This is a genomic window from Leptolyngbya sp. PCC 6406 (assembly GCF_000332095.2).
Classification (GTDB): Bacteria; Cyanobacteriota; Cyanobacteriia; order Phormidesmidales; family Phormidesmidaceae; genus PCC-6406.
The window spans coordinates 3797279-3854004 of record NZ_KI913949.1 but is presented as its reverse complement, the minus strand read 5'-3'; the positions used below and the strand labels follow the sequence as shown (position 1 = coordinate 3854004).

Below are 56726 nucleotides of genomic sequence, written 5' to 3'. Positions count from 1 at the left end.
CCCCACCCCACCCCCCACCCCACCCTCAATACCCTCCTAGAGGAATTAGAAACGGGGGATTTTCAACGGCGCTGGGAGGTCGCAAAGGATTTGTCTCAACTGGGGGAGGTGGCGCTACCGTCATTGCTGGAGCGCTTGCAAGATGACACCTCAGATTGGGAACTACAGTGGTTTGTGGCTCAGATTTTGGGTCAAATCAGTGGTCCGGGTGTGGTGCAGGGACTTCTGGAGGTGCTGTTACATAGCCACGAACCGGAACTGACGGCGGCGGCGGCAGCGGCGCTGGGGAACTGTGGGGCGGCGGGAGTCGCGGCGCTGGAACCTCTCCTCGCGATGGCCCCTTTGGGCCGGTCCCGGACCATCGCAGATCAGCGATCTCTGGCGGTGCAGATTCTGGCGCGGATGGGTCACCCGGCTACGGTGGAGCCGTTGTTGTGGGTAGCCCAGGATCCGGATGCAGAAGTGCGAACTATGGTTATAGAAGCCTTGGCCCAGTTTCGGGATGAGCGGATTTTGCCCGTACTGCTAGCGGCCCTAGGGGATAGGGTGGATTCTGTCCGGCGGGAGGCGGTGACGGCCCTGGGACTTCGCACAGACTTGCTGGGACAGGTGGATCTCGTTGCCCATGTCCAACCCGCGCTCTGGGATCGGGCTCTTTCTGTTCGCCAAGCCGCCGTTGTGGCCCTGGGGCGCTTCGGGACCGAAACCGCGATGGCCCCTTTGGGCCAGTCCCTGATCATCGAAACTCTCGCCCGAGCCCTTTCCTCTCCCCAGACCCCGGAGCCACTGCAAATTAGCATTGTGCGATCCCTGGGCTGGCTGACTTCAGAATCCGCCTTAACGGCCTTGACAGCGGCTTGGGAAAAAGTCGCCTCCCCTGTGCAGCTCGAAATCATTTCTGCTCTGGGCCATCTTGGCGACGGTCCTCTGGGCCAACAAACCCAGACGGTGCTGCAAACCTGGCTCACGGCGCTCATTGACCAGCCCACCGCCGCTGCCCAAAAACAAGCCATTGCCCTAGCCCTCGGTCGGCTCCAGGCCCAATCCGCCATTCCCCTACTTCAAACCCTGCTCGCGGATCCCCAAGAGGCGGTGCAGATTCACAGTGCTGCGGCCCTACGGATGCTGGGATAACTCCGAATCCGGCTCCCTTCCTAGGGCTACGTGTACACGCATCTCGGCCCTCACCCCCAAGCCCTATCGGGCAGGCTAAGCCTTGAAAAAATTGGGTTTTGCTGTCAGTTGATAGACCTGGGGATAGGTTCCGGCCACGAAAGCTCCCGCACAGAGCAATAGATAAAATTCCCAGTGGCGCTTCCATTCATCCAGGGTTTGAAACGGGGTCAAGTCAAGGATGGGTTGAATATAGGGCTGAATCTCTTCCCAGTTTTGTTGAAAAAAGTGATTCCAGGCCCGCAACGTTGCTGGATAGTGATGGGCAATATTATGTTCCTTGCATTTGACGAATTGGCGATCGCTCTCAATGGCTCGCCCCAGTTCTGAGGGAGAACCTAGAGAAGCATGGGGGAAAATATAGCGATTGATATAGGGATCGCAGACCAAGTTGGGATGATCAGCGCCAATTGTTTGGATTCCCAAGAGACCGTCGGGACTGATCACCTCCCGGACATTTTTGAGAATATTCGGCCAATTTCTGGTGCCGCCATGCTCAATCGTTTCCAAGAAAAGGCATTTTGTGATGTGATCTACACCGGATGCGGCCAGAATGTCCTGATATCGATTGTGGTAGCTATGGTTGTAGAAATAGGCGTTCTCAAAGTCTTCAAAAGTGCTGCGACAATAGTTGAGCTGTTCTTCGGAAATGGTGATGCCAATGTAGGTAACATCGACACGAGGGCTTAAATAGTCGAGTAGGGTTCCCCAGCCACAACCACAGTCCAGAAGAATATCGCCATTGCTAATGCTTAGCTCGTTACACCAGTAATCCAGATTCTGGTGCTGGGCAGCGGTGAGGTTTTCCGGCACCTGATCCAGTCCAGTCCAATCTCCCGTGGTGTATTTCATCGACTCTCCGAGAAAGCCTTGATACAGTTCCGTAGGTAGAGCGTAATGGACCTTTGCTACATCATTCTGTCGGATTAGAGACAGGTTAAATGTTTTGTACAAAACCTGTTCTAGAACTAAGGATGGGGAGTTGGGCAACTCAAAGATAAGGGAGTTGGTTTTAGTGCCTGGATTCAGGGCGAAAAGGCGTTCGGAGAGCAGATCAATCCGTTCACAATGCCATAGACCTTGAATGTAGGTGTTGCCCAGTCCTAGGGTTTTGAAGATTTTGAACTGCTTGAGGACGGTTTCTCGCTGATCATCTTGGCAAATAATATCCCAAGGTCTTGACCCCCGTAGGGCTTCCTGTTCGGTGAGGACTTGAATGCCTTGGCTGAGGAGTTGTTGCCTCAGTTTGTCATCTCTAGCGGGTGCGAAGGCGAGGGGTTTGAGGTCAAGGTGTAAGGAAGAGGACATAGTCTTTCTCCTAAACAAAAATCCCTGTAGAGGTCCACGGTTGTGCACCTAACGGATCGAAGTTCTATGGATCAGGATTGGGTATCCGTTGGCAGCAGATACCCATCATATTGACAAGGAAACAGTAGGATGTCTTGCGACCATGGGGCTGAGTTGGGAATTTACAGCATTGACAACGGTGATATCCCCTAAATATGAAGGGTTGCCGGGGAATATTACGTTTTGCTACGGATGATTTTGGGGATCAACTCGTCTACTAACAAATCCGGATGGACTATCTCGCTTTCGCGGGGGGCTTGTTGGGCTAGTACGGATTGCCGTTTACGACCTCGGGTCACGCTGAGTGCAAGGCACTCGCAAAGCGAACTTGGAATACGGGAATGAGGGGACTAATGGCGGCTTCATTTCTGCTAAGCAGTGCTAGCTAAGGTATAGCGATTGAACACGTACTTGAGCACCTGAAACAGTCTGTGTGCAAGGATCTAAGAGGATTTACTGTTCGTAACACACCTCGAACTTTATACGCCGACCTACTTACTCTGCGGCGTAAACACCCTCCTAACCGTTTCATCGGGGTACACCTCGGCCCCTCACCGTTGGGCTGAGCTCACGCCGAAGCCCTAGCCCTCTCCCAAGGGGCTGCTGTGTACACATATTTCTGGAAGGGTGCTGATGCCCCTTGCAACCCCCCTTAATCCCCCCTTTACAAGGGGGGAAACTCTAGTCCTTCCCCCTTGTAAATGTAAAGGGGGAGTTAGAGGGGGTCAGGCCGGGATGCACATCAAACAGTGACTTATGTGTACACCGTAGCCCACGGGGAGAGGGGACCGGAAAATATTGGGCTGGTGCGATAGAATGGCAAGCCTATTTCCGCCAACTAGGGGTATCAACGTAAGCTGAGACAATCTTGCTTCCGAGGAATTGAGGAGTCAGGAGCTAGGAGTCAGGAATCTCCTGGGTTCTCAACGTCTGATGCCTGACTCCTCCCCAGGAGATTTGTCCCGCTTTGAGTTGTTGATACACCCAACTAGTACTAATTTTCTGCGCTCACTGCCGAAGATAGGGTGACGGTGGGGGCGCTGAGGTTGGATTGCAGCATGGGCGTGCGAGTGATGGAGTCGTTCGCCAGGGTAAAGAGGGGATTCGACAATACTCCGGCGATGGAGGTGGCAATCACCGCCACAATCAGACTTACCTGGAGAGGACGCATCCCCGGCAGATTCCACTGCATGGCGGGATAGTTTTTCACGGACTCCGACATATCCTGGGGTTCCTTTACCACCATCATCTTGACCACACGGATGTAGTAGTAGATGGAGATGACGCTGGTGACGAGACCCACCAGTACGAGTCCGTAGGCTCCCGCCTGCCAACCCGCCCAGAAGATATAGAGCTTGCCAAAGAAGCCTGCCAGTGGTGGAATCCCCCCTAGGGAAAGGAGGCAAATGGTCAGCCCCAGGGTGAGCAGAGGATCCTTTTGGTAGAGGCCGCTATATTCGCTGATCTGGTCCGTCCCGGTGCGGAGGGTGAAGAGAATTACACAGGTAAAGCCCCCCAGGTTCATGAACAGGTAGATCAGTAGGTAGAACACCATGCTGGCATAGCCCGCATCGGTGCCAATGATCAGGCCAATCATCACAAAACCCGCCTGGGCAATGGAGGAATAGGCCAGCATCCGCTTCATACTGGTTTGGGCTAGAGCCACCACGTTCCCCAGCACCATGCTGAGGATGGCTAAGGCGGTGAAGACAAAGTGCCACTGCTCTGACACCAGGGGAAAGACCGATACCAGTAGGCGAATGGCCAGGGCAAAACCCGCCGCTTTCGAGCCCACGGACAGGAAGGCTACCACTGGAGTAGGGGAGCCTTCGTACACGTCGGGAGTCCACTGGTGGAAGGGGACGGCGGCAATTTTGAAGGCAATCCCGGCAATTACAAAGACCAGCGCTACCACGAGGCCAATGGGGGCATTGGTGCCATCTGCGGCCAGACTAGATGCGATCGCATCCAACCGCGTTTCGCCCCCTGATAAGCCATAGAGCAGCGAAACACCGTAGAGGAAAATGGCGGAACTGGCCGCCCCAATCAGCAAATACTTCAGCGCTGCCTCATTAGAACGGGGATCGCGCTTCATGTACCCCGTCAGCAGATAGGAGGAAATACTCAGGGTTTCCAGGGAGACGAAGATCATTACCAACTCGTTGGCCCCGGACAAAAACATGCCCCCCAACGTAGCGGTCATCAAAATCACCATGAACTCCGCTAAGGAGGTGCCCGACTGTTCCACGTAGCGCACAGACATGGGAATGGTGATGATGGCCGACAGCACCACAATCGCCCGAAACACAATACTCAGGGCATCGCCGTTGAAGGAGCCGAGAAACGAGATCGGATCAATGTCGCTCCACTGCCAGACGAGGGCCGCGATCGCGCTCACCAAACCTGCGATCGCGGCATAGGGTGTCCACCGAGACGAGGTGCGACCACCAATCAGATCCCCCACCAACACCACCAACAGCGTGATGATCACCAGTCCTTCCGGCAAAATCACCCCCGCATTGAGCTGGGCCGCCAGATTTGAAAAATCCATGGATTCTGCGTTCCTCAACAACCGTTAACCCTGACCTGTCGCTTACCACCATTCCCCACAGGGAACAGCCCGCCTGAACCGACTACAGCACAGGACTCCCTCAGGCATATTACCGTTTCTTTCCCAGGATTGGCGGTCCTAGCCCACATCTTGCCCCCGCCTGTGGCCATTCCTATGTTCATCGGCACAAATTTCCTATAGAGACCCGCATGTATAGGATGACGGTAGGATTGCTTGCCACATCACCCCCTCCCGCTATATTTCCCGGAAAGGGATGAGATGTGATATTCCAGAAAGCAGGCCCTCATCGGTTAAATGTTGATTAGATTTAGAGTGTTGACACCAGATTTCCACCTCGGATCTCCTTGGATCCCATGGGGATCTCAGTGGAAACCCCAGCAGAAATCCCCCAGGGCACTCCCCTTGCCCCACCCCAAAGATGATTCTTGAGATGGAATACGCTGGAGAAGAATCCCTCGCAGGGCCACCGCCCTTACCCCTCAAACCGAAAACTTTCATTAACGATTGGCTTCCCCTAGCCCTTCTCTGATTTAAGGTCACCCAAGCCAGGAACCCTGCACGAGTCCTATGTCCACCCTTGTCATCGTTGAGTCGCCGACCAAAGCCAAAACCATTCGCAACTACCTCCCTAGGGGCTATCGGGTAGAGGCATCCATGGGCCATGTGCGGGATTTGCCCCGCTCGGCCAGCGAAATTCCCGCTGCCGTCAAAGGAGAAAAGTGGGCTCAGCTAGGAGTCAATCCAGAAACGGATTTCTCGCCTCTGTACGTGGTGCCCAGCGACAAAAAAAAGGTGGTCAAGGCCCTCAAGGATGCCCTCAAAGATGCCGATGAGTTAGTCCTAGCCACTGACGAAGATAGGGAAGGGGAAAGCATTAGCTGGCACTTGCTCCAGGTGCTCAAGCCCAAAGTGCCGATCAAACGCATGGTCTTCCATGAAATCACCGAAGAAGCCATCCAGCAGGCCCTCCACAACTGCCGAGATATTGATGAGCAACTAGTTCACGCCCAGGAAACCCGCCGCATTCTGGATCGCTTGGTGGGCTACACCCTGTCGCCCCTCCTGTGGAAAAAAATTGCCTGGGGCCTCTCCGCTGGACGGGTTCAGTCCGTAGCGGTGAAACTTCTCGTGAGCCGCGAGAAGGAACGGCGGGCCTTCCACCAAGGTTCCTACTGGGACTTGAAGGCGACTCTCCTGAAAGCAGCAGAGGCATTTGAGGCCAAGTTGATCTCCCTGGGGGGAACTCGCCTTGCCACCGGTAGCGACTTTGACGAAAATACCGGGCAAATTACAGCGGGGCGCAATGTACTCCTCCTGGATGAGGACGCCGCCCGCGCCCTCCAAACCCGCCTCCAGGACAGCGTCTGGACCGTGGCCAACCTAGAGGAACGCCCCTCTACCCGCAAACCCTCCGCCCCCTTCACGACCTCTACCCTGCAACAGGAGGCTAACCGCAAGCTGCGGCTCTCGGCCCGCGACACGATGCGGGTGGCCCAAAGTTTGTATGAACAGGGCTACATCACCTACATGCGGACGGATTCCGTCCATTTATCCCAACAAGCGATCGCGGCAGCTCGCGCCTGCGTGGAGACTAAATACGGCAAGGAATACCTCAGCCCTAAACCCCGCCAGTACGCCACCAAAACCAAGGGAGCCCAGGAGGCCCACGAGGCCATTCGTCCTTCTGGACAAACCTTCCGTACCCCCCGCGAAACCGGACTCAGTGGACGGGAACTGTCCCTCTATGACCTGATCTGGAAGCGCACCGTAGCCACCCAAATGGCCGAAGTGCGCCAGACCCACATCACGGTGCAAATCGAGGTAGAGGATGCCCTGTTCCGGGCCTCCGGCAAGCGCATTGACTTTCCCGGCTTTTTCCGCGCCTATGTGGAAGGGTCGGATGATCCCGAAGCGGCGATCGAGGATCAAGAAGTGCTGCTACCCCGTCTTACCGTTGGTGATGGAGTCAACTGCCGAGAACTGGAGGCCATCGGCCACGAAACCCAGCCCCCCGCCCGCTACACCGAAGCCACCTTAGTCAAAACCCTAGAAAGTGAAGGCATTGGTCGCCCCAGTACCTACGCCAGTGTCATCGGCACCATCATCGATCGCGGCTATGTTCAGGCCAACGGCAACAGCCTTGTTCCTACCTTCACCGCCTTTGCCGTCACCTCTTTACTGGAAAACCATTTCCCTGACTTGGTGGATGTAGGTTTCACCGCCCGCATGGAACGCACCCTAGACGACATCTCCACCGGGGAGGCCGAGTGGCTACCCTACCTGCGGACCTTCTACAGCGGAGAGCAGGGACTAGAGCATCAGGTGCAGGAGCGAGAAATCCACATTGATCCGACGGAAGCCCGCACTGTCAGCCTGGAAGGCTTGGTGGCCAAGGTCCGCATTGGTCGCTATGGTCCCTATGTGGAAATGGAAAACGGCAGTGGTCCGGTGAAGGCATCCATTCCCCAAGACATTAACCCAGCGGATCTGAATGCAGATCAGGTGGAACTGCTACTAAAACAAAAGACCGAAGGCCCCGACAAGTTGGGGTTCCATCCTGAGACTGGGGAGCCCATTTACGTCCTAGTGGGTACCTATGGCCCCTATGTGCAATTGGGGGATGCCACGGAGGAAATCCCCAAACCCAAGCGAGCCTCCCTTCCCAAGGGGGTGACGCCGGACACGGTGACTCTGGAGCAGGCGGTAGGGCTGTTAGCACTGCCCCGGTTGCTGGGGAGTCACCCGGAGACGGGCAAGCCTGTGAAGGCTAGCCTGGGACGGTTTGGACCCTACGTGGTCCATGACCAGGGCAAAGATGGCAAGGATTACCGTTCCATAAAAGGGGATGACGATGTGTTGTCGATCACTCTGGAACGAGCCTTGGCCCTGCTGGCGGAACCCAAAGCTCAGCGAGGACGAAGCAAGGCCGCTCCCCTGAAGGAACTAGGTCCCCATCCAGAAGATGGGGAATTGGTGGCCATCTATAACGGTCCCTACGGCCACTATGTGAAACACGGCAAGGTGAATGCGTCGCTGCCGGAGGGCAAGACCCTGGAGGATATGACGATGGAGCTGGCCCTAGAGGTGATCGCGGCTAAGGCGGGGGCGAAGAAAACCACCCGCCGTAAGTCTACGGGAACCGCCAAGTCTACGGGGACCACAACTAAGCGAGCAGCGGCCAATAAGGCTAGCGGCACGAAGAAAACTACGACGAAGAGTTCAACGACGAAAAAAACGACCACGGCAAAGAAAAGTCCAACGGCGAAGAAAACCTCCAGCCGTACTAAGAAAACCGAAGAATAGCCCGGTGGCTTCGACTCCGCTCAGCCACCGAGTCACAAAAACGAGCTGAAAAACCTGCCATCTCGTTGTTTCTATACAGACATTTAGTTCCCTGAGCGGAGTCGTTGGCTTTGCCGCCCCGGAGGGGCTAGGGAACGGCAAGAACCTGGTGGTGTGGCTGGCTTTCTCCCTTCGGGAGACGCTTTGCGAACGACTCCGCTCAGCCAGCAGTCAACGGGCTTGATTCTCTGTAACCTTCCAAATCGTGTCACAAATTGGACTTTGCTCAGCCACCGAGTTACCAATGGAGGAAATGTTGAGGATTTCCTATGATTTCTGCAACTTTGGCGCTGGTGCTGGCGGAGGGACTACTCATTGGGATGGTCCCAGATCTGCCCTTGAGGGCTACCACGGTTTCCACATCGCCCTGGATTATGACCCAAGCTCAACCCCTGACGGCTGAACAAGCTTTGGAGCGAATTTTTCAGGCCGAAGCCGTGGAGGCGGACTGGTTCGCCCAGTCCTTCCTAGAACAGGTGCCCTTTCAGCAGATTCAACCATTGCTGACGGATCTGAAGCAATCCCTGGGGGCATTCCAAGGGATTCAAGCACGGGATGGGGGCTACGCAGTGATGTTTGAGCGGGGGACCGTTCCGGCTCAGATTGCTCTAGATGACCAGGGTCGCATTGCCCAACTGCTGATTGGCAGACCCGAAGCGCCTCTGTCGCTGGCGGAGGCCACTGCCTTGATCCAAGCCTTTCCCAGAGAGGCCAGCCTACTGGTACTGGAGGGGGATCGAGTGCTGGCGGCGGTGAATGCCGATCAACCGCTGGCGGTAGGATCGGCCTTTAAGCTGGCGGTGCTGGCGGCTCTTCAGGATGCAATCACCACTGGTAGCCACCAGTGGACCGATGTGGTGGTACTAGAGGCGGCATGGCGGAGCCTTCCCAGTGGCCTCCTACAGGATTGGCCCCCCGGCACGGCCCTAACCTTGGAAACCCTCGCCACCCTGATGATTTCCCTCAGCGATAATACGGCGACGGATGCCCTGATTCACCTCCTGGGTCGAGAAGCGGTGGAGACCTGGAGCCCCCGCAATCAGCCGTTCCTTACGACCCGCGACTTTTTTGTGCTGAAAAATCCGGCCAACGCCGACTATCTAGCCCAGTTTCGTGAGGGCAATGAGGCTGAACGGAGATCGCTACTCTCCACCCTGACCGCCGTCCCCCTGCCCCCCGTCACTATCTTTGGCGATACGCCCCTGGCCCTGGATGTGGAATGGTTCTTCTCCGCCCGTGAGCTGTGCGAGTTGATGGCCACAGTGCAGGATTTACCCCTAATGCAGGTAAATCCCGGCCTAGCCCGCCCCCAGGACTGGCAATCCGTGGCCTTCAAGGGCGGATCGGAACCGGGCGTTCTGAACCTGACTACCGGCCTAGAGACGGCGGATGGCCGCCGCTACTGCGTTGTTGCCACCTGGAATGACGCCACCCAAGCCCTAGATGAAAACCAGCTCACTCGCTTCTATGGTGACCTGCTGTTGGGCCTGACAGAGGATGCGGGGTGATGGGGTGGGGGTATTGGGGTATTGGGGTATTGGGGTATTGGGGTAAATCCCGTAGGGGCGGGTTTAGCTCGTGTCTACTGGGGAATCCGGGATGGGAGGCTCAAAACCCGCCCTGCTGTCGCCGGGTGACCCGGATTGGGGATTGGGGGTATGGGGGTGTGGGAGCGCGGTAGGGGCGAGTGCTCGCCCTGCCAGGGTGGGTGGGTCTGATTGGGTGATCACCGTAGGGGCGGGTTTAGCTCGTGTCTACTGGGGAATTCGGGATGGGAGGCCAAAACCCGCCCTGCTGTCGCCGGGTGACCCGGATTGGGGTGTGAGGGTGGGGGGTGAAAGATGGAAAGATGAAAGCGTTAAGGAAAAGCGGTAAGCTCATACCCACATTCTTGTCGGGTAGGGGTTATGGTTGCGATCGCAGAGCAGCGGCTTCAGGTGGGCGATCTGGAGTGGTTTTACCGGGAAGGGAATCCTTTGCAAAATCTGGGAGATCGTCGTCCCGTGGTGCTGCTCCATGGCCTGGTTTCCCAGGGTTATAGCTGGCGAGGCGTGATGCCCGCCCTGACGGCCCAGGGATTTCGTGCGATCGCACCTGATTGGATTGGCCATGGCTTTTCTAGTCGGCCCGAACCCCGTGACTTTGGCTACAGCCAAGCTGCCTTTGCCACTGCCCTGGGGGACTTTCTAGATGCCCTTGACGTTGGCCCCATTCACCTCGTCGTTCAGGGTTACTTGGGGATGGCGGGTTTACTGTATGGATTGCAAAATCCCGAGCGGATTGAGCGGCTGGTGATTGTCAACACCCCCCTAGGGCCGACCGCCAAGCTGCCCTGGAAGATTCGCCAGATGGGGCTGCCCCTAGCGGGGGACATGATCACCCAGGATCCTCTCCTGGTGGACCGCACCCTAGAGGGGGGTGGTCCCTACCGTGTCGATGATGGGGATCTGGATGTGTATCGCAAGCCCTTTTTGACCACCTCTGCCGCTGGGCGGGCGTTACTGGCCACGGTGCGGCGACTGCAACTGGCGACAGTGACCGCCCAACTTGAAACGGGGCTGGCGAGCTGGCAGCATCCCACCCTGATGGTGTGGGGTGTCGAAGATCCCTGGTTGCCGGTGGACCTAGCGGAAACCTGGGCGACGGCCCTGCCCCAGGGGGAACTGGCTAAGCTAGAGCAGGTGGGCCACTACGCTCAAGAAGACTGGGCCGAAAAGGTCAGCGAGGTCTTGGTCCCCTTCCTTCGGCGCACCGTTGATCCCCGTTCCTGATACAAGTGCTATGGCAGTTCCGACGATCGCCACCCTGATTGACCAGTTTGAAGCTTGGGCTCCCCCCACCTGGCAGGAAGCCTGGGATAACTGTGGTTGGCAGGTGGAGCCGGGAATTTTGATGGAGCCAGCGCGGGTATTGGTCTGTCTCACCCCGACCCTGGCGGTGATGGAGGAAGCGATCGCTCTGCGCCAGACGGGGGATGCTGTAAACCTGATCTTTGCCCACCATCCCCTCATCTTCAGTCCTCTCAAGTCGGTGGCCCAGGGACATCCGGTGGGGGACATGGTGCGTCTGAGCATTAGCCACGGTATTGGTATCTATAGCGCCCACACCAATTTCGATCAGGTGAATGACGGCACTGCTGATGTCTTGGCCCAATTGCTCGATTTGCAGGATCCGGCCCCAATTACCGCCACCCAGGCAGGGGTAGGCTATGGCCGGGTGGGGAATCTGGCCGTAGCCTGCACCCTAGAGGTTCTGCTGGACCGCATTCAAACCCTCCTATCCTCCCCCCGGCTCATCTACTCGCCAGCGGTGAATCTCCAGCAGCGGGTGCAGCGGGTAGCGGTATTGGGGGGATCAGGGGCAAGCTTTCTCGGTGATGTGGAGAAGACGGCAGCTCAGGTTTACCTGACTTCAGACTGCAAGTTTCACCAGTTTCAGGAAGCCCGCGATCGCGGTGTGATCCTAGTGGATGCTGGCCACTATGCCACTGAGCGCCCCGCCTGCGATCGCCTCGTCACCCGCTTTCAGTCTCAAGGCGTGTCTTCGGTAAAACTGAGTTATCAAGACGAAGATTTTCGTCAATTCTTCCAGTGAGGGAGCCGGGTATCAACTCAAAGCGGGACAAATCTCTTGGGGAGGAGTTAGGAGTTAGGAGCCAGAATCTAGGAGAGTACTGACTCCTGACTCCTAAATTCCTCAGAGCCCATATTGTCTCGGCTTACGTTGATGCCCGTCTTGGCTGAAGAGTTCAACTCCAGAAGGAGTTGCTCCGCCTGGGCCACCACCAACTCATTGGGATCCTGGCGCATGGTGGGCAGGAGCTGGGCCAGCACAGCGGGAGAGGCCACCTCTAGGTAGGACAGCACCGCCTCCCGCACAAAACCGGTGGGATGGCGCAGACAGCCGAGGGTATGGTCGGCGGTAAAGCTCCACCGCTCCTGACGGGCCAGGTGAAAACAGCAGGCCAAGGCCCAGTCCGACAGAAAATACCGTAGATCCAGCAGGTATCGGAGTCGTTGGCTGGGGGCCATGGGTTCGTAAACGATACGATTTTCGAGACTCTTGAGCTTTTCGTGATCGCTGCGGGCATCTAACACCGTTAGAATTGCCCGCTTGCTGGGGATATCTAAGCTATTGTCTAGAATTTCCAGCCCCCGAGCGCGGCTAGAGGACGATCCCTGGAGGCTGACTTGGGCCGCCTGAATGGCGCTGGGGGGTGAGATAAACCGCAGCAGCATAAACAGGCGCTCTACCGCATCCAGTTCCAAATCCTGGAGAGATCGTCGCAGCAGATCCGCTGCCCGTCCCTGCACCTGATCTGGATCCAAATCCAACCGAGCTGCATAGAGCTGCCCCATAAAGGTCAACTCCTGATTCAGGAGTTGCTCCACCCCATCGCGGCCCAAACGGTCCAGCGCCGCATCAATATCCTGGGATCGTTTTAGTCCTGTCTCCTGCAACAACTTCAGCAGGATCCGCAAAATTGTGCGGCGGGTTTGGCCCCAAGTGGTGATTAAGTTATCGATGAGGCAGTCTAGGGCCTCCGTGGTGCCAATGTTGCCCATGGCCTGCCAAGCCTGGGTGCGTAAAATCTCTGGCTTGTAAATGTCCGTGGCCAGATCACTCAGCATAGGTAGGGCATCATTCCCAAGGCGCACGAGGGCCTGCATTGCCGACTCCCGCGTGGATTTGTATTGCAGTGCCTTGAGCAGAGAGGGAAAGTACTCTGTGATGTGGGTGGCTCCGATGGCCTCCAGCAGGGCACGCCGGACCCGCAGAGATTCGTCCTGAAGGAGGTTGGGAATATACAGTCGCAGGGCTTGGAAGTAGTCCGCCTCCCCTAGGGCACGGCAACCCATGACCCGCTCTCGCTCCCGCTCATGGGTCAACATCTGTCTTAGGGCACTGGTGGCTTCTGCCTTTTCGCGGGGTTTGCCTTTCCGCAGCATCAGGGATGCTGCCGTTCCCCGCACCACCGGGTCTACCTCCGGTTTCAGGTAGGCCCGCAGATCCTCAATGTTGGGAGCCTCCTCCGTCAGCCACACGTAGCGTAGGGCTAGGGCCAAAATTTCCGGGGGTTGTTCCCGTTGAATCAGTGTCCGCACCGTTTCTAAATAGACGGGACTCGGGTACTCCAGCATGGCCTCTAGGCTTTGCCGCCGCAGTCGAGGGGAGAGGGCGGTCAGCATGGGAGCCAGAATGTCTCCGACGCCCTGGGGATCGATGTGGCATAGTAGCTCAATACAGGAGCGCTTGTCGTCCTCTGAGCCCTGTTGCTCTAGCTGATCCACAAAGGCCCGTTTCAAGGCCCGCAGGTCCGCATTGGATACGCTCAGCAATCCCCGTTCGGCACTGAGTACCAACAAATTCAGGTAGCGCGATCGCAGTAGCAGAATCACCCCCAGCCAGATGACGGAGCCCGCCACCGTCAACCCGAGAAAAAACCGCCCCTGCACGTTGACCTGATCCAGACCTAGCCGGTTGCATAGGGCAATGATCACCAGAATGGAGGCTCCGGTAAACCCCATAGACAGGGGTTCTGCCATGCCTCCCACCAAGGACTGAACGGCGGTACGATGGCTGTCGGGAATGGGCTGAAACAGGACCGGACGGGTACTGGCCAGTAGGGTAAATCGCAGCCATTCGTCAAAAAACTTGAGGATTACTAGCCCCATAAATAGAGCTGCTGACCCGAGGATAACCCCATGGCTACCGACCAGAATCAAGAGACCAATTCCCCCAATAAACAGGGGTAAAATAGCCGTCACTGCAAACACCCCCTGGCGTTCTATCAGGCGACTGGAGGTAAACCACTGGGTCAGCAGTTCAATCAGACCCAAAAGCCCATTGAAAATACCCAGGAAGCCAGCAATCTGCTCCACTTCCATGTTGATTTCAAGCTGACTCAGGTAGACGAACTCAATCAAGTACATCAGGATCTGGGCCAGAATGAAGAAGCTCATCAACAGCACCACGTACTGTCCCATGGATCCCCGCATGCGCTGGGCTGAGTGGGGGGCGACATCTGCTTCTGACTGACGCTTGAGGGAATCGGGGAAGGCGTGTTCGTAGGTGCGGCTGACGTAGAGTAAGATGCCCGACCCCACCACCATGATTAAGAAGGACAGCAGCAGGACATTCTTCAGCTCCACTAAGTTGAGCAGGATGTACACCGAGAAGCCGCTCAGCACATCGGCCACGAGGTTGCCACTGCTGATGAGGGGATAGGTGCGCTTAATTTCCCGAATGTTGAAAAGCTGGTTGGCGGTGACCGAGACATTCAGATCGTTCAGGCCGTAGATTGCCTCCATCCACAGCCGCATGATGAAGACGGTGGTGGCGGCCAAGGCCGGGACCGCCATCCCCCAGCGAAACATCAGCACCGGGATCGCCATCATTAGGGAGATGATCACAATCACCCAGCGCAGGGGCAGCCAGCGCTGCATCCAGGAGTAGACGAAGCTGAGACTCAGGCCAACGCCTGCACTAAAGATGTAAATCAAGGGCAGCGATCGCGCCCCATATTCTCCCAAAAATAGGGCCGCAGAACTGACCTCCAGCCACAGAATGCCCATGGAGGTGGCGGTATAGCAGGCAAACATCAGCAGTGTCCGCTTAGCCTCGCTAGAGCGGAGGTTAATGAGCTGCAAGGCCCACTGCTGCCAATTGTTAGGGGAGGGAAGGCGACCGGAGGTCATAGGGGTAAGGAAAGGACAGGACAGCACCACCACAATCAGCGACCTTAAAGCCGCTTGGGGGCGCTGTTGGAGCGGCGCTAAGGGTTCACCGCTACTTTTTCGGTGAGAGCATCATCATCATATTGCGCCCTTCCCGTTTTGGAGCCTGCTGCATCTCCGCTACGGCATCCAAGTCCTTGGCCATACGGCGTAGCAGTTGCTCCGCCAGGTCCGAGTGTTGAATTTCCCGTCCTCGAAACATGATGGTGGCCTTGACCTTATCCCCGGACTGGAGAAAGCGCTGGGCGTTCTTGACGCGCACATTGTAGTCGTGGTCGTCAATTTTGTAGCGCATCTTGACTTCTTTGACCTCAGCATTGTGCTGACGCTTACGGGCCTCCCGCGCCCGTTTCTCCTGCTCAAACTTATATTTGCCATAGTCCATGATGCGGCAAACCGGGGGATCGGCTTTGTCGCTGACCAGCACTAAATCCAAATTCCGTTCATCCGCCAGTTGCATGGCCTCTCGATGGGACAAGATCCCAAGTTGAGTCCCGTCGATATCGATCAGCCGCACATCCGGAAAGCGAATGTTGTCGTTAATGGGAGGAACGTTACGAGGGTTTCGATTTCTCATGCGCTAAGGGTGAAAACGCAGTAGTGGGGAATAACCCCGATGAGGAAAGGACAAACCCAGCCAAGCTGTGAACGTAGCCGTTCTAGTTCGACAGGTTTCTGTTCTACGTATAGCAGTCGCTAGTCCGATTAGGACGAGACTGCGAGCTAATTGGTTTGGGCACTCAGAATCCGAGAGGTGCTCGGTGGCTTAAGCAAATTGGCCAAAGCGATATATTCCGAGAGCGTTCCTCAGGGTAAAGGATCAGCCCTAATTTCGTCCATATTAGCCGCACTTCACTGTCCCATTCCCTGGTTGGCGGGGAATGGGGCAGATACTTCTCTAAAGATATATTGCAGGATCGTCTGTCCCCCGCCTGTCCCCAGAGAGCCTGCTCCCGATCCGGCGCGGCGGTGGCATTTCCCGCCCCAACTTGTGAGAATCGCTTTAATAAGGGCCGATCGGCAGGCTACTATGAACCATTGTGCGATCGCGTTAGATGCGATCGCGTTAGATGCGATCGCGCTCAACGGAGTCTCCCCTTGGAAAGATAGGGCGTCTTTCTAGCCGGGACTATTCCCATCGACTCATCAACGGGGCAAGGTTCCCTGGTAATTCGGCAATGAAGCATACCTTATCTGTACTGGTAGAAGATGAAGCGGGGGTTTTGACCCGCATTGCGGGCCTGTTTGCCCGACGAGGATTCAATATCGAAAGCTTGGCCGTTGGTCCGGCGGAGCAGAGCGGTGTTTCCCGCATCACCATGGTGGTCCCCGGTGACGATCAGGCCATTGAGCAGCTCACCAAACAACTCTACAAGCTGATCAATGTGCTGAAGGTCCAGGATGTGACCGAGGTACCCTGTGTCGAGCGGGAACTGATGCTGCTTAAGGTCAACGCCAACAGCACGACCCGAGCCGAAATCGTCGGCCTCGCCCAGATTTTCCGCGCCCGCGTCGTAGACGTAGCAGAGGATTCTCTCACCCTAGAGGTCGTCGGCGATCCGGGCAAAATGGTCGCGATCGTTCAGGTGTTAAACCGCTTTGGTCTGCGCGAGATCGCCCGCACCGGCAAGGTTGCCCTCACCCGCGAATCTGGCGTCAACACGGAGTACCTCAAGTCCCTGCATAGCAAAACTCCCAGCAACCCGTAGATGCTGTGTTACCCCCTCAGCAGGCTTGACCCTGAGGCGCTAACACAGTATCTACACAATTAGGTTTGACAGACCACTAGGCCATCCAGCGTAACTCCTGGGTTTTGACCGGGGAAATAAAGTCACGATTTTCCGCCTGCGATCGCACGTACTCGGTTTTGAGTTGGTAATACCAGCGGGCAAGGGTATCCGAGTCCTTAATCAGCCTCAGTACAGATTCATGCTGAAGTCCGATTTGTTGCTTAATCACCACATCTCGATCCTGGCCTAAAAAGGTGCGAATCAGTAGGGGCAGAATGGGCTTAAGCAGTCCCATCCAGGGAATATCCCAATAGAGCTGAAAGGTCACCTCACTGGTGGTGGAGGTGAGGGGGGTAACCGTAGTCAAGTTCACCGCCCGATGACGGCTGGTGGTGGTTTCCTCGGTCCGGATGCCCGGTAGATAGAAGCAAATTTCGTTATCAGGAACGCCCCCGAGCAACCAGTAGCCCCGGCCCATATTTTCCATGCGATGCTTACGCATGGTGAAGCCATAGGGAGAGGGATCAAACCACTTGATCTCGGGGTTGAGGTTTCCCCCCCGCCACCACCAAGCCCGATGAACAAAAGGAGAATGAGCCGGATCCATCAGCCCCACCACCGCATGATCCACAAAGCAGGAAAAGGGCATGGTGTAGCTGATCTGAGGTTGAGCATCTTCAGGGAAGCCAGGGATGCGGGGAACCTCGAAGCGTGGCGGATGAACCTGTTGGGGATTGGGATCGGCCATGTAGATCCATACATTTCCCTGTACCTCTTGTACGTCGTAGCGCCGCACATCAAACTTGCTCAGGTCTAGGGTTTGGTCCGCCATCAGGGAGGGAATCTGGAGACAGCTACCATTGGGGCCAAAGCGCCAGCCATGGTAACAGCACTCTACCGATTCGCCATCGAAGCGGCCACAGCTTAGGGGCACAGCGCGATGGGGGCAAATGTCTCGTAGAGCAAAGGCTTGGCCCCTTTGGGTGCGCCCCAGCAGAATGGGTTCATTGAGCAGGGTTTTGGAACGCATCTGCCCCGGCTTCAGATCACGGCTGGGAAGAGCGTGGTACCAAATGTTGCGGAGCAACAGGTCAGAGTTAGCGGCAAACACAGGTTTACATTGGTCCTTTTTGGTAGAGTATGGAGTGCTTTGAGAAGCATCCCATACTCTACCAAATCCCTCTGAGTTCAGGAGTTTTGGCGGTTTCTAATTTCGCTCTCGGAAGGCATTTCCGACGGAATTGCTGGCAATCATGCCCTTTCAATCATTGCAGTGGAGGTCCGCCCCCTTGATCCCACCCACCTCGTCCACCACTGGCTCTGTCCTTCCAGCGGCGGGTTCTATCCTTTTAGTCACGGGACCGAGTCGTTCGGGCAAGAGTGAATGGGCAGAATCCCTGGCCAGGGCCAGTGAGCAAGCGGTGACCTACGTGGCCACGGCCCAGTGTGATGCTGATGATGTTGAATGGCATACCCGTATTCTGGCCCACCGCCAGCGTCGTCCTGAACACTGGCGCACATTGGAAATTCCCTTCCGTATTTCATCAGTGCTGGCCCAGGGCGGTTCTGGGGAATGCTGGCTGCTGGATTCCCTCGGGACTTGGCTGGCCAACTGTCTGGAGCAGTCCGATGCGGATTGGGCCGCGACTCAGGCTGAGTTTCTCTCGGCCCTGCGATCGCACCCCGGCACTCTCATTCTGGTGGCGGAGGAAACGGGTTGGGGGTTGGTACCCGCCTATCCCTTAGGGCGGACTTTTCGCGATCGCCTGGGCAACCTGACTCGACAGGTCGGTGCGATCGCAGATGCAGTCTATTTAGTCGTCGCAGGTTATGCGATTGATTTGAAACGCTATGGGCAATTAGTTCAGGAATATAGGGTAGAAGAGAAGACCCTGCCATAGGTGGCAGCACAGGCAGCACAGGGGCGTGATTAAGAAGTGATTGAGAAAAGTAACACTCGTCTGTAACTGTTCTTTAGGACCGTGAACTTCCCCATGCTGGGCGTTAGGATTGGGGCACTGTTTACATATATCCGGCATTGCCTAAATAGGCTAAGTAGTTGTCGTCAGCCCGATTCAGACAAGACTACGAGTCAGTTTGTTGTAGCACTAAGCCTTAATAAGGTATCTGGTGTTTGAAGCACATTGGCCAAAGCCATATAGGCTGAGCTGGGAAACACCTATGGCCACCACCACCCACGTCCGCGCCTATTTGGCTTACTGGTTCCAACTGGGCCAGCCCCTTGTCTTTGAGCGTAGTAATAGGCACTGTTTACCAATTCCGATCTTTGATGGCGGGCAGTATAGTGCTGACTTTGAAACTTGCTGGCAGCAGGTTGAAGCCTGTGGCGGTGAAGATTGTCACCTGTTGGGAACAGATCAGAGTATTGCCGAACTGCTATCTGGCGAGTGGGATATTGAACCCTGTGCCCGCTGTACCCTACCAGTACCGCTGCCGGTTCGGACCGCAACCCTGCCTCTTTGTCCGTGCAGTGACTTACCCCAGTGGCCGAATGACGAAATGCCTATCCCTCGGGCAGCAGTAGACAGCCAGCAACGCCTCACCAGCATTCGCGATCGCCTCTATGCTCCCAGTGCTCAGTCAATGCATGATTGACGGGTGACCGAAATTCTGGAGTTTAGTTGGGGTTGAATTTTGAGGGTCTTCGACCCGTCACAATTTTCCTGACGGAATACTAGTCCGCCTAGGCTGAAATGAGGCATGAGGATATTAGGACGTTGATGATGCTGAACGCAGATACGATCCCCGTAGCATAATGCCTGGATTGGTGAGCGATGCCTTGGTTGCTCCGCAGGAGCAACCGACCCAACCCAAAATGTTGGGTAATGCCCGGAAGAAACAGAAGAAAGCCTGTCATTCCGAACCCAGGGAGAGATCCTGGTCTGGCTCACGGAGAGCTGAGTTCGACTTATGCTTCGCTGCCCATCCGCCAGGGAATAAATTGCCCTGGCTCATCGCAGAAGTCCGTTAAAACGGGCTCGCCCCCCTATCCCCAGCCCAGCTCCCAGTCCATTAAAAAGGGACTTAAGCCTGTTAGCCGGGAATTTTGCATTCCCGGCGGGGTGACAGCGCTGATACCGAATTGACGTTTTTTAGCCCTCTACTCCTTGCCGAACTCAGGTCACGGAGAGAAGTTTCTTAGAAGTCGCTTCGCGAACAAGATGACCAGTGCGCTTCAACATGACTATGCCTCTTCAGTTGTCGGGTTCATGGGCAACCGAGATGGGGGGAATAGACTTTCGCCAGCGACACCCTCGGTAGGTGCCTTCTAGAACTATGGGCTCAGCCTCAGGGGCCACGGCATCCTCTCCAGCCTGGGAAACGTCTGCTGAATGGGGCTTGTAGGGCACCCCCCGATACACCAGTTGATTAGAGTCAGGGGAGGATGACTGGTCCTCAGAGACTGGGGGTGGGGCCAGGGTTACCCCATCAGGGGGCAGAGGGCGATGGTCTCCGACCGGGCTTTGTTCATCGGATAGGCGTTGAATGCCGTAGAAGGCGCTTAGCAATAGCAGTAACAGGACGGGCCAGGGGGCTTCGACCAATCCGACAAAGCCCATACATATCAGCAAAACTGCACCCACCGTGAGGGCCAGAAGGGCTAGGAATGCCATGGACATCACCTCCAAGGGAATAAGCGGCGATAGCAAAAAGCCCCGCTACAGACGTAAGCGCAGAGGCTCACCGCGCTGCTGGCGGGACTTTAGGTTCTAGGGGCAAACCCATCAGAATTTAGGGCTCATGGCCTACTCAGGAGCCGATGCACCGCCACCTACAGAGTCAGCACCACAATAGGCATTGACTTCGCTAATGATGGAAGACTCTTCCACCGAGAGTTCTTGAATTGAGCCCACAGCGTTCATGGTTTGCTGCTGGGACTCTTCGATTTTGGCGGGTAACTCGGCTTCGGTGCCGACACCTTCGACAATGCCCATGGCTTCACTGGCCTGCCCTAGGGCAGCGCTAAAGCCTCTCACGACTTCAATGTAACCATCGCGGTAGGTGACCAGTTGCTCATCGTTTAACTCAGTGCCTTCTAGGTCGGTGATGAGCCCATCCAGATTGACGACCACCTTGTCTACAGCGGTGATGTATTGGGTGGCCGCAGTTTTGATGTCCTCCAAGCTTTCTACCTGAGACGCATTGCTGCTGAATTCAGCAATTTCACTCTCAAATTCCTGCATGAAGGTTTGAGTTTGGTTCACCACTTCAGCCAGACGGTTGCACTGAGAAACCTTGGACTCGCCGCAGCCAGCCACCATCAGTGCGATCGCAGCCGTTGCAGAAACCGCCCAGGAACGGGGGCGACGCATGAGCATGAATACTCTCCTTGCCTCAAGGGTCATTGAACGAGGGTTAACCTATGGCTTGAGCCATAATACCCCCCTACCGTTCGATCAGGTTATTTTCTGGAAAAAACGCCGCCTCACCACAAATCCCCCGCCAAGATGCCATCCGTCCCCGCCCCACACACTAACGCACAGAGGACATGGTCGGGGTTGGGGCGATAGCGACCCGAGAGTAGCGCGGCCACCGTCGCGGCCCCGCTGAGTTCTGCCGCCACCCCCATCTCAAACCAGAGCCAACGGGCCGCCGCCGCCATCTCCCCGTCGGATACCAGCACAATGTCGTCTACATAGCGCTGAATCAGGTCGAAATTAATGGCCTCGGTTTTGCGCGGCGCGAGGGTGTTGGCGCGGGTGGTGACGGTGGGCAGTTCCACTACCCGGCCAGCAGCAAGACTGCTGTGGAGGGTGGGGGCTCCGGTGGCCTCCACGCCAATGATGGTCAGGTCTGGGCGCAGGGTTTTGGCCGCTAGGGCAACCCCGCTGATCAACCCACCGCCACCGATGGCCACTAGCAGGGTATCTACTTCTGGCAAATCTTCCAGAATTTCTAGGGCCAAGGTGCCTTGGCCTGCAATTACCTGGGGATCGGCAAAGGGATGTAAATAGGGCAGATGGGTCGCCGCTGCCTGGGCCAAAGCTGCCCGGTTGGCATCGTCCCACACGGCCCCCTCCATGACCACCTGGGCTCCCCATTGCCGCAGTTTGTCCGCTTTCACTGGGGGTGTATTGTGGCCGAGATAGATGGTGGCGGGCACTTGGGCTTGCCATGCGGCGTAGGCTACCGCCAATCCGTGGTTGCCACCGGAGGCGGTGATCACCCCTGCTTGGATGGTTTCCAGAGGTAGGGACAGGAGCTTGTTCATGGCTCCCCGTGCCTTAAAGGAGCCGCTGACCTGGAGGCAGTCTAGTTTCAACCAGAGGTGCTCACTCCCAGGGATGGGCTCCTTGAGGGGGTGGGTGGAGACTAGGGGCGTATGGCGAATGTGGGGGGCAAGGCGCGATCGCGCCTTGCGTACCGCCGCCAGATCGAGAGTGGGCTTGAGATCCATATCTAGACGACCCCTTCCACGACTTCAGGAGAGGGGATGGCCCCTAGAGACTGGTCTTTGACCCTCGCGGACAATGGCTCTAGGGTTTCGCCCGCCGCTGCCATAAACCCGATAAAGAGGGGATGGGGCGAACTGGGGCGGGACTGGAATTCAGGATGGAACTGGGTGGCAATAAAGAAGGGATGATCCGGCAGTTCGATCATCTCCACTAAACGACCGTCGGGGGAGGTGCCGCTCACCCGGTAACCCGACTCTAGAAATAGGGTGCGGTAGGCGTTGTTGAACTCGTAGCGATGGCGATGGCGCTCGTAGATCACCTCCTGACCATAGAGGCGGCGGGCCAGGGTAGCCTCCTTCAATCGGCAGGGATAGAGCCCCAGGCGCATCGTCCCCCCCAAGTCCACCACATCTTCCTGTTCCGGCAGCAGACTGATGACGGGGTTGGGGGTGTCGGGGTCAAACTCGGAGCTATTGGGAGCCTCTAGGTGGACCACATTTCGCGCCCATTCCACTACCGAGCATTGCATCCCCAAACACAGCCCTAGGAAGGGAATCCCCTTTTCTCGCACGTATTGGATCGCCTGCACCTTGCCATTGATGCCTCGGATGCCAAAGCCCCCCGGCACCACGACGCCCTGGACTCCCCCTAGAAAGATTTCGGGGTTCTGGGCTTCTAGATCTTCGGAATTGATCCACCGCAGCTTGAGACTGGCCTTGGTTGCGATCGCGGCGTGCTGCAACGCCTCCGCCACTGATTTGTAGGCATCATTCAAACTGACGTACTTGCCCACAATGGCAATCTCCACCGTCCGCTCCGTCACCTGGAGCCCATTGACAATGGCCTGCCACTGGGTCAGGTCCGGCTGACGCTGCTCCATGGCAAAAATATCCAACACCTGGTGGGCCAAGCCTTCCTGCTCCACGATCAGGGGCACCTCATAGATGCTGCTGGCATCCTGAGTCGTGATTACTCGCTCCACAGGCACATCACAGAACTCAGAAATCTTCTCCTTAATATGGAAGGGGATGGACTCCTCCGAGCGACACACGAGAATATCCGGCTGGATGCCAATGGACCGCAGTTCCTTAACCGAGTGCTGGGTGGGTTTGGTTTTCACCTCCCCGGCAGCAGCGATGCGGGGCACCAAAGTAACGTGCATATAGATGACATCCCGCCGCCCCACATCCTTGCGAAACTGGCGAATCGCCTCCAAAAAGGGTAGGGACTCAATATCCCCCACCGTGCCCCCAATTTCCGTAATCACCACGTCGGGATTTGTGTTGCGGGCCACCCGATGGATGCGTTCCTTAATCTCGTTGGTAATGTGGGGGATCACCTGCACCGTTCCCCCCTCGTAGTCTCCCCGTCGCTCTTTATTAATCACCGCCTGGTAAATCGAGCCTGTGGTGACACTATTCAACCGAGACATGGAGGTGTCGGTGAAGCGCTCATAGTGACCTAGGTCCAAATCCGTTTCCGCCCCATCCTCGGTGACGAAGACCTCCCCATGCTGAAAGGGGCTCATGGTGCCTGGATCTACGTTGATGTAGGGGTCTAACTTCAGAATCGACACGGAATAGTCCCGAGACTTGAGCAGGCGACCCAGGCTAGCCGCCACAATGCCCTTGCCAATACTGGACACCACGCCCCCGGTCACAAATACAAACTTCGCCATGGCCCAGCCATCTCCGCCCCGTCGGTCTATTGAACCCATTCATTTTGCCACAGCCTTGGAAAGGGACTTGGGGACGGACTCACTACTGGGCCGCACCGAAAACGCTGGTGATTGATCACAATCGAGAGAGAAAGTCAGGGGATCACGGCCAGAAAGTCCAAGGATTCACAAGAGTTAACCTGATTCAGCCAATACCTGCCCAAATAGGGATGCAGAAAGGTTGTATTAATCGTATTTCTACGTAAGGATATGCCTGGATGAATTTGGCTGAGCCCAGCCTTGCTGGAGATGCTAGCCCGTTTGATCCGCCGGAAATCCTTAAAAATCAACCTTAGTTGCTAATCATGGTGAGTGTTACACATCCGCTTCTTGCGGGGAGAATCCCGATCTCCCTTGATATATTGCCGTCGTTTGCCCAAGTGAATATGGCTCCCATGGGGCGATTCACGGATGAATTGAGTGGTCAACTGGGCACCTTTTTGCCCAGCTTAATCTGGGCCATCATTCTGCTGTTGGGCGGCTGGATCATCGCCACAGTGGTTGCCTTTGGGGTTAAAAACCTGCTGAAGCGCACCCACATCGATAATCGCATTGCCAGTTGGGTTACGGGACAGCAGGATAACCTGAATCTCCCGACGGAGCAATGGATTGCCACCATCGTCTATTGGGTGATTTTGATCTTCACCCTGGTGGCCTTCCTCAATGCTTTGAACCTAGAGGTGGTGTCCCAACCCCTCAACGACTTTTTACAGCAGATTTTCCAATATCTGCCTCGGATTGGTGGGGCGGCAGTGCTGTTGGCGATCGCTTGGGCCACGGCCACGGTGGTCAAACTACTGGTGGTTCAGGGTTTAGCCCGCTTTAATCTAGACGACCGTCTAGCGGAGCAGACTGGACAGCCCATCGGTCAGCAGACCGGACCGACGACTGAACAGCCTATCGGTTATCAGACCGGACCAACGACTGAACAGCCTCTCGGTTATCAGACCGGACCGACGACTGGACAGCCTATCGGTCAGCAAACCGGAGCAGTGGCAGGGCCGTTTGTGGTCAATGAGACCATCGGCAACATTCTCTACTGGTTTATCTTTTTGCTGTTTGTGCCATTGGTACTCAGCGCCTTGGATTTACCAGGGCTCCTGGCCCCTGTGGAGGCGCTGATCAACCAGTTTCTCCAGGCCATTCCCCGTATTCTGACCGCTGCTATTATCTTGGCGGTGGGTTGGCTGGTGGCCCGCATTGTGCGGGGCATCGTCACCAATCTGCTCAAGGCCACCCAGACGGATCGGATCGGGGCCAAGGTGGGGCTGTCAACCACGGAGGTGGGGGATGGGGTGACCCTGTCGGGGCTGGTCGGTAGTGTTGTGTACGTGCTGATTTTGATCCCTTCGGCGGTGGCGGCGCTGAATGAGCTGAATATTGACGCCATTTCTGGCCCAGCGGTGCTGATGCTGGAGCGGATCTTGGCGGCGGTGCCCCAGGTTCTAATGGCGGGCCTAGTGCTGGTGGTGTTTTACGTCATTGGCCGCTTTGTGTCGGAGTTGTTGACCAGTGTTCTCCGCAGTGTTGGCTTTGACAATATTTTCGGCATCCTTGGTCTGCCGGAACTGACGGTGCCTGCGACCGCTGAGGTCCAGCCCGTTCTCAATGCCGAGGGGCAGCCCGAGGTGCGGATTGAAACGGCGACGAAAACCCCCTCTGAGATCGCCGGACTGGTGGCGCTGGTGGGTATCGTCCTGTTTGGGGCAATCACGGCGACGGAGATTCTGCAATTCGACAACTTAACTGCTGTTGTGCAGGCTATTCTCCGGGTATCAGCGCAGGTGCTGAGCGGGCTGCTGGTGTTTGCGGTGGGGCTCTACTTTGCGAATCTAGCTTTCCGACTAATCCGCAGCATGGGCAATAGTCAGGCCAACTTCTTGGCCCAAGCGGCGCGGGTGGCCATCATTATTCTGGTGGGGGCGATGGGTCTCCAGCAGATGGGGGTGGCGACGGATATCGTCAACCTGGCCTTTGGGTTGTTGCTGGGTGCGATCGCAGTTGCCCTAGCGATTGCCTTTGGCCTTGGGAGTCGAGATATTGCGGCTGAGCAGGTGCGGGAATGGTTGAACGCCTTTAAGCAGAGTTCCTAGACGATTTCTGCTGAAGAACAGCTCACCTGAGTAAACCGTAATCCCTTAGAGGCACAGGGCTGTGCGCCCCAACATAGGTACCGCAAAGCCCTGATGGCCGCTCAGAAAAATAGAACACCCGCCTTGATCTTCAGGGCGGGTGTTCTATTTTGAAAAAGAGCGATTCTGAAAAAGAGCGATACCGTGATTCCAGAAATACTATGAATAGTGATGAGCTAGCCCGGTACATCGAAGCCACTGACGGCATCGCTAAACCCTGGCTCTTGGTGCTACTGCGCCTGTCGCTGCTGCAAGAGCAGCGACAGACCATGAACGAGGAAACCTACATGGCCGATCTGGCGGAGCTACATCAAACCCTAATGGGGTTGGGAGAATGGTGGGTCGGCATTGAAGACGAGGTGTTCTGAGGGTGTTCCCCTAGTCATGGCTATCACCAGCGCAATCTTGGCATCAGGGCAGGGATATCTGAATCGGGAGTTGAGTTGGATTGCCCTCTATCGGCGACTCCTCTACGAAGCTGCCGATTTCCAGAGATCGCCCTTGGAACGTTTGGCGCAACTGGCTCAGGTCAGCCTTTATATCGATGACTATTTCATGGTGCGGGGAGCGGCGCTAAAGCAGGCGATCGCCCTCGGCCTGACAGAGCCCAGCCCCGATGGCATTCCCCCCAGGGAGCAACTCCAGCGGCTACGGGCTAGTCTGCTGCCCTTGCTCCAGCGGCAACAGGCCCACTTTGCCAGCAGTCTCCAGCCCGCTTTGGCGACTCAGGGGATTGTGCTGCAAGACTATATCGCCCTTAATCCCCAGCAGCGGGGGCAGCTTCAGCAGCGGTTTGAGGAGGAAATTTCACCTTTGCTGGGGGCTTTGGTGGTGCCGCCGGGACAGGGCTGGCCGGAATTTTCCAACCTGAGTCTCACCCTGGCGGTGGGGCTCCAAACTTCGGATGGGGAGGCGGTGGCTTGGGTGAAGGTGCCCCGCAGTCTGGCTCGGTTTGTGGCGGTGGAGCCCCGTGTTCACCCCTGGGTAGCGGTGCCTCTGGAACAAGCGATCGCGGCCCATTTGCCCAGCCTGTTCCCTAGGGCAACGGTGCGGTGGGCGGTGCCGCTGCGGGTCACCCGCAGCGCCAATCTAGACCTAGACGATGGCTCTGACACCGAAAACCTGATGGATTGGGTGGCGGAAAATCTGCAACAGCGCCAGCAGCAGGGGAATCCGGTGCGGCTGGAGGTGGGGGGATCGCTGCCCCCGCTGGTGGCCTCGAACCTGCTGGCAACCCTGGGGTTGGAGCCGATGGATCTGTACGTCCCTCCGGGCTGGCTGGCCTATGGCGACCTCATGGAAGTGGCGGAACTGTGGTCGCCGCCGCGTCCAGATTGCCCCCCGGTGCTGCCCCCTGGCTTGGCGGCAATTTCCCCGAAATCCTCAAGGTTAGGATTTCCGCCGCCGTCGTCGCCGATCTTTCAGGTCTTACAGCAGCGGGATATTTTGGTGCATCTGCCCTACCATTCTTTCGCGGCGACGGTGGAGCAGTTTGTGGCGGATGCGGCAACGGATCCCCAGGTTTTGGCGATCAAGATGACGCTCTACCGCACTGCTGGGGATGGGTCGGTGGTGCGGTCTCTTCTGGAGGCGGCGAAGGAAGGGAAACAGGTGGTGGTACTGGTGGAGTTGACGGCTCCCCTAGAGGAGGAGACCAATATCCACTGGGCCAGACGGCTAGAAAAGGCTGGAGCCCATGTGGTCTACGGTGTGGTGGGTCTTAAAACCCACACCAATTTGGTGCTGGTGGTGCGGCGAGAACGGTCTACCCTACGGCGCTATGCCTACATTGGCACGGGGGACTATCTACCCCATCGACCCCAGCCCTATGTCGATTTGGGGTTGCTCACCAGTCAGCCAGATCTGGGTCAGGATTTAAGCCATCTGTTCAATTTTCTCACGGGCTATTCTCGCCACCAGACCTATCAACATCTTTTGGTGGCTCCAGTGGCACTGCGATCGCAACTTATGGCCTTAATCCAAGCAGAAGTGGATCAGGTCCGGGCGGGGGGCAGCGGACGCCTGATCGCCAAAATGAATGTGCTGGCAGATCCGGCTATCATCACCGCCCTCTACCACGCTTCTCAGGCGGGGGTCGAGATTGACCTGATCGTGCGGGGGGTCTGCTGTCTGCGTCCAGGGGTTGCGGGAATTAGCGATCGCATTCGCGTCGTCAGTATTTTGGGCCGCTATGTAGAACACAGCCGCATTCTGTACTGCCAAAATGGCCATCAGCCCCTCGTCTACATTGGCAGTGCCGACTGGACCCCCCGAGGGCTGGACCAGCGCATTGAGGTGCTGGCTCCCATCTTGGCCCCTGAACAATTAGCCCTGGTGCAGCAACTCCTAGAGGATGGGCTAGCGGACAATCAAAATGCTTGGCTCTTGCAACCCGATGGCCGCTACCTGCGGCGACGGCCCCAGGCGGGGGAATCCCCCTTCAGCACCCAGGCACGTAGCCCCACCCCTTCGCCTGAACTCACACCGACTGATTGAGGGGTAACCAACACGACCAGCCAATAAACGTCGCCCCTATTATCAACACCACTCAAACGAATCTTACTCACCAACCGCAAGGTCAAGGCTCATGCAAGTACAGCGAATTTCTGAATTCAAAAAGCTATTTCGGGAGTTTAAAGAAACGTTTGTTGATACGTCTCAAGGGCAAGAGTATGCGGGTTTTTATGAGCGCGATCGGCAACAGGGAATAGCGAATTTTCAAGCTGTTCACACAGCCTTAAAACAGAATGACATTGCCAGTCATACAGGGATGACTGATGAGCTAACTCATCAGATTTTGCGAACGCTATTGCCCTACTCTGATACACCTGCTCATCGAGAGGGTGGTTACTGGATACACCGAGCCCCTGTAATTCAGGGTGATATCAAAGATTGGCATAGAGTCGATCGGGTTCAGCGTGACTGGAAAGCAATTTCTCATGCCATCTTTCATTTTATTGAATCTTGCCTTGAATACCCAGATCACAAGAAGCTTACAGAAATATGCAATAACTTTAGCAATATTTCCTATGTCAATAATTTTCAATCAGAGGCATTAACGCCTATTTTAAATTCTCTAAGTTCAAGCACATTTCTATTAATCAACGAGGAATCTCAAAAAACCATCAATTATTTCCTTTCCAAAACAAGGCTATCCACAGGAATTAAGGAATATTCATCCATCAATCATGCCGGCAAAAAATTGATTCAAAAGCTTACTCCAACAACGAGAGAAATTTGGGACTCATCGTTATTAGACACAGATAAATTTGACATGTTCTGTCATTGGTTGGTGTCCATAAGGAAGTTTGGCTTTATGGAGACTTCTACCCAGTACTGGAAGATCGCCCCTGGTGATAACGCTTGGCAATGGGAAGAGTGCCGAGAGCAAGGCTTTATTTCAATTGGATGGGATAGTTTAGGTGATATATCAGGGCTAGATGACTCGGAGTTCGAGGCTAGGCGAGATGAAGTAATGACTACCCATACAGATTGGAGCAAAGCTGGTGTCAATCAAGTTTGGAAGTTTTCACAAATCAAAATGGGGGCTCGCATAGTTGCTAATCGTGGCACCCGCGAAGTAGTTGGCATTGGCACTGTCACAGGAAAATATTACTATCAGTCAGACGCAGAGAGGCATAAACATCGTCTGCCTGTGGAATGGGATGACACAGTTCAACGATCTGTTTATAAACCGAGTTGGGTTAAAACACTTATTCCTCTAAATAGTGATGAATTTAGGAGTATTGTGAATCTGCATCCCTCAGGAGAGAAGTTTGATCCGAGCTGCCCCTTCAGCCCCACCACATTCGATCTGCTCTCAAAGCTTCACGATACCCCCCAAAAGACGGCCTACGACGATCATAAGCAAGACTTTAAAACTCATCTAGAATCCCCCTTTCAGCGCCTTTTTCTAGATGTGGCATCTCAGCTACCTATTTCCATTAGAGAGGCAATGGAAACTCGCCATCGCATTTTTGGCCGCATTCTGAAAAATGATTTTGGTCAAGGTGGTGCTTATGAACATTACTGGGGAGCCTTTTATCCCAAGGGGAGCACACGGACCGAGGGTGCGCAGCTCATTTTGATAGTGGGATATGATCGCCTCACTTTTGGCTTTGATATTGGTCAATACAGTAGCCAACAAAGAGAACGCTTCCTGACAAATTGCCACAAGTACCATGAAGATCTACTTGAAATCCTAGAGCCCTCGCTTAATCAACCTTATCTGCGTTTTGGAGATCGTGGAAAAATCTCATTTGATAGTGATGGAATAGCCTATGATCCTGACAAACTTTCCTTCAGGGAATGGCTCAAAAACATGGATTCTTCAGGGGTCCATGTCTTTACCACCCTCTCTAAGGCAAATGTGCTTAGTCATTCTAGAGGTGCCCTTCAAGATGAAATTTGTAGGGTTTTCTCACAGCTTTTTCCGTTGGTGTTGCTAGCAACTCTTGATGATCCTATGCCGTCACTTCAGGAGTATCTAGACCCTGTTTCTCCCGCTGAAAATACTAATGAGACTTTCACCTTAGCTCAGTGTGCTGCCGATACTTTCCTCAACGAAAAACACTTGCAAACCTGGGCTGATGCCATTAAACGCAAAGGTCAAGCTATTTTGTATGGTCCCCCAGGTACGGGCAAAACCTTTCTAGCTGAACACCTGACCCGCCATCTACTGAGTGATGGGGATGGCTTCTCGTCCCTAGTTCAGTTCCATCCGGCCTACACCTACGAAGACTTCATCCAGGGCATTCGCCCCCAGCAGAGTAAACATGGCGGTCTAGACTATCCTATTGTTCCAGGGCGGTTCCTCAAATTCTGTGAGCAAGCCCGGAACCGACAAGACACCTGTGTTCTCATCATTGATGAAATCAACCGCGCCAACCTGGCCCAGGTATTTGGTGAGTTGATGTATTTACTGGAGTATCGCGATCACGCGGTGGAACTCGCCACCAGTGGTCAAACCTTCAGCATTCCAGGCAACGTCCGCATCATTAGCACTATGAACACCGCCGATCGTTCCATTGCCCTGGTCGATCATGCGCTGCGCCGCCGCTTCGCCTTCTTGCCCCTCTACCCCGACATGAATATCCTTCGGAAATATCACGAAGGGACTGGCTTTGCTGTAGAGGGTTTGGTGCAGGTGCTTGAACAAGTCAATGGAGCCATTGGTGATCGCCAGTATCAACTGGGCACCTCCTTCTTCCTGCGAAAAGCCCTGGAGGTGGACCTGAAGGCGATCTGGCAAATGGAAATTGAGCCCTACCTGGAAGAATATTTTTTCGATCGCATTGGCCAGGTTGATAACTTCCGTTGGGCCAGAATTCAGAATCAGGTTTTGTAATGACGCCCCGCACAATTGAACTGACGGAGTATCAAGCGACCCGCATTCCGCACAGTGAACTCTCCCACGAGTTAGGCCAACAACTCTGGCAAACCTACGGTAGCAAAGGCATCAACGTTGAGTTTCCAGCACCCCCTACAGATCACAAGTGGGAACTAACCTCCCAGGGATATGTGGGGCATATTCCCCTTTCCCCAGACGTGAGCCTCAGGTTGCAGCCTAAAGTGCCTCTGGGCAATCTCTTTGCCATGCTGGAATATGCCTATAACCTCAAAAGCTTTCGCTTCCTAGAAGGCCAAAGTCAGTGTCATAACCTCGAAGACTTTTACGAGCGCCTAGCCAGCGTCTTAGCTGGCCGAATTCTCGACCGCACCCGCCAGGGCCTATACCGCACCTATATTCACAAAACCGAGCGTCTCACCTGCCTACGCGGTCGCCTCGACATCCCCCACCAAATCCGCCGCCCCTGGGACATCAAACCCAAATGTCACTACCAGGAGCAAACTGCGGACATCGAAGATAACCAAATCCTGCTATGGACCCTGCGCCAAATCACCCACCACGGCATCATTCGGGAAGAAGTCTCAACCATCGTCCGCCGCACCTATCGAGGCTTGCAGGGCACCATCAGTCTGATTCCCTGCCATCCCCGTATCTGCCAGGGGCGCACCTACCATCGCCTAAATCAGGACTATCAGACCCTTCATGCCCTCTGTCACTTTTTTCTCGACCAAACGGGTCCCAGCCTTCAGCAGGGTAATCAGGGCATGTTACCTTTCCTGGTCAACATGAACCAGCTTTTTGAAAGCTGTGTGGCGGCTTGGCTCCAGGCCCATCACAGCGAAGTTTTAGAACTCCACGGTCTGCAACTCAAAGTCCAAGAAAGGGTTCATCTATCCCACGAACATGCCATCTACTTCGACATTGACTTGGTGTTGATAGATATCGCCGCTGGTGCCGTTCGCTATGTCCTTGACACCAAGTACAAAGCCACGAAAACTCCTTCCACTAGCGATATTCAACAGGCGATCGCCTATGCAGAGACACAGGGCACCACAGAAGCAGTACTGGTCTACCCCCAGGCGTTGACTCAACCGCTCGATACCCGTCCCAATAAAATCCGTGTCCGCAGTTTGACTTTCGATATTTCCGGCAATATCGACGAAGGTGGACGGGCGTTTGTGCAAAGCCTATTGGCGTGACAAGGTTCCCCTAAAGCCCCCATCTTTGGCCTGGTGAACCCAGAGCAATCTCAAATCTTTTGTAGGTTGAGTTGACGAAGGAAACCCAAAAATCTGGACAGAATTCTACTCCCAACCTATTTTATTTGAAAACAGGATCTCTCCATCAACGTAACCGTTCACATTCCTACATTCCTTCATTTCATGCAGTCACACTCTCAAACGAAAACTGTACATTTTCAGCATCAGCAATACTGTAATTCAGCTTTTCAAAGCCAATTACCTTACCTGTCCGATTCTTCATCAAAATCACCTCATCCACCGTTTCCTCGCAGATAATTTCCTCACTAGGTTCACCAAACCAGACCGTCAGGGTATTGCCCACCTTGTCGTGATAAATCTTCACCGCCGCCATATTATCTCTCCTGCCTTAATCGCATCAGTTGGGTAAGTCGTAATCAAAAACCCCTCCCCATTGAGTCGTCGCGCTACCGCGCAGAACCACCGTTGAATAAACTGCTCCCGATAAAAGAGATACACATTCGCATCGCTGCGACTACGGCGAATCTCCTCTGGTTGCCGCAAGGTGGCTTGTACTTCGGTTTCCATACCTGCCATCGTGGGGTGCTTAACCGTCACAATAAACTGCCAGTAGGATGGACTCACTCGCACCGAAAAGCCTAGAGGTGTCTCTACTTCAAACCGCAATTCACTTGCCAATGCTCAACCACCTCTTATGCTTCCACCTCAGGCAAATCAGCCCAATTGCCCGATAAGTTATTAACCAGCGTTAACTGGGCCAATAAATCCACTGGTGCCATTAAGGTTAGTTCATCTTGCAACTGTGACGCTTGCTGGCGGACAAACTGCGTAAACATCAGTACCAGATTAGCTTGCTCCTCCGGCAAGGTTTTCACCAACTCATGTCGTGGCTTCTCCCTACTGTACCCAGGGAATCCCCCCAGGGGACGGGTTCCTAGGGGCAGTAGCTTGCAGCTCTGACCGGGCTGAATGGAGCGCCTGATCTGCCTTCTGAAGAAGGGCATGAATGACTTCACTGGCGGGGTTGTCTGGTGTCATACCAAGACAACCCCATGTTGGTCAATCTCACGATGGATGGGCAGAATGCTGTACTGGCTGTTCATCCAGTCGTTGTGGGCAACGACTAAGGTACTTAAAACCACGTCATAGGTCAGCTCTAGATCAAACAGGGCATCGGTGATGGCGTTCCGCTCTTGCCATGGGAGAGGATAGGCGGTGAGTACTAATAGGTCGATGTCGGATTCTGGGGTGTCTTGACCTGAGGCTTTGGAGCCATACAGCATCACCTGCTCCACAGGAAATGTGTCGAGGAGCAAATCGGTGGCGGCCTTGATGGCAAGGCGATCGTTGAGCTTGAGGGGAATGTCAGCGATCCTTCGCATTGATAGGGAAAAGTGTTACAAATGCTTTGGCTGTCATCTTAGCCGAAGTACGGACGAAAGGTAGAAGGCAGCCGAATATATCGACGGCCAGATTATTCAAGAGCCCATGCCCAAGGGAAAACACAGCTTGCTGCAAACGCGACTTTCTGCTGTGCTGAATGGGGTACTCCAACCGGAACAAATCGCTTGGGCCTTTGTAAAATTGCGCTGTACCGTTGGTGGACGCTCCATTGTTCCTGATGTGACAGTCTTGACCTGGCCGCGCATCCCCTGCGATGCCAATGGCGAGATTGCCAATGCCATTGACACCCATCCCGACTGGGTGATTGAGATTTTGTCCCCTGACCAGAGCCAAACCCGAGTCACCAAAAACATCCTGCATTGCCTGCACCAGGGCACCCAGATCGGTTGGCTGATAGACCCAGATGAACAAACGGTATTGGTTTATTCGCCTCCCGATCAGGTCAAGATTTTTGATCAGCCCACCGCCTTGTTACCCACCCCTGCTTTCGCCGCTGATTTTCACTTGACAGTCAGTGAATTGTTTGGCTGGCTCGTCATTCGGCCCCCTGCCCCGAAGGGAGGAAACCTGGACACTGGATACACTATTAACCCGTAGATCCTAACCCTGTTAAGGTGAACAAATGAACTACTCCTTGATATACGGGCGTTTCAGCGATCAGCCCTCAAAATCGGGAATTGCAACCTCGGCTTCGCGGAATTTCTTTCACAGAAGCAAAGTGAACCAAGGCTCGTAAACCTTGTCTTCTCGTTGGCCATCACGCCGATCTATTGGTACAAACGCTCACCTTAACGGGGGTACCCGTAGATCCCTAACACTGCGTTGTACTCCCGTTGAGTGCATGCGTTTGTTGGGTTTGCCCCTCAATCAACGAGTTCGTCACAGAAGTGTCGGGCCATTAAGAAAAGCCATGGGAGCTGGCTTCGCTGTAGTAACGAGACATTGTAATCCTCGCGAACACGGTATGTTGTAACTATGTTGCTCAAGTCGCTGATAGTGTAATTATAAGTGTTGGAATCTGCTGTACCCACGTTCACGCACGCTCTAATGAGTGCGGTGAGCACCTCAATGAAGCATAGCTCACCTCCCAGATGTCGCCACCAATCTAGACCAATTCGAACCGCCACATCGACAGTGACACCGTTTTGAACAAACTGGCAGGACCACTGACCTTCGGGGGAAATAGGTAAGCCTTCAGGGGGTCACGGCGTGATTAGGGTTTGAGGCTGATGAGTGGCCAAAGGCAGCAATGAAGGAGGCGGTTGGCCAAAGCGAGCCGACCAATAGGCTTGAGTGAGAAAGTCCAGCACATCTCGCTGCTGCATCGTCAGAGAAGAAACCGTCGTCAGCATCCGGGCGACAAACTCACTGCCGGCCTGAGACTCCGCCCCAAAGCTGATGCGCTTCCAAATCACCCCAGCTCGCAAAGAACGCTCAGCCGTATTATTGGTGGGCTCCACCCCCAGCACCGTGACAAACGTCCACAGAGCCGGTTCCACCAACAGCAGTTGTCGGCAAGTGCGTACCGTCTTGGCCAAAGGCGTCTTCTCCTTTGGGCCAATGTCATAGTTCGCTCCCTCCTCAAGCACCGCTTTTACAGCAGCCCGAATCGGCTGGACTAACTCAGCAAAGCCAGTCCGGGAAAGGGTGCCATCCCGCACTTGGTACCACAACTCAAACAACGCTTTTTGTTGAGCCAGTAAGCCTTTTCCAATCTCTTGGCAGACCCCCTGACGCTCGGCAATCCGAGTAAAGTCTCGTTTGAGATGAGCCCAACAAACCTGGCGTTGGCTAATATCAATCCACCCATAGCCGCTGTAGCGGTCTGAGACCACAATGCCGTCATAGGCTGGGCCAATCAGTGCTTGGGCGGCGGCTTGAGACCGGCTCAACAGAATGCTGAACACACTCACCATCGGCGTCACCAGCACCCACAGCCAACCCTGTCGCTGGGCCTGATTCTGGCCATCGCTGTTCCCCTGGCGAAAGCTAGTCTCATCACTGTGAATCACCGCTTCCCCCTGCACGTAGCCTTGCGCCTCAGCTACTGGCTGCCCCAGTGCCGCACTGGCTTCTCGGCGTAGCCGGTTGATGCTGCCGCCAGAAATCTCGATCTCAAACAGCGCTGCTAGACAGGTCTTCACCTGCTGATGGCTTTGGCGATAAGCGCCACTCAGTAAGGCCACTACTGCACTCAACCGCTCACCATAACCGCCTTGATGCACCTCTGCTGGTAATTTGCTACGGGTGGTTTTACCGCAGTGCTCACAATCTAAGGCGTGCAGGCGATGCTCGATGACGATGGGCTCAATTGGCGGTAGTTCGACAATCTGGTGCCGATAGGGCGCTGGGTCGTTTCCTGATAGCGGCTCTCCACAATGCCCACAGGTCTTGGGGCGATGCTCGAACACCTGTTTGCAGGCTTCTAGGGGATACAGCTTGCGGGAATATCCTTTGTGTCCCGGTTGGCCTCCGCGCTTCCGCTTCCCTTTGCCTTTGCCCTCCGGGTCTGGCTTAGGGGGGCCGAATCCATCCTTTGAAGGCGGCAACGATGAGTTTTGCGAATTCTGGTTGAGTTGCTCTTCGAGGTGGCTCACCCGCTCTTCTAAGCGACTGATGGTCTCAATGAGAGCGCACACCAGAGCTTTTTTTACGCTAGCCGGGGTGGCATCCCAATCTGACACAGAAATGGAGATGCCGCCGATGTCTATGGTGGGCTCGTTGCCTTCACTCATGAGCCTACCTTAACCCCTATCGAGACCCTGGAACCCTTAATTCTTCGTGAACCCCCTTACAGGGTGACAACCCCCCTAGAGAGCTTGCTGGATAAGGGATAGAGCGTGAAAACCTCGCTGAAAATAGCGGTGTTTATGGGGTTTAAGGGCCACCAGCTTGAGCGCCCAATCGGCCCATAAGTCCATGGCATAGAGCCATCGTTGCCCATAGAGACTGAAGCTAAAGTCACTGTGCCGTGGAGCCTTATCTTGGTGCTCTTGGAGACGTCCGGCATACTGAGCTAGCTTGGCCTCCTGCATCCACTGGCCGTGGAGAGTAGCCAAACTGTAAGCCAGAGCGATCAGTAAAACTAAGGCTAAGAACCGGGTGTCATTGACCTTGGTATCCTCCAAGTTATAGCCCCCAGTCTTAAAATCTTTGAAGAGCTGTTCAATGCCCCAGCGACACCGATAGACTGCTAAGGCTTGCTTCAAGGTGGGCAGATTAGTCAGGATATACCACGGCTCCTTCGGCCCCTTCTGGCGATAGGAGCGCTTCCAATACACCGCTAAATTAAACGGGCCCATACCATCGCCCTTGTTGCACAAAACTCCCTCATAAAATCGAGACTGGCCCGGTTTGAAGCCAACGTTTTTGAGGACTTGATAGTCGGTATCGGTATCGGTCTTGAAATGGAAGTCCTTTTTCTGTCGGAGTGCAAAGGACACCCCGCGCTGATCCAACCATTCCGCCAGTTTAGGGCTATGGAACTCCCGGTCACCCAGCAGTAGAACCGGGTAGGACTTAAACAAGGACAGGGCCGCTTTCAGCAGTCGCCGTTGCGTTTTCAGGTCACTCGTACCCGCCCGCCCTAAACGCTCCCAATAGACGGGTAAAGCATGAGTCCCCCACACCACGCTGACCATGAATATATTTCGCCCTTTCCATTCCGTGCGGTCCATTGCCAGAATCCAATAGCCGTGTTTATGGTGTTTGAGCGTTCTCAGACGACGGCGTTGGTCACGGTTCAAGCCCCGTCCCGTTTCCACTTGGCGGATCCAATATTTGAGCAGTGGAAACCACAGCACCTTGAGCGTGAGTTTGGGTAAGGCTAAAAAGCGTTGTAAGTTCCGTTTGCGACTTTGATACTGAATGGGCTGAGGAAAGACGCTGGCTAAGACGGAGAGTTTGACTTGGCGATGCGCTTGTAGCAATAACAACAGTAACTGGAAGGTCAAGTACTGTTTTTCATTGAGATGGGTGAGAAGGGTAGTTTGGTAGAATGTAGGGAACATATTTGGTTGGGGGAGCTGTACTGAGGCTCCCTTTTTTTTGTCCCCTCCATTATCTCAAAACCCTGTACCGTATGACGTTGAGTGCCCTTGTCACCCGTTAAGGTGAACCCCTGAAGGCTTACGGAAATAGTCAGTGCCCTACCGCACTTTTGCTTTATGTTTCGCAGGATATGCCAGTCCTTTTTATTGGAGAGTTTCTCTGTTCCATACAGCACTCCATATGTAAAGTCGATGCGATTACACCCTGATTCATTTGACCAAGAAGAATAATTACCGATGATGGCATCTGCAAAATTCTCGCTCATTTCGTCGTTGAGGCACCGAGGTCCGCTCTTTAGCGTTGCGAGATGATAAACGTCAGGGTCAAGTCGCTTCCCGTCCAAGGCCGAATTGGATGTGTGCATTTCACTTGCGACACACTCCCAGCCGTATTCAGGAAGAACTACCTCTTCAACCATCCGCCCTGCAGAAGTCTCCATTGAGGAGAATTGCTTTGCCGGAAGAATGTCGGCCTCAAGTTCACTGACTTTGGAATAACCTCGCTGACGCGCGTGAATCAATAAAACGTAGGGACTGGTGTTGAATTTCTGAAAGATTGCATCTTGAGTGGGAAGTGCGGAGATATGTGTCTCAATCTTGTCTCGAAACGAGTTCTCTAGTCGCAATACCCTTGTCCGGCGCGCCTGGTTATTGTCGATCTGCTGGAGCTGCCCTAGCAGGTATTGACGAGACAGTGTTTTTTTTCGAGTCTGAGGCAAGCCGGCATGACCTCGGGCCATCTCCTAAATACTCCTCAACTTTCGCAGAGTTTTCGGCTCGGTGTATCGCACCCTCTCGTTCCTGTCACCCTTTTCCCAGACTAGTGTCTCGCCGTCCTTAAACCATTGGCGAGTACGCACATGCGACTGTAAGTAGATGATTCGTGGTTCGAATGATCCGACCTCATCAACATGGGCACCTTCTTCAAGAATTTGGTCGAGTTCCTCCGCTATTACCTCGCCAGCAATCCGGCCCAGCCTAGTTGGTACAGCATTTCCAACCTGAGCATATTGTTGAGACAAAGTACCGCTGAACTGCCAATCGTCCGGGAATTCTTGGATACGAGCGTATTCCCGAATTGACAATGCACGTGTCTCCTTAGGATGGCAGAGAGATGTGCTCGCATGATTGGGCATCGTCACCAACGTCGGGCAAGGGAGGTCGAATGTCAATCTCCGCCACCAACCAGACCTTCCCCCTTTGGCGTGCCACGCCCGACCCATTGATTCCTTTTGTATGTCTTCCGGTAAGCTTCGCCAGTTGGAGCCCTCCGGCACCATTTCAAGAAATCCTTTCTTCCGTGGACTGAAGTCCATAATTTGCGGATTTGGATCCTTCAAACCTTCCAGTGCATCACCTAAAGTTCGCCAGGGCAAGATGCGTGGAGATTCAAACAGATTCCCCTGAGTTGCTCCTTCGTGGTTTGGTCCATGAGTAGGCACCGGAAACTCAACTAACTTCCCGAACTTGTTGCCAATAAATAAAGCACGTTCACGAAGCTGCGGTGCACCGTAATTGACAGCATTAACCTCGAAAATATCTAGGTGATAGCCACCATTGACACTAGAAAGATCTTTGGCAAATAGGCGCACAACTGAGCCGGGTTTTTCTTCTTCGGTAAGTGGTGCGCCACCTTTCTCAGGACGCTCCGCTATTGGACGATGTTTCAAGGCAGCGGATAGAAGGCCCCGAACGTTTTCCATAAGGAAAAACTTTGGTCCAATATATGATACGAAACGAAGAAAGTCCCAAAGGAGCGTTCCTCGGGGATCCTGTGTTGTCCCTCGTCTCCCAGCCGTACTAAACGATTGACATGGTGGCCCACCCACGACGATGTCAATCGAACTTGGATCAACCCCGAGTCCATCTAGGGCAACCGCCGGATCGAGCTGTGACAAATCCGCTTCCAAGATCCGCAGATCTTTCGGGAGCCGACCTGCATCTCTGTTCTGGCGGATAGTCTCGCAGAAGGCTGGCTCCTTCTCGATACAAGCCACTGTTCTGAAGTGACCTGTATATTCCAGCCCTAGGTCGAGACCCATGCCTCCAGAGAACAGCGATAGGACACGATATTGGTCGGGGGGTAAGTTAACCATGGAGTAAATTGTACCCTGGTCTCCTGGCGCATAGCGCCCAACAATTGCGCTGAGCCACGAACGCCCTCATGGCGGTCTTGATGGCAAGGCGATCGTTGAGTTTGAGAGGAATATCAGCGATCGTTATAACAACCCCAGGGTTTAAGGGGTTTCAGTTCTATGGGCGATACTGGATTCGAACCAGTGACCCCTTCCGTGTGAAGGAAGTGCGCTACCACTGTGCTAATCGCCCGCGCGGTTCATTAATTTAGCACGAGTTGGGGCTCCGTGGCTTCTCCCGAGCCGCTCGCCGCTCCGCGAATAGGACTTGCCCTGAGCGGAGCCGTATAGCCCTGCGGCAATAGCCTCTGGCATGGCTACGCTAAGGGACTCGCAGAAAATAACGTACCCGCTCCGCTGATCGGGTTTTCTCCCGAAAGAAAACCTGGCCACTGGGTACACGATTAACCCGCAGATCCCTAAGGCTGGCGCTAGGGCGGAGCCTGCCCAGAGGGCAGGCAAGGAATAACGGTCTCACTCGGGTTGACGACAAACAAGGGGCTTAAGCCCCTTGTTCAGGGATGAGACCTTATTTTTGTGCAAATTCCTGAGCGGGAACACAATCTACCCAGGCCAATTAGAGTCTTCCTCCGGTTCAGGAGGATCGGGGTCGGGGGCAATTGGGGTGGAGGAAGCAGGGGAGTCGTCGTCGTCCGGCAGGGGCGGCGGCGGGGCGGCGGCACGGGGGCTAGAGCTGGGAGGGGCTGGCTGTGGCTCAGCGTTAGCCCCAGGTGTCGTGAGAGCAGTTTTGTCCTCACTAGACCCAGACTCCGGTTGCGATCGCGAGACGCCGGTCGAAGACCCTCGCGGAATTGAAGGAGGCCGGGGGGGAATATCGATCATGGCCCGTTGGGGCTTGGGTTTGCGAAACCCTTGTAGTATCTCCAGGCTCCAATCCTTCAGAACCACCAGTTGGTGTAGACCAGGGAAACTACGATGGCCTTTAGCCGGTCGGAGACCATCGCGCCTTTGTCCAGATTTAGCCAGAACACGGTCAGTATCGGCGGCAGGGGCGGTGGCAGGGGCGATGGTAGCCGGATGAGCAGCGGGGGTGGGTGAGGTGGCCTGTGCTGGAGACCCTGGGGAAATCGGCGGACGATTCCCCGCCGCCAATCCCCGAGGGCCAGCAATGCGGTGCCGCAGTTGGGTCAAACCCAGCCTCAGATCCCCACCCATGGCGGCGATTCCTTGTCGCACCGAATGGCCTTGAAAGTAGCCTGTCACCTGACCTAGCGCTTGGGTCGTGCGCTGCTGTACCTGGGGCCATGTGATGGGGGTCCGTACCGAGGGGGGCGTCAAGGCCCAGCGCAGAGCCAGGGTCTGCCAACCCAGCCAGATCAGCAGTGCTCCGCTGGCTAACTGCCCTAGCAACACCGCCCCTGTCATCCGCCCCGCACAGAACCACAGCACCAGAGCATAGAACAACCCCACGCCGCTCCAGATAAAGTCCTGGCGGCGATGGACCTCCGGCAAAAAGAAGGCGATCAGATAGAAGGTGAGACTACCCACCGCGATCGCAATGGCAAGCAAATAGGCCAGCATGGGGTGTGACCTCCCTAGGGCAATACAGAACGCAGCACAATTCAACCGATCACGCGATCGCGATCTTTCCCCACCCACTCTAGGGGATGTTTGCAATCTAGGTGATCTCTCCAGCCGGGATCGGGACTGTGATCCAGATCACGACTTACTGCGATTGCTCCCACAACCAAGCGATCTCCACGTCACCAAAAGTTGAGGGATCACTCACGCTGTCCTCGGTCAAGCCGTCACACTAGAGAGGCGACTTCTGAGTCACACTGGATTTCCATAAGACAAGAATTCAAAATCCATTAAGCCCCCATGATTCCTTCTCAGGACTTGACCCAATCCATCGCTGAGCTGTACGCCCAGACTATCAATACCCGCCGCATTACCCCAGCCCACCGCCAACTGCTCCAAGAGGCTATCTGTTCCCCAGACCTTCAGGATGAAGAGCGCTCCGCCATCGATCGGCTGATCTGGTCTACGTTGCGGGGCCGATTACAGGTCGTCAACGAGTAACATAGCGGTATTCATCTCAATCCAGTACGACCCTCCTGGGGAGAAGTCAGAAGCGAGGAATTTAGGCGTTAGGAGAGTACTGACTCCTAACGCCTAAATTCCTTGGTACCAATATTGTCCCAGCTTACGTTGATACCCGGCTTCTGCCTTCTGCCTTTCAATACTAGATACTCAGACGTTGATACACCTCATCCAGATGACGCAGGTGGTGAGCCGGGTCAAAACAAGCCTCGATTTCCTCCCCCGAGAGTTGGGCTTGGACGCGATCATCGGCAGTAACCAAGGCCCGAAAATTTCCGCCCTCTGTATTCCAGGCCGTGTGAGCGAGGGATTGGACAATGGCATAGGCATCTTCCCGCACCATGCCCTTGCCCACTAGGGCCAGCAGCAGCCGCTGGCTAAACACCACCCCGCCATAGACGTTCATATTCCGCGCCATGTTTTCGGGATAGACCAGCAGATTTTTGATCAAATCCGTGGTCTCCACCAGCATGAAGTGGATCAAAATACAGGAATCCGGCAGCACCACCCGCTCCACAGAACTGTGGGAAATATCTCGCTCGTGCCAAAGAGCCACATTTTCCAGGGTGGCCATGGCATTAGCCCGGAGAATGCGGGCACAACCCGTCAGCCGCTCCGAGCGGATGGGATTGCGCTTGTGGGGCATAGCAGAAGATCCCTTCTGTCCCTTAGAGAAATACTCCTCTACCTCCAAGACATCGGTGCGCTGGAGGTTGCGAATTTCTACGGCAAAGCGCTCAATGGAGGCCGCCAGCAGGGCCAGGGCATTCATAAACTCCCCATGGATATCACGGGAGATGATCTGGGTAGAGGCGGTGTCGGGGCGTAGGCCCAGCTTTTGGCAAGCCAGAGCTTCTACCTTAGGGTCGATGTTGGCGTAGGTGCCTACGGCCCCAGAAATCTTGCCCACGGCGATCTGGTCCTGGAGGGTGGTCAAGCGATCGCGGTGGCGCAACATCTCCGCCAGCCACCCCGCCAGTTTGAAGCCAAAGGTCATGGGCTCAGCATGGATGCCATGGGAGCGGCCAATCATGACCGTACTGCGGTGCTCTTGGGCTTTGTAGCGAATGGCCTGGACCAGGTTTTCTACGTGGGTCATGATTACCTGGAGGCTAGCCACCAATTGCAGCGACAGAGCCGTGTCTAGCATGTCGGAGCTGGTCATGCCTAGGTGGATGTAGCGCCCTGCTTCTCCCACGTATTCGTTGACGCTGGTGAGAAAGGCGATCACATCGTGGCGGACTTCCGCCTCAATATCTTGGATGCGCTGGGGGTCGAAATCTGCCTTTGCCTTGATCTCCTCCACCGCGACCTGGGGAATATAACCTAGGTCTGCCTGGGCCTCACAGACAGCGATTTCTACCTGTAGCCAAGTCTTGTATTTGAAGAGGTCACTCCAGATTTCGCCCATTTCGGGCAGGGTATAGCGTTCAATCAAGGCGTGTAGCAGAATACAACCGCTCCATTGTACCCGCCTGATTCCTCAGTGTTTAGAAAAGTTTAAGCCCAGATGTAGCGCGGCCAAGACTCGGGGTCTATTGGCGCGCATTTCCGCGCAATCCCTCTCCCTTGGGAGAGGGATTGCTATCCCCACTGGAGGGGCAACAGGGTTCAACCCTAGACCGCGCGATCGCGCACCACTAGGGTAAAGGTCAGAACGGGATCCGCAGCCCCCTCCAAGCTCACCTCTAGGGCATAGAACTGATTGGGCTCAGGATCCATCAGCGTAAGACTCAGCGTCCCTGTCCCACCCTGTTGGATAGAAGCTTCCCCGCCGCTGAGGCTGAGAGTCCCTACAGCGGGTAGTTCTGCCTGTACCTGAAGCCGGGATTCAGAATTGGCTTCATAAACCACTGTCAAATTAACCGGACCATGGGTGGTTTCCCAGCGGCGCTGGACCCGAGGGGCTTGTGGAGTTACGGACAAGGTCAAGGCATCAAAAATATCCCGAGCCGCCAGCATCGCCAGGGTCACCTGCTGTTCAGGATTGGCTCCAGCGTAGCCCTCCGGAAAGGCAGCCCTGAGGGCGTCTACATCGGGGCTGCGGACATCCCGATTGGCTCCCGCCAACACCAGTCCAGCAATTTGATTCACCGCTTGGGGCTGTTCTGGAAACAGCTCCTCCACGGCCCGTACCAGTTGAATACCCGGTTGCAGGACTTCTTGGGCTAGGGTTTGGCAGCGACGGAGGAGAGCCGCCAGGATCTCTTCCGGGAGGGCAGTGGGAAGATTTAGCGATCGCAGTTGGGCTAACCAAGGGGAGGTAAGGGAGGCAGAGGCTCCCAGGGGATACTCTTGTAACTCGGTTTCCCAAGGGAATAACGGCGGACGCAGTTCGATCTCCGTTTGCAGACGACGTTTCAGTAACGATTGGAAATGGGTTTGCACGGTGGGCATCTCTCCCAGCTCAGATAACGGGGGCATGTTTAAGACAGCATGGGTGTTGGGAGAGGCCGATGCTCCAGCGTCATCGGCCCCCAGGCGGGAATCAGAAGATACCCCTGCCAGCCCGGACTGCGTTGTTTGCACATCGTTGCCGCCGCCAACACCCCCTGATGGTGAAGAGATTGTCGGGCCAAAGTATTCCAGGAGTCCGATCAGGAAGCTCCTTAGGGTATCTGCGTCACTGTTCATAGCTGCCAATCCCCGTTCCGGATAATTCTAAAGATTACGAATTTCCCAAGCCTGCTCTAGAAGCTTAGACCACTGCTTTTGTACTTGGATCACAGTTCCCCCCAACCGCTGCGAAATTTCCGACTCCCCCAATCCCTCTTGCTTCAAGGCCAATAACTTACGCTGACGCTCAGAAAGCGTCTCCTGCAAGCGTTCCCACTGGTGGGGGGTGAGGCCCAGATTGCGATGGAGATCCGCCTCTAGCCACTCATGGACCAACTCCCAATGGTGGGAGAGGGCAAAGCGAATCAGATGGTACTTAAACCTTTGCTGGAGATAATCCCGCTGGCGGGGGGTCAGACTCAGAATGGCCTCAATTTCCCCCGTAGGCAAATCCAACAGCCGCAGGGTAAAGTAATCGGCACAGTCTTCCTGGTTGCGCTCCTTCAGGTAGGCTAGCAACGCTTCCACCACCCGGTTCCGCAGCACCTCCTCCGGTAGGGCATCAGGGTCCGTCACCAAGGATTCCCGTAGCCGCTGGTAGGGCAACAACTCCCGCAGATCGTCGGCCTCTCCATTGCCCGACTCCATCGCCTGCTCTAGGTCCACCAGGGTTTCCGGCGGCTGTTGTTGAGAAAAGGTCTGGGCGCGCAAAATCACAATTTGTTGGCTGCGACCCCGAGGTAGGGAAATGCGACGCTTACCATAGCGTTCCGAAAAAGCCATGTACTCCGCCAACTCCATCAGCGTCCGGGGCTGAAAATCGGGGGAGAGAACATTTTCTCGTCGGAAAACCTTGAAGGTTTCTCCATAGAACCCCTGGAGAAAATCCTCAATCAATTGCAGCCGAGTTTGGTAGCTGACGGTGCCAGATTTGGGGGTGATATAGCGATACACAATCGCACTTAGGGTACTGTGCAGTTCCACCCGTCCCTGACTTGATCCCAGCCGATAATATTTGACGCACTGGGCAACTCGGTGCCGCCCCAGGGTCATGGCCCAGCCCTCCACATCCCCAGAGTCCTGGATGCGCTGGCTCTCGTTGCAAATGCGCTGCACCTCTTGGCTCAGCCGCTCCGCCGTAGCACGACAATCCCGCTCCGAGGCCGCTGTCGCTTGCCGCAGTTCTTGAAATAATTGTTCCGACAGTGCTGCCATGCTCAGATGCAGGAGCCCCAAGGACAATAAGAACCCCAAGACCTTAGCACAGGGTCTGAGGAAGTGGGGTGGGGTGTAAAACTCGCCCTATCTGATGTGAATGGTTGGGGCTTTGTGATCACCGTCGGGGCCGATTTCTGTGGGAGGTAAAACTCGCCCCACTCGGTGCGAACTGTCTGGGGGACGAGTAGCATAGATGGGAATTGCGATGGCCTGGAGATGGAGCGGCTAGACGCAGGCTCGGCTGGACCGTGGATGGAGGAGAGAAATGGATACGCTGGATCAACAAATTCAAACGCTGTTGGAGGAAGCCCCCAACGACGGGGTGACAGGGCAGGCGATGGAAGCGATCGCGCCTACCCTAAAGGCGATCGCAGAACGCCTGAAGCATTTGCAATACTATGTTCTCCAAACCCTAGGTCAGGGTTGGGTGATGACGACCCTCAGCAGTCGTCAGCAGCCCAACATCCGGCGCAACATTATCTATGCCTACCCAACGTTGCAGGATGCCGCCGCTGGTCCGCAGACAGTGACAGATCCCCAGTTGATGGCGCTCCCCACCCCCGTCACCCATATTCTGTTTCAGATGTTGGCTATCAAGAGCCTAGACAGCATTATATTTTTTGAAACCCCTGGCAATTTGCAAAAGGGCATCGAAGTCAACCGTCCTGAGTTCCAAGCCCTGCTTCAGACACAGCTCAAGGAGTCCCAGGGCTACGGCGATGGTGATGTCGCCATTGGTTAGGGAGACAGGTTACGGCAAATCGGCTGAAAACTTGGCGCTAACGGTTGGCGATGAAGCCTACGCGGTAGTCAAAGCCGCCGATGTAATGGTTGCTGTGGACTGGTACTGTGCGGCGTAAATACTCTAACCGTTCCATCGTGGCACACCTCGGCCCCTCACTCTAGCCCTCTTCCAGGGGGCGAGGGGACCGGAAAATAATGTTGGGCGGCGCGACAATAGTGGACTGATTTACGTCCTGCGGTACTAGGGTTGTCTATCGCTTGCGGGCAACGATATTGAAAATATGCCAGTACTTCTCTTCGCCTAGGGCGGTTTTGCCGGGATGTTTTTCTTCCTCTAGCCATTCCACGTCAAAGGGGGTCAGCAACTGATTGACTTGGTCGCGACTGTGGTGGTTCATGTCGCTATAGACAGCCCAGGAGTCTTGGTCGCCAAAAAGCTGGCCGCAGAAACGTCCTCCCGTGGCCAGGGTCGCGACGATCTCATCCCACAGGTCGGGGAACTGCTCGGGGGGGCAAAAGGGCAGGCAAAAACTGGCATTCACCAGGCTGATATCCGGGGGTAGGGTGAGGGTTTCAAACCGCTGCACGCGGGTTTCGAGGTAGGGGCGGTTGGTTTTAGGCCATGCTTTGCCAATACCGTCAGAGCGCTGCCGCAGGCGGGCGATCGCCTCCGGTTCCCCATCTATGGCCAGCACCCGCCAGCCCTGGTTGAGCAACTCGACGGTGTCGCGACCATCTCCACAACCCAGGTCTACCGCAAATTTGGGCAGAGCGTCAGGGGCTTGGTCATGGTATTCCAGCGCTTTGACTAGGGTAGGCCGGGGGGGCCGCCCTTCCACCGCCTGGTAATACTGCATCCATTTCGCATCAAATTTCATTCGCTCTTCCGCGTCTGTTGCCTTATCGAGGATAGGCCAGCGGTTTAAAAAATCACACATTGCACTTAGGCTAGGCTAGCCCCTCCTGTGGCAAACGATCGAACGGGGGCCTTTGGGCAAAGGGTTAAATCGGTGGGAGAGATCCCTGTTTTAGAGATCCTTGTTTTAGAGATCCCTGTCTTAACGAGGGCTGTAGTGCTGAGCCCAATCCACCGGGCGATGATGTCGGGATCAAAGCCAACTTGGCGCTGGTCGGCCACTTGCAGCAATGGCCGCCGAATTAACCCAGGGTCGATCACCATTAGGTCTAGGGCGATCTCGATGTTGAGCTGTGCGGGCAACACCAGACCCGTGGTGATAGCGCGGGCGGTGGGGTTAAACCACTGCGTCACTGGCAGTCCGGCAAAAAATAGATAGAGCTGCTCGGGCGTCCAGGGTTCGATCAGTAGGTCGCGGGCAATCACGTGGTGTCCAGAGGCTTGCAACAGCGCTTTTTGGCGGGTGTTGTTGATGCAGTCGGGTTTTCCGTAGAAGGTCACGATGGCCATGGGGCAGTCTCCTAAAAGGGTTTGACAGCAAATGGGGCGTGCTCAAACTGAAATCGCGATTTGGGTTGGGTATCACCATAGAGTTGAAAGGTAAAACTGGGTGTCGGCTCCAGGGCTTCAACTTGGTGAATGGCCTCGGGCTGAAAACTGATAATTTCGCCAGCTTGCAAGATGTACTGTCCCGTCGTTTCAATGCGATCGGGGTGGGTCATTCTGCGCCAGAGGGTGTGGCGCTCTTGGCCTTCGAGCAGAGCGACGACTCCCCAGGTGCCGTGGTTGTGAATCGGGGTGCTCATGCCGGCGCAGGTGGTGACGGTTTGCACGGTGAGGGGATAGCCAATTTCGTCATAGAGGGTGAGAATGGCGGTCCCGGTTTTGGGGTCGGGGTCGGGGCGTTGGGTGTTCAACCAGTAGGAGTTGAGGACGAGTTGCCGCACCCGGCGGCGAATTTGGGGCAGATAGTCCCACTGGTCAAACTCGTTGGGGGCATGGGCAATAATGTGCAGCACATCGCTTAAAAACTGGTGCAGGTAGTAGTGTTCTTGCAGCAAATCCCACGGTCGGAGGGTGGGTCGGGGCTGGCACTGGCCCTGGGCATCAACAAACCAGTCTTGGTGGAGCATATCGATCATGGTGGACAACCTAGAAGCAGTGATGCAGGGCGGAGGGCAATCGGGGCAGAGAAGATCTCTCTCAACTAAACTCCAGGATTTCGGCCACCCGTCAATCATGAATTGACTGAACACTAGGTTGGGAGCAGTAGTAGGGGACGCTGTCTGCCTCTCCCTCGGGGGACAAGGCGATAGTGTAAGAGCCGATCTAAACCTTGCCCAAGTCCAGAAGTGGAGTTTTCCCGGTGGGGAAAATCCACTTCTGGACTTGGGATAAAACCTGCGGAAATTTTGGAGTTTTGCTATGGCAATTCCTTTGATTTTTGAAGGCTTTCGTAGCGTGGGTTACCCACGGAACGAGATGCTTGCTCAAAGCTCATGCAGGATGGCTATATGCTTTTTGCCAAGTCTGTTTAAGATCCAAAATCGAATCAGGCAGCTATAGTCGGAAAGTCTGCCTTCAGCAGTTCTAGCCAATCGGCAATGCGCTGGTCTGTTTTCTCGCTTTCGTTTACCTCATCTAGGGGCAATCCCACAAATTTGCCATCGCGTAGGGCGGTGGATTTTTCAAAGGAATAGTCGTCCGCAGAAACGGCTCCGGTAAGGGTAGCTCCCAGTGCCTTAAATTGGTCGTACATGAGGCCCAGGGCACCAACAAAATGCTTGCTGTGACCTTCACAATCACCAGGGCCAAATAGGGCGATGGTTTTACCAGAAAAGTCAGGTTTGTCCATCTCCATGTCAAACATCGGTTCGCGCCAGTCGTTTTGCAACTCGCCCGCGCCCCAAGTAGAGCACCCTAAAATCAGGTAGTCGTACTTTAAAAGGTCGTCAACATCATCAAAGTCTGCTTCCATGCTGTACAAATCGCAGCGATCTTCGCCGATTGCTGCCTGTATTTTTTCGGCAATCTCTTCAGTCACGCCGGAGGTACTGCCGTAGAAAAGTCCAATGTCTGCCATGGGTTTAGTTCCTAAAAAAGGGGTGCGATCGCGAATCCTCAAAACTGCTGTGACTATCATCAAACCGAGATTTCTCCATGCATCAGGCGCACATAAATGGCCTGTACCAGCGATGGGGGTAAAGTCAGATGGCCATCCTTCGTATTGACTCTAAAGTTGGGATAGCGTTGGGTGACGGTGATTTCGGTGCCCCGATCTAGCCCCAGTTCCTGTAGATGAGACAGGGTGGACGGATCAGCTCGGGGGAAGTGAGCAATCGTGCCGCGATCGCCCACATTAAGCACCTCCAACGATGCTCCTGAAATCGTGAAACTGCTAAACATAGCGCAACTCCAAGGGGAAAATTAACTCAGACTAAATAGGCTTCCATGTGGGTCTTAATTGTGCAGTCTGAACGGGGATAGGCCACGCACAGTAGGACAAAGCCCTTGCCAATTTGCTCATCATCCAAAAAAGATTGATCCGACTGATCAATGTCTCCTTCAACTAGTTTGCCAACACAACTGGAGCACGCCCCAGAATGGCAAGAAAATGGCAAATCAATATCATTTTCCTCTGCTGCATCCAGGATGTAGGTGTCTTCATCTACCGGAATAGTGATGTCGATGTTACGTTTTTTGTTGATTAAGTGAACCTGATAGGTGGCCATAGTGGGGAACCTCTTTGGGTAAGTTTTGAATGTTGAATTTTGAGCGTTGAGTGGATGACTTAAATGCAAATCCAAAACTCAACCCTCAACTCTTTTAGTACTGTGCGGCGTAAATACTCTGACCGTTTCATCGTGGCGCACTTCGGCCCCTCACCCTAGCCTTCTCCCAAGGGGAGAGGGGACCGGAAAAGGTTAAGCTGGCGCGACAGTAGTGGACTGATTTACGCCCTACTGTACTAGTTGCACGACACTCCAGCGGGGCTACAATCGCCTGCCGTTTGGAACGATTTGCCGCAGCCGCAGGTGCCGGTGGCGTTGGGATTGGTGAACTTGAAGCCGCTCTCTAGCAGGCTGTCGATGTAGTCCACCACAATGCCTTCGAGCAAGGGGGCGCTTTTGGGGTCAATAAAAACCTTGAGGCTGCCCGACTCTACAACTTCATCGTCAGGCTTGGGGGTATTGGCAATTTTAATGTCGTACTCGTAGCCGTTGCAGCCGCCGTCTTTAACCGCCAAACGCACGCCCCGGCTGGGGGTGTAGTCGGGGGTTCCACGAATGAAGGTACGCAGGCGCAGTTCGGCAAGTTCGGTAATGGTGACAGTCATGGGGATGGGGGGATGGGTTTGGTGAACTCTGTTCGTGCAGCGGCTCCAACGGAGCAACGGAGTCGTAGGCTTTGCCGCCCCGTAGGGGCTAGGGTGGATGGGTGGAAACTGTCCACGAAGGGCTATGCAAACTTAAGGTGGGTCACGGGAAAATCGCATAATCACTTCCTTGTCAGAGCTAAGGGGAGGGTGCGATCGCGCCTGTTCTCCGCCTTTACCCCGCCACATACTGGGCAATCGGGGTCGTGGTAGGCGCGCCGTTTGGCAAACTCCGCGCGGGCCAAATCCATGGTCAAAAGCTGACCCAGCAGGGGTTCACCCAGGCCAGTGATCAGCTTGATCGCCTCTAGGGCGGCTAGGCAGGCCAGCGTGCCCGACACTGCCCCCAGTACCCCAAAACCCCAGCGATCCCACTCGGGCTTTTCGGGAAACAGGCAGGTGAGGCAGGGTGTTTCGCCCGGAATAATGGTGGTTAGATAGGCATCCATATCATTCATGGCGGCTTCGACCATGGGCTTGCCCCAGCGCACGCAGGCGGTGTTGAGCAAATCGCGCTCTTTAAAGTCAAAGGCACAGTCGAGGGCAATGTCGGCCCGCTGCACTAGAGCATCCACATTCTCGGCGGTAACGTAGTCGCACACCGCCTCAATGTCGATATCGGGGTTCAATGCAGCCAGGGTGGCTTGGGCTTTAAATACCCTGGGCTGACCCACCCAGTCGTCGGTCATCAGCACTTGGCGGTTGAGGTCGTCGCGTTGGAGGTCGCCGCCCCGCACCAAAATCAGTTTCCCAACCCCCGCCACCGCTAGATACAGGGCGGCGGTGCCCCCCAATCCCCCGACGCCGGTGACCAGAGCCGTGGTGGCTTTGAGCTGCTGCTGCCCAACTTCCCCTAGGCCCGGAAGCATCATTTGGCGGCGGTAGCGATCGCGATCGGTGGCAGTCAGAATAGGTAGCATGGGAGTCTAACTTGGGGGTTTACTGGGAGAAGTGCTGACGGGGCAAGTTATTCCAGTTCGATCTCAGAGAGCATGACAATATTTTTGGGGCGGTCTTGAAAGACCTTGAAAAGCTTTTGCTCTACGGAGTTGGATGTGGTGAAGACGCTGTAGGCGACTTGCAGCGCCTGCCGATAGGACTGAAGCAGGTGTTCTTCGCTCTGGGTCTGGTCTTCGTCGGCCATGAGCTGAGAGAACTTGCGCAGAATGTGCAGCCGATTGACGTTGACAATCTGGGGGTCGTAGTCGAGGCCAAAAAACTCAAAGTATGCCTCGGCATCGGTGATTTGGTTGAACTGTTCTAGGGTCAAGGTGCTCATGGGGCGGCCTCCAGGGTTTGCAACTGTTGTCTCAGATCCCGTAACTGGCAGTAGATCGCGTAGGTGCGAGCGGCCAGATCGGGAAGTAAATCGAGGTCGGCGGGCAGACCTTCGGCGATGTCGTGGAGATCCATCTTGAGCTGACCGGCTTTGCTGTTGAGCCGCTTGATCTGGGTTTTGAGGGCGTCGATGGTGATCGGATTGGTGGTTTGGGGCATGGAGAAACGGTTTGGGGCTTACGGTACAAGGTGTCAGGAGAGGATGTGGTTGTCTCCTTCTAGGAAGAGATATAGCGGTTCTCACTGGGGTTAAGTACAGACAAGGGGTTTAAGCCCCTTGTTTGCCGAAATGTCATTAAGTTGAGGTGTCCCTCATACATTAGAGAACTGCTATAGTTCGGCATTACAGGTCGCAGACAGTGGGGTATTGGCGGGCTAGGTCAATGCCTTTGGCGGCAAGTTTTTCGCCTTCGGCACTGAGCTTTTCGAGGGAGTCAAAGCCAAAGCGCTGAGCATCGCGCAGGGTTTTGCTGACCAAAATCAGCCGCCCCGAGAAGATCAGCACCCAGCCAAAGCCTTCGTGGCTGAGGTCAATCACCACTTGGGAGAGCTGACCGGTTTCGGCTTCGATGCAGTAGGCGATCGCCCGATAGAAGGCCATAATTCGGCTCTGGGTGATGGGGTCAACTTCGCCTTCTACAGAGATTTCGCGCTTTTGAGTTTTGCTGAGTACGTAGGGCTTGAGCAGTAGCTCATCGGCCCAGTGGCGAAAGGTGCCGTAGGGGTCGTTGGCGCGAATCTGTTGCACCATGGCCTTGAGAAAGAGCGAGCTATCGACCAGCAGAGCAGAGTTAAAGGCAACAGGAGATTCAACGGTGGTCATACGGTTAATTCCTCTTCGGTTTCAATGTAGGCATCTTCAAAACTAGGGGCTTGATCTTGACGCAGGGCTTTGCGCAGCCAGGGGGGCGGGTTGCCCTGGAGGGTGCGCATCAACTGGCCCAACATCACTTCGATTTCGTCATCTTCGGAGTTAGACTTCATCGGGGTAATGCGGTGATTAATCAGTCGGGCCGCTGCACTGCCGCCAATGTCGGCCACGTAGACGATGGTGCAGCCCGCCAGTGCCCTGAGTTTGGGTTCGAGCTTATCTTCGTTGCCGTCTTCCTTTAGCTCACCGCCAAAGGTGAGGGTTTCGAGAAAGGTGTAGCCATCCAAAGTCAGGTCGTACACGTCGATCTGGCTGGCCCAGCCGAAGTGGGCGTTGATGTGAATCGAGTCTTTGGTCGCGAAGGCTATTTTCATGGGAAGTCTCCTTTTTTGGGAAAGTGCAATAGAGGGACGAGGGGGAGGGGGAGTTTTGAGTTTTGAGTTTTGAATTTTGAGTTTTGAATTCAAAACTAAGAACTCAAAATTCAAAACTTTCTAACCCCTCCCGCCACCGATGCACCAGCTCGTGGGTGCGCTCTTCGTCGGCGACCAGCAGCATGTTGCCGATCGCAAATAGCAGATCCAACGTGCCGCGATAGCCGACGGTGCAGCGGTGGCCGTTGCCTAGGTGCTCTAGCAGGGGGAACCCGTGCAGGTAGAGGGGAATGCCGAGGCGGCGGGCGATGGGGCGGGCTTTGGAATTGGTGATCCACAGATCAGCGGTGGCGGCCCTATCTTCTAAATCCTCAAAGTCGCCGATGTAGACCTGCTCGATGGGCAAATCCTTCAGCAGGAGCGAGGGAGCAGCGGTGACGGCGGCCTGGATTTCGGCCCCGGTGCTGTGCAGCCACCAGGCGATGTTGTGCAGCAGGTCAGGTTCCAGTGCGATCGCAACCCGCTTGCGCCCAAAGAAAAAGTGGGTATCTAGCATGGCATCCTGTACCTGGCGGCGCTGGCGCAGGTATTTGGCAGGTACAGGTTGGCCGCTGATTTGGGAAAGGGTATGCAGGAAATGATCCACTGCCCCCAATCCCGTCAGTTGGGTGAAGGGAAGGGCGGGAGTGCCGAAGCGATCGGTGAGGATGGCTGCGGCTTTGGTCATGCTGCCGCCCAGGGTCAGCGTGAGGGCGGAGCGTCCCACAGCCTTGAGCTCTTCAATGGTGGTGCCCCCCGTAGCCGTGGTGGCGAAGTCGGCATCCTCTAGGTGGCCATCCAGCGAAGTGGAAATATCGGGGACTGCGATCGCACTCAAACCAAAGGCTTCGACGATTTCCTTCAGTTCCGCCACATCCCCAGGGCCAAAGGCGGCACTGGCCAGCAGGGTGACTTGTTTAGGGTTGATCTCTCCGAATTCAGGAATGGCCCGCACTAGGCTCTCCACCGCTGCGGCAAAGCCATCCTCCAAACTGCCCTTGTAGTCGGGGGTCGAGGCAAACACGATGGGCACGGTAACATCAGGATTTGCGGCATGGAAGTCCCGCAGAATGGCCTGCATATCGTCGCCCCGCGTTTCCGTCAGGCCGGTGGTAAACAGGCCCACCAGCTCCGGCTGGGAGTTCTTAATCACCGTCAGCAGGCCGCCGTGCACATTGTCGTCGCCCCCCAGTACGGTGCTGACTTCACTCATCGCCGTGGTCGCCAGGGGAATCGCCTCCTGAAAGTGATTCACCAGCATCACCTTGGCAAAAGCCGTACAGCCCTGGGAGCCGTGGAACAGTGGCATCGCCCCCTGAATGCCGAGGAAAGCTAGGGCAGCCCCAAGGGGCTGGCTTTGCTTGAGCGGATTGACAGTGAGGGCCTTGCGGCGGGCGATGATTTTGGTGGGAGGGTGATGGGGTGATGGGGTGATGGGGTGATGGGGTGATGGATCGGGAACACTACCACTCCCCAACTCCCCAACTCCATCACTCCCCTTTACCCATGGCACTTCCCGCCGCACTTCTGCCCACACCGGGCTGTGCAGGGTTTCATCCAGTTCCTTGGCCATCTCCAGCAAACCACCGTAGCCGGAGTAGGGATTGTGGCGCTCCTGATTGATGTGCAAAAAGGGGATGCGGGCCTTGAGAGCGGTGTACTGGTTGCGGCCTCCGGCGATCAGCATGTCGGCGTGGGTTTTCTCAATCACCCTCAGCAGCTCGGCAGCTCCGCCCTTTTCTAGCATGATGCCGTCTTGGCCGAGTAGGGTTTTGATTCGGGCCTTGTCTTCTTCGGTGCTCTTTTTGCTGCTGGTGGCGACTACTTTAATGCCCAGGTCTTGAGCAGCGGAGATGATTGACCAGGACTTCACCCCGCCGGTGTAGAGGACAACCCGCTTGCCCTGGAGGCGATCGCGGTAGGGCGCGAGCTGCTCATTGAGCTTGGCGGTTTCTTCCGCAATCACGGCTTCTACACGGGCTCGCATGGCCTCGTCACCGAGTTTGGCGGCGATCGTCCGCAGGCAGTGGTTCATATCCGCCACACCGTAAAACGATTCCTCTATGTAAGGAATGCCGTAGCGCTCCTCCATTTTGTGGGCCAGGTTGATCAGTGCCTTCGAGCAGATCATCACGTTGAGCTTGGCCCGATGGGCGTAGGCTACCTCCTGATAGCGGGCATCGCCAGTAATCTTAGACAGCACCCGAATACCGACCTTCTCAAATAGGGGCAGTACCCCCCACAGTTCCCCGGCGATGTTGTACTCGCCGATTAGGTTGATATCGTAGGGGGTAGTGCTTTCCGGCTCAGCGGTGCCGATCACGTGCTCTAGCAGGGCTTCTCCGGCTAGGCGATTGCCCAGATTCTTGCTGCCCACAAAACCGGGAGACTGGATGGGCACCACCGCCATGCCCAGCTTTTCCGTCGCCGCCTTGCACACGGCCTCTAGGTCATCGCCAATCAACGCTGTCACGCAGGTGGAATAGACAAACACGGCGGCAGGGTGGTAGCGCTCCTGCACATCTTGAATGGCCTTGTAGAGCTTTTTTTCGCCGCCAAAGATAATATCGTTTTCGCTCAGGTCGGTGGTGAAGCCCATTTTGTAGAGGGTGTCGCCCGACGATAGGCTACCTCGCCCGCCCCAAGAATTGCCCGCACAGGCGATCGGCCCATGCACTAGGTGGACCACATCCGTAATCGGCACCAGGGCAATGCTGGCTCCATCAAAGGCACAGCCCCCCTGGGCCGCCCCTGGCTGCGCCTGCTGCTGGCACACCTTGTTGTGACCTTTGCCATTTTTTGTGTGGTTATGCTCGCAACCCGGCTGGGTCAGGAGGTCAGTCATGTTGGCTTTGGTGGAGGACATGGTGGGGGAGTGGGGGAGTGGGGGAGTGGGGGAGTGGGG

The 56726-nt window shown here is 55.3% G+C and carries 50 protein-coding genes and 1 tRNA gene; 16 read left to right on the top strand and 35 right to left on the bottom strand.

Translation table 11 applies throughout. The features are described 5' to 3' along the window. The coding region (locus LEP6406_RS0217000; protein ID WP_008314278.1) for a HEAT repeat domain-containing protein at positions 1 to 1134 on the top strand (1134 nt) is incomplete at its 5' end. A gap of 75 nt (positions 1135 to 1209) precedes the next feature. On the opposite strand, the gene LEP6406_RS0216995 is transcribed toward LEP6406_RS0217000, so the two are convergent. Together LEP6406_RS0216995 and LEP6406_RS28585 are read right to left on the bottom strand one after the other, a co-directional pair. Next, positions 1210 to 2481: a class I SAM-dependent methyltransferase gene (locus LEP6406_RS0216995; RefSeq protein ID WP_008314277.1), complete on the bottom strand. Its 1272-nt coding sequence runs from the start codon at positions 2479 to 2481 to the stop codon at positions 1210 to 1212. Between the two features lie 1033 nt (positions 2482 to 3514). Further along, positions 3515 to 5071: an NAD(P)H-quinone oxidoreductase subunit N gene (locus LEP6406_RS28585; RefSeq protein ID WP_008314275.1), complete on the bottom strand. Its 1557-nt coding sequence runs from the start codon at positions 5069 to 5071 to the stop codon at positions 3515 to 3517. Between the two features lie 588 nt (positions 5072 to 5659). Between LEP6406_RS28585 and topA the strand changes: the two genes are divergently transcribed. The 4 genes from topA (at position 5660) to LEP6406_RS0216965 (ending at position 12028) form a co-directional block, all read left to right on the top strand. Then, on the top strand, positions 5660 to 8395 hold the full coding sequence (gene topA, locus LEP6406_RS0216985; protein WP_008314273.1) for a type I DNA topoisomerase: 2736 nt from the start codon (positions 5660 to 5662) through the stop codon (positions 8393 to 8395). A 308-nt stretch (positions 8396 to 8703) separates the two neighbouring features. Continuing rightward, complete coding sequence (locus tag LEP6406_RS0216980) at positions 8704 to 9942, top strand: serine hydrolase (protein WP_008314271.1); 1239 nt, start codon at positions 8704 to 8706, stop codon at positions 9940 to 9942. Between the two features lie 399 nt (positions 9943 to 10341). Continuing rightward, the gene (locus LEP6406_RS0216970) at positions 10342 to 11205 is read left to right on the top strand and encodes an alpha/beta fold hydrolase (protein WP_008314270.1); all 864 of its coding nucleotides are present in this window, start codon (positions 10342 to 10344) and stop codon (positions 11203 to 11205) included. Positions 11206 to 11215: 10 nt separating this feature from the next. Next, entirely contained in the window at positions 11216 to 12028 is an 813-nt protein-coding gene (locus LEP6406_RS0216965) for a Nif3-like dinuclear metal center hexameric protein (protein WP_008314268.1), read from the top strand. 68 nt (positions 12029 to 12096) lie between these two features. Here LEP6406_RS0216965 and LEP6406_RS0216960 read toward each other — a convergent pair whose 3' ends face one another. Together LEP6406_RS0216960 and infC are read right to left on the bottom strand one after the other, a co-directional pair. After that, the gene (locus LEP6406_RS0216960; RefSeq protein ID WP_008314266.1) at positions 12097 to 15132 is read right to left on the bottom strand and encodes a HEAT repeat domain-containing protein; all 3036 of its coding nucleotides are present in this window, start codon (positions 15130 to 15132) and stop codon (positions 12097 to 12099) included. A gap of 91 nt (positions 15133 to 15223) precedes the next feature. Further along, on the bottom strand, positions 15224 to 15748 hold the full coding sequence (infC, locus tag LEP6406_RS0216955) for a translation initiation factor IF-3 (protein ID WP_008314264.1): 525 nt from the start codon (positions 15746 to 15748) through the stop codon (positions 15224 to 15226). A gap of 601 nt (positions 15749 to 16349) precedes the next feature. On the opposite strand from infC, the gene ilvN reads away from it, so the two are divergent. After that, positions 16350 to 16880: an acetolactate synthase small subunit gene (ilvN, locus tag LEP6406_RS0216950; protein ID WP_008314262.1), complete on the top strand. Its 531-nt coding sequence runs from the start codon at positions 16350 to 16352 to the stop codon at positions 16878 to 16880. Between the two features lie 76 nt (positions 16881 to 16956). Here the strand turns inward: ilvN and LEP6406_RS0216945 are convergent, their stop codons facing one another. After that, positions 16957 to 18012, bottom strand: coding sequence for a Rieske 2Fe-2S domain-containing protein (locus LEP6406_RS0216945; protein ID WP_008314259.1), 1056 nt, complete (start codon positions 18010 to 18012; stop codon positions 16957 to 16959). Positions 18013 to 18190: 178 nt separating this feature from the next. On the opposite strand from LEP6406_RS0216945, the gene cobU reads away from it, so the two are divergent. Further along, positions 18191 to 18802 carry a bifunctional adenosylcobinamide kinase/adenosylcobinamide-phosphate guanylyltransferase gene (gene cobU, locus LEP6406_RS0216940; protein WP_008314257.1) on the top strand — a complete coding sequence of 204 codons (612 nt, stop codon included), beginning with the start codon at positions 18191 to 18193 and terminating at the stop codon, positions 18800 to 18802. Positions 18803 to 19082: 280 nt separating this feature from the next. Then, complete coding sequence (locus LEP6406_RS0216935) at positions 19083 to 19517, top strand: hypothetical protein (RefSeq protein WP_008314256.1); 435 nt, start codon at positions 19083 to 19085, stop codon at positions 19515 to 19517. A 599-nt stretch (positions 19518 to 20116) separates the two neighbouring features. Here LEP6406_RS0216935 and LEP6406_RS0216930 read toward each other — a convergent pair. From LEP6406_RS0216930 to LEP6406_RS0216915, 4 genes are all read right to left on the bottom strand, one after another. After that, on the bottom strand, positions 20117 to 20536 hold the full coding sequence (locus LEP6406_RS0216930) for a hypothetical protein (RefSeq protein WP_008314254.1): 420 nt from the start codon (positions 20534 to 20536) through the stop codon (positions 20117 to 20119). A gap of 132 nt (positions 20537 to 20668) precedes the next feature. Continuing rightward, positions 20669 to 21241 carry a hypothetical protein gene (locus LEP6406_RS0216925; RefSeq protein ID WP_008314251.1) on the bottom strand — a complete coding sequence of 191 codons (573 nt, stop codon included), beginning with the start codon at positions 21239 to 21241 and terminating at the stop codon, positions 20669 to 20671. 107 nt (positions 21242 to 21348) lie between these two features. Next, positions 21349 to 22320, bottom strand: a complete 972-nt coding sequence (locus LEP6406_RS0216920) for a threonine ammonia-lyase (RefSeq protein ID WP_008314249.1) — start codon at positions 22318 to 22320, stop codon at positions 21349 to 21351. A 2-nt stretch (positions 22321 to 22322) separates the two neighbouring features. Further along, positions 22323 to 23996 (bottom strand): CTP synthase, encoded by a 1674-nt coding sequence (locus tag LEP6406_RS0216915; RefSeq protein WP_008314247.1) that lies wholly within the window; start codon positions 23994 to 23996, stop codon positions 22323 to 22325. 434 nt (positions 23997 to 24430) lie between these two features. On the opposite strand from LEP6406_RS0216915, the gene LEP6406_RS0216910 reads away from it, so the two are divergent. The 5 genes from LEP6406_RS0216910 to LEP6406_RS0216890 all read left to right on the top strand — a co-directional run bounded on the left by LEP6406_RS0216910 (position 24431) and on the right by LEP6406_RS0216890 (position 32716). Further along, positions 24431 to 26128 (top strand): mechanosensitive ion channel, encoded by a 1698-nt coding sequence (locus LEP6406_RS0216910; RefSeq protein ID WP_051463742.1) that lies wholly within the window; start codon positions 24431 to 24433, stop codon positions 26126 to 26128. Positions 26129 to 26328: 200 nt separating this feature from the next. After that, positions 26329 to 26535: a hypothetical protein gene (locus LEP6406_RS0216905; RefSeq protein WP_008314242.1), complete on the top strand. Its 207-nt coding sequence runs from the start codon at positions 26329 to 26331 to the stop codon at positions 26533 to 26535. A gap of 16 nt (positions 26536 to 26551) precedes the next feature. Further along, the gene (gene ppk1, locus LEP6406_RS28580; protein WP_008314240.1) at positions 26552 to 28663 is read left to right on the top strand and encodes a polyphosphate kinase 1; all 2112 of its coding nucleotides are present in this window, start codon (positions 26552 to 26554) and stop codon (positions 28661 to 28663) included. 91 nt (positions 28664 to 28754) lie between these two features. Continuing rightward, positions 28755 to 31514 (top strand): AAA family ATPase, encoded by a 2760-nt coding sequence (locus LEP6406_RS34885; RefSeq protein ID WP_008314238.1) that lies wholly within the window; start codon positions 28755 to 28757, stop codon positions 31512 to 31514. Further along, complete coding sequence (locus LEP6406_RS0216890) at positions 31514 to 32716, top strand: McrC family protein (protein ID WP_008314236.1); 1203 nt, start codon at positions 31514 to 31516, stop codon at positions 32714 to 32716. The genes LEP6406_RS34885 and LEP6406_RS0216890 overlap by 1 nt, the downstream gene beginning before the upstream one ends. 181 nt (positions 32717 to 32897) lie before the next feature. Here the strand turns inward: LEP6406_RS0216890 and LEP6406_RS0216885 are convergent, their stop codons facing one another. The 4 genes from LEP6406_RS0216885 to LEP6406_RS28565 form a co-directional block, all read right to left on the bottom strand. Further along, positions 32898 to 33110 carry a DUF2283 domain-containing protein gene (locus LEP6406_RS0216885; protein WP_008314234.1) on the bottom strand — a complete coding sequence of 71 codons (213 nt, stop codon included), beginning with the start codon at positions 33108 to 33110 and terminating at the stop codon, positions 32898 to 32900. Further along, positions 33098 to 33415 (bottom strand): hypothetical protein, encoded by a 318-nt coding sequence (locus LEP6406_RS0216880; protein WP_008314233.1) that lies wholly within the window; start codon positions 33413 to 33415, stop codon positions 33098 to 33100. The genes LEP6406_RS0216885 and LEP6406_RS0216880 overlap by 13 nt, the downstream gene beginning before the upstream one ends. A gap of 14 nt (positions 33416 to 33429) precedes the next feature. Then, on the bottom strand, positions 33430 to 33615 hold the full coding sequence (locus LEP6406_RS32970; protein ID WP_155834707.1) for a hypothetical protein: 186 nt from the start codon (positions 33613 to 33615) through the stop codon (positions 33430 to 33432). A 156-nt stretch (positions 33616 to 33771) separates the two neighbouring features. Continuing rightward, positions 33772 to 34119, bottom strand: coding sequence for a nucleotidyltransferase domain-containing protein (locus tag LEP6406_RS28565; RefSeq protein ID WP_008314229.1), 348 nt, complete (start codon positions 34117 to 34119; stop codon positions 33772 to 33774). Between the two features lie 79 nt (positions 34120 to 34198). Here LEP6406_RS28565 and LEP6406_RS28560 point away from each other — a divergent pair, with 79 nt between their 5' ends. Beyond that, positions 34199 to 34738: a Uma2 family endonuclease gene (locus tag LEP6406_RS28560; RefSeq protein ID WP_263971258.1), complete on the top strand. Its 540-nt coding sequence runs from the start codon at positions 34199 to 34201 to the stop codon at positions 34736 to 34738. Between the two features lie 605 nt (positions 34739 to 35343). Here LEP6406_RS28560 and tnpC read toward each other — a convergent pair. The 6 genes from tnpC to LEP6406_RS30450 all read right to left on the bottom strand — a co-directional run bounded on the left by tnpC (position 35344) and on the right by LEP6406_RS30450 (position 41867). Next, on the bottom strand, positions 35344 to 36876 hold the full coding sequence (gene tnpC, locus LEP6406_RS0216860) for an IS66 family transposase (protein ID WP_027269210.1): 1533 nt from the start codon (positions 36874 to 36876) through the stop codon (positions 35344 to 35346). A 75-nt stretch (positions 36877 to 36951) separates the two neighbouring features. Further along, positions 36952 to 38151 carry an IS4 family transposase gene (locus LEP6406_RS0216855; RefSeq protein WP_027268829.1) on the bottom strand — a complete coding sequence of 400 codons (1200 nt, stop codon included), beginning with the start codon at positions 38149 to 38151 and terminating at the stop codon, positions 36952 to 36954. Further along, positions 38091 to 38930, bottom strand: coding sequence for a PDDEXK family nuclease (locus LEP6406_RS0216850; protein WP_008310654.1), 840 nt, complete (start codon positions 38928 to 38930; stop codon positions 38091 to 38093). The genes LEP6406_RS0216855 and LEP6406_RS0216850 overlap by 61 nt, the downstream gene beginning before the upstream one ends. A gap of 3 nt (positions 38931 to 38933) precedes the next feature. Further along, positions 38934 to 40286 (bottom strand): DNA cytosine methyltransferase, encoded by a 1353-nt coding sequence (locus tag LEP6406_RS0216845; RefSeq protein ID WP_008310653.1) that lies wholly within the window; start codon positions 40284 to 40286, stop codon positions 38934 to 38936. Between the two features lie 160 nt (positions 40287 to 40446). Beyond that, a tRNA-Val gene (locus LEP6406_RS0216840) sits at positions 40447 to 40518 on the bottom strand. A 371-nt stretch (positions 40519 to 40889) separates the two neighbouring features. Then, positions 40890 to 41867 (bottom strand): Ycf66 family protein, encoded by a 978-nt coding sequence (locus tag LEP6406_RS30450; protein WP_008310651.1) that lies wholly within the window; start codon positions 41865 to 41867, stop codon positions 40890 to 40892. 300 nt (positions 41868 to 42167) lie between these two features. On the opposite strand from LEP6406_RS30450, the gene LEP6406_RS0216830 reads away from it, so the two are divergent. Beyond that, positions 42168 to 42368 (top strand): hypothetical protein, encoded by a 201-nt coding sequence (locus LEP6406_RS0216830; protein WP_008310649.1) that lies wholly within the window; start codon positions 42168 to 42170, stop codon positions 42366 to 42368. A gap of 163 nt (positions 42369 to 42531) precedes the next feature. Here LEP6406_RS0216830 and purB read toward each other — a convergent pair whose 3' ends face one another. From purB to hetZ, 3 genes are all read right to left on the bottom strand, one after another. Further along, a complete protein-coding gene (purB, locus tag LEP6406_RS0216825; protein WP_008310647.1) occupies positions 42532 to 43827 on the bottom strand; it encodes an adenylosuccinate lyase in 1296 nt (431 codons plus the stop codon). A gap of 179 nt (positions 43828 to 44006) precedes the next feature. Then, the gene (locus LEP6406_RS28550) at positions 44007 to 45023 is read right to left on the bottom strand and encodes a hypothetical protein (RefSeq protein ID WP_008310646.1); all 1017 of its coding nucleotides are present in this window, start codon (positions 45021 to 45023) and stop codon (positions 44007 to 44009) included. Between the two features lie 27 nt (positions 45024 to 45050). After that, positions 45051 to 46160, bottom strand: coding sequence for a heterocyst differentiation protein HetZ (hetZ, locus tag LEP6406_RS0216815; RefSeq protein WP_008310644.1), 1110 nt, complete (start codon positions 46158 to 46160; stop codon positions 45051 to 45053). A 268-nt stretch (positions 46161 to 46428) separates the two neighbouring features. On the opposite strand from hetZ, the gene LEP6406_RS0216810 reads away from it, so the two are divergent. Then, the gene (locus LEP6406_RS0216810) at positions 46429 to 46905 is read left to right on the top strand and encodes a hypothetical protein (protein ID WP_008310642.1); all 477 of its coding nucleotides are present in this window, start codon (positions 46429 to 46431) and stop codon (positions 46903 to 46905) included. Between the two features lie 253 nt (positions 46906 to 47158). Here the strand turns inward: LEP6406_RS0216810 and LEP6406_RS0216800 are convergent, their stop codons facing one another. The 13 genes from LEP6406_RS0216800 to LEP6406_RS31355 all read right to left on the bottom strand — a co-directional run. Then, on the bottom strand, positions 47159 to 47785 hold the full coding sequence (locus LEP6406_RS0216800; protein WP_036030831.1) for a class I SAM-dependent methyltransferase: 627 nt from the start codon (positions 47783 to 47785) through the stop codon (positions 47159 to 47161). 65 nt (positions 47786 to 47850) lie between these two features. Continuing rightward, entirely contained in the window at positions 47851 to 48333 is a 483-nt protein-coding gene (locus tag LEP6406_RS28545; protein WP_008310637.1) for an ArsC/Spx/MgsR family protein, read from the bottom strand. An 11-nt stretch (positions 48334 to 48344) separates the two neighbouring features. After that, positions 48345 to 48965: a cysteine dioxygenase family protein gene (locus LEP6406_RS0216790; RefSeq protein WP_008310636.1), complete on the bottom strand. Its 621-nt coding sequence runs from the start codon at positions 48963 to 48965 to the stop codon at positions 48345 to 48347. 410 nt (positions 48966 to 49375) lie between these two features. Next, positions 49376 to 49906 carry a flavodoxin gene (locus LEP6406_RS0216785; RefSeq protein ID WP_008310635.1) on the bottom strand — a complete coding sequence of 177 codons (531 nt, stop codon included), beginning with the start codon at positions 49904 to 49906 and terminating at the stop codon, positions 49376 to 49378. Positions 49907 to 49965: 59 nt separating this feature from the next. Continuing rightward, complete coding sequence (locus tag LEP6406_RS0216780; RefSeq protein ID WP_008310634.1) at positions 49966 to 50229, bottom strand: ferrous iron transport protein A; 264 nt, start codon at positions 50227 to 50229, stop codon at positions 49966 to 49968. Between the two features lie 26 nt (positions 50230 to 50255). Next, positions 50256 to 50555, bottom strand: a complete 300-nt coding sequence (locus LEP6406_RS0216775) for a 2Fe-2S iron-sulfur cluster-binding protein (protein ID WP_008310633.1) — start codon at positions 50553 to 50555, stop codon at positions 50256 to 50258. Between the two features lie 236 nt (positions 50556 to 50791). Further along, positions 50792 to 51160 carry a HesB/IscA family protein gene (locus tag LEP6406_RS0216770; protein WP_008310632.1) on the bottom strand — a complete coding sequence of 123 codons (369 nt, stop codon included), beginning with the start codon at positions 51158 to 51160 and terminating at the stop codon, positions 50792 to 50794. A gap of 161 nt (positions 51161 to 51321) precedes the next feature. Beyond that, positions 51322 to 52119: a HesA/MoeB/ThiF family protein gene (locus LEP6406_RS0216765; RefSeq protein WP_008310631.1), complete on the bottom strand. Its 798-nt coding sequence runs from the start codon at positions 52117 to 52119 to the stop codon at positions 51322 to 51324. A gap of 47 nt (positions 52120 to 52166) precedes the next feature. Continuing rightward, complete coding sequence (nifW, locus tag LEP6406_RS0216760) at positions 52167 to 52478, bottom strand: nitrogenase-stabilizing/protective protein NifW (RefSeq protein ID WP_008310630.1); 312 nt, start codon at positions 52476 to 52478, stop codon at positions 52167 to 52169. Further along, positions 52475 to 52696, bottom strand: coding sequence for a CCE_0567 family metalloprotein (locus LEP6406_RS0216755; protein ID WP_008310629.1), 222 nt, complete (start codon positions 52694 to 52696; stop codon positions 52475 to 52477). The genes nifW and LEP6406_RS0216755 overlap by 4 nt, the downstream gene beginning before the upstream one ends. Before the next feature lie 184 nt (positions 52697 to 52880). Next, on the bottom strand, positions 52881 to 53360 hold the full coding sequence (locus tag LEP6406_RS0216750) for a NifX-associated nitrogen fixation protein (protein WP_008310626.1): 480 nt from the start codon (positions 53358 to 53360) through the stop codon (positions 52881 to 52883). Further along, entirely contained in the window at positions 53357 to 53782 is a 426-nt protein-coding gene (gene nifX / locus LEP6406_RS0216745) for a nitrogen fixation protein NifX (RefSeq protein WP_008310624.1), read from the bottom strand. The genes LEP6406_RS0216750 and nifX overlap by 4 nt, the downstream gene beginning before the upstream one ends. Before the next feature lie 103 nt (positions 53783 to 53885). Further along, positions 53886 to 56726: bifunctional nitrogenase iron-molybdenum cofactor biosynthesis protein NifEN (locus LEP6406_RS31355; protein ID WP_263971192.1), on the bottom strand; the 2841-nt coding region annotated here is incomplete at its 5' end.

What these genes read in the sequence shown, in the direction of transcription:
- LEP6406_RS28565 (WP_008314229.1), bottom strand. Translation starts at nt 34,119, where the DNA reads ATGCGAAGGATCGCTGACATTCCCCTCAAGCTCAACGATCGCCTTGCC.
- nifW (WP_008310630.1), bottom strand. Translation starts at nt 52,478, where the DNA reads ATGAGCACCTTGACCCTAGAACAGTTCAACCAAATCACCGATGCCGAG.
- hetZ (WP_008310644.1), bottom strand. Translation starts at nt 46,160, where the DNA reads ATGGCAGCACTGTCGGAACAATTATTTCAAGAACTGCGGCAAGCGACA.
- LEP6406_RS30450 (WP_008310651.1), bottom strand. Translation starts at nt 41,867, where the DNA reads ATGCTGGCCTATTTGCTTGCCATTGCGATCGCGGTGGGTAGTCTCACC.
- LEP6406_RS0216960 (WP_008314266.1), bottom strand. Translation starts at nt 15,132, where the DNA reads ATGACCTCCGGTCGCCTTCCCTCCCCTAACAATTGGCAGCAGTGGGCC.
- LEP6406_RS0216770 (WP_008310632.1), bottom strand. Translation starts at nt 51,160, where the DNA reads ATGACTGTCACCATTACCGAACTTGCCGAACTGCGCCTGCGTACCTTC.
- LEP6406_RS0216930 (WP_008314254.1), bottom strand. Translation starts at nt 20,536, where the DNA reads ATGGCATTCCTAGCCCTTCTGGCCCTCACGGTGGGTGCAGTTTTGCTG.
- LEP6406_RS0216920 (WP_008314249.1), bottom strand. Translation starts at nt 22,320, where the DNA reads ATGGATCTCAAGCCCACTCTCGATCTGGCGGCGGTACGCAAGGCGCGA.
- LEP6406_RS0216925 (WP_008314251.1), bottom strand. Translation starts at nt 21,241, where the DNA reads ATGCTCATGCGTCGCCCCCGTTCCTGGGCGGTTTCTGCAACGGCTGCG.
- LEP6406_RS0216890 (WP_008314236.1), top strand. Translation starts at nt 31,514, where the DNA reads ATGACGCCCCGCACAATTGAACTGACGGAGTATCAAGCGACCCGCATT.
- LEP6406_RS0216905 (WP_008314242.1), top strand. Translation starts at nt 26,329, where the DNA reads ATGAATAGTGATGAGCTAGCCCGGTACATCGAAGCCACTGACGGCATC.
- LEP6406_RS0216970 (WP_008314270.1), top strand. Translation starts at nt 10,342, where the DNA reads ATGGTTGCGATCGCAGAGCAGCGGCTTCAGGTGGGCGATCTGGAGTGG.
- LEP6406_RS0216785 (WP_008310635.1), bottom strand. Translation starts at nt 49,906, where the DNA reads ATGGCAGACATTGGACTTTTCTACGGCAGTACCTCCGGCGTGACTGAA.
- LEP6406_RS28545 (WP_008310637.1), bottom strand. Translation starts at nt 48,333, where the DNA reads ATGGCCATCGTGACCTTCTACGGAAAACCCGACTGCATCAACAACACC.
- LEP6406_RS0216855 (WP_027268829.1), bottom strand. Translation starts at nt 38,151, where the DNA reads ATGTTCCCTACATTCTACCAAACTACCCTTCTCACCCATCTCAATGAA.
- LEP6406_RS28585 (WP_008314275.1), bottom strand. Translation starts at nt 5,071, where the DNA reads ATGGATTTTTCAAATCTGGCGGCCCAGCTCAATGCGGGGGTGATTTTG.
- LEP6406_RS0216830 (WP_008310649.1), top strand. Translation starts at nt 42,168, where the DNA reads ATGATTCCTTCTCAGGACTTGACCCAATCCATCGCTGAGCTGTACGCC.
- LEP6406_RS0216850 (WP_008310654.1), bottom strand. Translation starts at nt 38,930, where the DNA reads ATGGCCCGAGGTCATGCCGGCTTGCCTCAGACTCGAAAAAAAACACTG.
- LEP6406_RS0216885 (WP_008314234.1), bottom strand. Translation starts at nt 33,110, where the DNA reads ATGGCGGCGGTGAAGATTTATCACGACAAGGTGGGCAATACCCTGACG.
- LEP6406_RS0216845 (WP_008310653.1), bottom strand. Translation starts at nt 40,286, where the DNA reads ATGGTTAACTTACCCCCCGACCAATATCGTGTCCTATCGCTGTTCTCT.
- tnpC (WP_027269210.1), bottom strand. Translation starts at nt 36,876, where the DNA reads ATGAGTGAAGGCAACGAGCCCACCATAGACATCGGCGGCATCTCCATT.
- LEP6406_RS0216910 (WP_051463742.1), top strand. Translation starts at nt 24,431, where the DNA reads ATGGGGCGATTCACGGATGAATTGAGTGGTCAACTGGGCACCTTTTTG.
- ilvN (WP_008314262.1), top strand. Translation starts at nt 16,350, where the DNA reads ATGAAGCATACCTTATCTGTACTGGTAGAAGATGAAGCGGGGGTTTTG.
- LEP6406_RS0216765 (WP_008310631.1), bottom strand. Translation starts at nt 52,119, where the DNA reads ATGCTACCTATTCTGACTGCCACCGATCGCGATCGCTACCGCCGCCAA.
- LEP6406_RS0216800 (WP_036030831.1), bottom strand. Translation starts at nt 47,785, where the DNA reads ATGAAATTTGATGCGAAATGGATGCAGTATTACCAGGCGGTGGAAGGG.
- LEP6406_RS0216750 (WP_008310626.1), bottom strand. Translation starts at nt 53,360, where the DNA reads ATGACCACCGTTGAATCTCCTGTTGCCTTTAACTCTGCTCTGCTGGTC.
- nifX (WP_008310624.1), bottom strand. Translation starts at nt 53,782, where the DNA reads ATGAAAATAGCCTTCGCGACCAAAGACTCGATTCACATCAACGCCCAC.
- LEP6406_RS0216965 (WP_008314268.1), top strand. Translation starts at nt 11,216, where the DNA reads ATGGCAGTTCCGACGATCGCCACCCTGATTGACCAGTTTGAAGCTTGG.
- LEP6406_RS0216775 (WP_008310633.1), bottom strand. Translation starts at nt 50,555, where the DNA reads ATGGCCACCTATCAGGTTCACTTAATCAACAAAAAACGTAACATCGAC.
- LEP6406_RS0216995 (WP_008314277.1), bottom strand. Translation starts at nt 2,481, where the DNA reads ATGTCCTCTTCCTTACACCTTGACCTCAAACCCCTCGCCTTCGCACCC.
- ppk1 (WP_008314240.1), top strand. Translation starts at nt 26,552, where the DNA reads ATGGCTATCACCAGCGCAATCTTGGCATCAGGGCAGGGATATCTGAAT.
- topA (WP_008314273.1), top strand. Translation starts at nt 5,660, where the DNA reads ATGTCCACCCTTGTCATCGTTGAGTCGCCGACCAAAGCCAAAACCATT.
- LEP6406_RS0216755 (WP_008310629.1), bottom strand. Translation starts at nt 52,696, where the DNA reads ATGCCCCAAACCACCAATCCGATCACCATCGACGCCCTCAAAACCCAG.
- LEP6406_RS0216810 (WP_008310642.1), top strand. Translation starts at nt 46,429, where the DNA reads ATGGATACGCTGGATCAACAAATTCAAACGCTGTTGGAGGAAGCCCCC.
- LEP6406_RS28550 (WP_008310646.1), bottom strand. Translation starts at nt 45,023, where the DNA reads ATGAACAGTGACGCAGATACCCTAAGGAGCTTCCTGATCGGACTCCTG.
- LEP6406_RS0216935 (WP_008314256.1), top strand. Translation starts at nt 19,083, where the DNA reads ATGGCCACCACCACCCACGTCCGCGCCTATTTGGCTTACTGGTTCCAA.
- LEP6406_RS0216915 (WP_008314247.1), bottom strand. Translation starts at nt 23,996, where the DNA reads ATGGCGAAGTTTGTATTTGTGACCGGGGGCGTGGTGTCCAGTATTGGC.
- LEP6406_RS0216780 (WP_008310634.1), bottom strand. Translation starts at nt 50,229, where the DNA reads ATGTTTAGCAGTTTCACGATTTCAGGAGCATCGTTGGAGGTGCTTAAT.
- LEP6406_RS0216790 (WP_008310636.1), bottom strand. Translation starts at nt 48,965, where the DNA reads ATGATCGATATGCTCCACCAAGACTGGTTTGTTGATGCCCAGGGCCAG.
- infC (WP_008314264.1), bottom strand. Translation starts at nt 15,748, where the DNA reads ATGAGAAATCGAAACCCTCGTAACGTTCCTCCCATTAACGACAACATT.
- LEP6406_RS34885 (WP_008314238.1), top strand. Translation starts at nt 28,755, where the DNA reads ATGCAAGTACAGCGAATTTCTGAATTCAAAAAGCTATTTCGGGAGTTT.
- LEP6406_RS0216980 (WP_008314271.1), top strand. Translation starts at nt 8,704, where the DNA reads ATGATTTCTGCAACTTTGGCGCTGGTGCTGGCGGAGGGACTACTCATT.